Here is a 56,533-nt window from a genome sequence, read left to right as displayed (position 1 = left end):
TCTCCAGCTCGGCGATGTGCGGGGCTCCGTCCCAGTGGTCCTTCCAGCTCCGGTAGCGGGCCGTGCCGCCGGGGGTGAACGACACATAGGTGAAGGGACCGGAGCCGACCGGCTTACGGAAGTCGGTCGTCCCGGCCGGGATGATCTCGGTGCCGGGGCCAGCGAAGACGGTGGGGAACTCGAAGTTCGGCGCTTTCAGCACGAAGACGACGGACCGCGTTCCGTCTGCCTTGCTGGCGGTGAAGTCGATCGCTGAGAGCAGTACCTGCGAGGGCGATCCGGTCTCGGGGTCGGCGGCGCGGCGGTAGCTGTACAGGACGTCCTTCGCGGTGACCGGCTTCCCGTCGTGGAACGTCGCCCTGCGCAGGCGTATGCGCCAACGGGTCCCCGAGGTGTCGCTCTCCCATGACTCCGCGAGCCTCTCGCGCAGCGACATGTCGTCCGCGTACGTACCGAGTGTGTCGTAGAGGGCCTTGGCGCGGGCCTGGTCGACGAAGTTCGGTGCGACGTGCGGGTCCAGGGTCTCCTGCGAGCCGCCGGACGTGAACGCGGCGCGGAACCGGTCGCTGCCTCCCCCGTCCTTGGTGTCACCGCCGCAGCCGGCGAGCAGGCCGCTCCCGGCGAGCGCCAGGGCGCCTGAGGCGGCCAGCACACCTCGCCTGCCTGGCTGCGATCCGCGCACCGGCTCCGTCCGGGCATGCGTCGTCACATCGATCCTCTCCGGGGTGTCCTCGCCCCTACGTTGGACCGGCGACGGGTCAGTCTTCTGGCTCCCGGATCGTCGCTCGCCTCCGCCTTCCCGGCCGCGTACCGCGGTCAGTGGCGTGCGGGAGGATCGCTTCCCGGTCACAGTGGCGGGACCGCGCCGGATTCGCACCGGCTTCCTGGTCCCCGTCGCCTCGTGCGCTCATTGTGGCGCACGCCGCCAGGAGCACCTCACCCCGGCCCCTCCCGGCCATCGGCCCGGGTGACCTGAAGGACGACAGAGCCGTCACGCATCCGCCGACTTCCCCTCCAGCGCTCGGGTGCCCGCGGCACAGCTGTCCCTCAGGTCCTGGAATTCCGCGGCCGACAGCTGCTTGCGGGCGGAGCCGCGGCGGCTGTTGTCTAGCTGAGCACACGCGCTGTCCAGCCACCGCGGGGACGGTTCGACCCCGACGAACGCGGCGAGACGGGCGAGTTCCTCTTGAGGTGTGTCGAGCAGGTCCTCGTAGGCGAGCGTCATGCGCCGACCCTCGGGCAGGCTGCCGATGAACTGCGTGCCCTGGACGACCAGTTCGGACCAGAGTCGGCCGAACCGTCGCAGGGAAAATTCGCGGTCCCGTACGAGTGCGGCGTCGAAGGTGTCTTCGAGCAGGGGCGCCAGGTCCGGGGGAAGGGAACGTACCTGCTCCTCCGTCAGGTCGCCGAAGTTGTCGACACCTGTCCGTTCCCTGATCTCACGCAGCAAAGTGATGGTGCGATACCCGGGGTGGCGGCTCATGGACAGCGCACAGTCCGGGCCGTCCCGGAAGAGGTGCACGAACTTCGCGTACGGGAAGGCGGAGAGAAGCCCCGCCGCCCAGCCCGTCGAATAACCGGAGCGCTCCACCACCGCGGTGCGGCCGAACCGTGTGGCCAGCAGCTCGAAGAGCGCCTCGTGATGTGCGGCAGCGGCACGCTCCGGCCAGCCGACGACCGCCGCACCGATCTCGTCGAGCAGGCCGTCCGGGTCATCGGTGAGGTGCGGCAGCACCATGAGGGAGAGAGCGGGGATGCCGTCGGTCTCCGCCCGATACCGCCCCGGACTGCGGGTGTAGAGGAACTCCGGCATCAGCACCCCACTGCGGATCATGTTCGCGAAGTACGAGGTGGGCCGGAACAGGGTCTCCCAGAACTCGGCACCCGATACGCGGCCTTCGGGGAAGGCCACGTCACCGACCGAAGCCATGTACTCGTTGAGACTGAGCACGTCGGGATGGGAGTTGAGGATGCGGGACAGCGCGGTGGAACCACTGCGGCCCGTACCGATGACAAACGTCAAGCTGCGCAAGGTCGCTCTCCGGGGGCACAGGGCGGCTGTTCCAGGGCTTTCCCCACCTCAGCACATCGGCGCCCGGCGCAACAGGTGGCATGCGTCAGTAGGGCTATCCCTAGGCAAGACTCGGGGGGTGCCCGCAGCGATACCTGGCGATGACGCGCCTAGCGTGCGGTACATGCAGATCATCAGAGGTAGGCAAGCGGCCGTCGGCGTCGTCGCGATCCTGGCCATGGCAGCGGGAACGTCACCCGTCACGGCCTTGGATCCAGTCCAGGAATTATCGGGGCTCGGGCAGTACCACGCCCAGGACATCAATTGGCATGACTGCGCGCTGGGCCCCGACGACACCACCGGGCACAAGCTGGATGCCGCGGGCGCCCAGTGTGCCGACCTCACCGTGCCGCTCGACTACTCCGATCTCGACGGCCGAACCCTGACCATTGCCGTCTCCCGCCTGCGCGCCACCGATCCGGCACACCGCGTGGGCCCCCTCATGCTCAACAACGGCGGTCCGGGCGGGCCCAGTCTCGACATGCCGCTCACGGTCGGCGCGGCCATGGGGAAGGTGGCTCGGAAGTATGACCTCATCGGCCTGGACCCGCGCTTCGTCGGCCGCTCCACACCGCTGAACTGCGGCTGGGACATCGGTTCCACAGTCTTCTCGGCCGGCAAGGGCCGGGCCGGGTTCAAGCAGTCGGTCGCCCGTCAGCGCGAGCTGGCCAAGCGGTGTCGCGAGACGAACGCAGACGTCTTGCCCCATGTCACCACCCGCAACACCGCCCGGGACATGGATGTCGTCCGGGCCGCGCTGGGCGCGCAGCGGATCTCCTACCTCGGCTACTCGTACGGGACTTACCTGGGTCAGGTCTACACCGAGCTGTTTCCCGGGCGGACCGACCGGATGGTGCTGGACGGTGTCATCGACCCCGCCCGGTACACCCAGACCCTGCTCGCCGACTCCACGGATGCCAACGAACGGGCATTGCACGCCTGGGCGGCCTGGACCGCCGCCAGGCACGACACCTTCGCCCTGGGCCGCACCACCGGCGCCGTGCTGGCCACCGTGCGCGGCATACGACAGGCCGCGGCCGAAAAGCCCCTACGGGTCGGTGACTTCCGCGTCGACGAACACTTCGTTCCCCTCGTCCACTTCAGCGGTCTGGGCAGCGACTCGGGCACGTCTCGGACCGAGCTGGCCACCGCGACCCGAACACTCGCACGCGCCGCCGACGGACAGCACGTCGAGCCGGGAGCGGGGCTGTCCGAGCTGCTCGCAGCCATGACCACCGAGGCAGGTTCGCAGCAGGGCAGCGCGCAGGCCGCCATCCTGTGCGGAGACGTCGCGACGAAGCGTGGGACCGAGAGCTACTGGCGCGACATCCAGGCCGGCCGCAAGAAGCACCCCTTCGCCGCTCCTCTGTCGTACAACATCACGGCGTGCGAGTTCTGGGACGCTCCGGCGGAGGCGCCGACCGTGGTCGACAACGACGTTCCGGCCCTGTTGGTCAATGCCACGGGCGACACCCGCACCACCTACTCCGGCGCACGCCAGGTCCGTGAACGGTGGTCCCGTTCCCGCCTGGTGACCCTGCCCGGCGCCCACCAGCACGGAATCTACGGCGATTACGGCAACGCATGCGCGGATGCGCAGGTCAACGCCTATCTCGCCGACGGCAGACTGCCCAGGCACGACGTGTCCTGCCGGGCCTGAGAGCTGTCCCGTAAGCTGCGCGAACGGCTCCGTCGGCGACCGTGCCGTGCAGGTCGATACGAGTGCCGATACGAGTTCCGCTACGAGTGCCAAGTGATCACCACAACCGGGCGGCGCCAGGGCGAGGTTAGGGTACGTGGATACGCCCGCCATCTCGCCTCCGGAAGCTCGCGCCCTCATGGACACCGTCAGCCCGAGCCAGCTGATAGCCCGTCACCGCGTCGCACTGCAGCTGTGCTTTGCGATCCCCGGTGTGTCGCTCGCGACGTGGGTCACCCGGACCCCCGGTGTCCGGGACCAGCTGGATGCCTCCACCGCCGAGATGGGCCTGGTGCTCTTCGGCATGTCGATCGGCTCGATGATGGGCATCCTGGTGGCCGGTGCGCTGGTGGCACGGTTCTCCACGCGGCCCGTCATCCTTTCCGGCATGTCCCTCGTACTGGCCAGCGTGACCGCGATGGCCCTGGGCACGGCGGCCTCCTCGGCACCTCTGGTGACCTTCGGCCTGCTGCTTCTGGGCGCCGGCATGGGCCTCTCGGAGGTGGCCAGCAATGTTGACGGTGCCGGGGTGGAGCGGGAGCTCGCGAGACCCGTACTGCCGGCCCTGCACGGTTGCTACAGCCTTGGCACGGTGGTCGGGGCGGGCCTGGGTGTGGCCGGCGCCGCTGCCCACTTCCCGGTGTCCTGGCATCTCACGGTCGTGCTGCTCCTCGTGGCCGCGCTGTTCGCCTTCGCGGTGCCAAGACTGCGCCCCGGTGTCGGCCGCAGCGTCGGGGACGGCCACACCACGTCCGCACACGACGCCGATGGACAGGTCCGGGAACGACGGCTGTACCTCGACCTGCGGCTGTTGCTCATCGGTGGCCTGGTCCTCGGCATGACGCTGGCCGAGGGTTCCGCCACGGACTGGCTGCCGCTCCTCATGGTCGACGGCCACCACATGCCCACCGGTCTCGGCTCGTTGGTGTACGCCGGTTTCGCCGCCGCCATGGCGGTCGGTCGCTTCGCCGGCGGCCCCATGGTCGCCCGGGTCGGCCGGCCCGCGATGCTCGGCGGCGGCGCGCTGGTGACGACCGTCGGCATAGCTCTCGTGTCCTTCGTGGACTCTCCGGTAGCGGCAGGCTGCGCCGTGCTGCTGTGGGGGCTCGGCACCTCCCTCGGATTCCCGCTGGCCCTTTCCGCGGCGGGCGAATCCGGACCGGACGCCACCGGCCGCGTCGCGCTGACCTCCCGGATCGGCTACGTCGCCCTCCTCGCCGGACCGCCGGCCCTCGGTTTCCTCGGCGAGCACCACGGGCTGCGCGCCGCGATGGTTCCTGTCCTGCTGCTGATGCTTGTTGCCGCCGCTTGCGCGCCCGCTACCGCCTCCCGGGCCGGGCGCACCACGGCGATCGGCGCCGCACCTGGCTGACCGGTGCGGCTCCACGGGCTCAGCCGGGTTAATCGGATCCGGGCGGGAGCAGCGAGCCCAGGGGGCCCAGGTCGAGATTGAGATCCTTCATGGTCAGGCCGTACCGATCGCAGAGCTCACCCATACGCTCCTCGAGAATCATCAGCGTCATACCCACGCGTTCTTCTTGGTGCTCCGACAGGTCGCCCTGGTCCACCCGGTGCAGTGCTGTCCGCTCCATGAGCTGACGCAGCAGCTCGACGATGGTGAGCACCAGCTTGATGAGGTCACGCTCAACCGTCTCGGGATCGGTCTTGAGGCGTTCCGGGATGCTGCGGCGGTCCGGTTCGTCCTCGTGGTGGGCCGGAAGGAGACCGAAGGAGCTGGCCGCGGCTTGTGCCACTTGGTGGAGGTCTGCGCCGGCCTTCGGGGGCAAGTCCGTTGCCTGTACGCCGTCTTGGCGGGGGGATGCGGACACGGGTGTCCTCCTGTCTGGTGGGCTGCACGAGCCCTTCACCAGGGAGCGGGGTTCTCCGGGGTGATCGAGTGGATGACTGCACGAAGATTGATGCGTACGAGGTCGATGTCCGCGACGGACAGCACCAGGTCACCGGTGAGCACTGCGCCACCGGTCAGCAGCCGGTCCAGCAGATCGATGAGGGCGACCTGGCGCCCCGCCAGCTCGTCGTCGAAACCGGTCGAGGTGACATCACCGCCCATGGCCGACGCCCTGCTCCACGTCCCCGTGCTCCGCCCACTCGGTGAAGGAGTAGGGAACCCAGGGGCCGGTCACCTCGACGCTGACGCCCGGCGTGTCCTCGGCGACCCGTTCGACGGACCGGGCGAAGGCCTCGGCCTGGGCAGCGGGGACGAGGTAGGCATCGTTGGAGAGGTTCTCCCCCTGCCGCGTGGCCAGTTGGCCCTGCTGGGGGCGGTGGCTCACCCGGGCCCGCGCCAGTTCCGTCGCCTGTTCCGCGGCCCGGGCCACGACCGTGCCGGCGCCGCGGTAGACGCTGCGTTGGTTCTGGCGCTGGGCGCGGCGCTTTTGGATGTAGGAACGTCCGGGGCTCTCCGCGGTGACTTGCTCGTCCGGCTCGGGCGCGGGTGGGGCGGACTGCGGGTCGGCGAACACCTTGACCCCCAGCTCGACGTGCCCCTCCAGCAGGTCGAGGGCGCGGGAAAAGCCGTGCGCGCGCTCGGCCAGCATGGCGCGTACGCGGGCCTCATCGAGGTAGACCGTCGTCATGCGCAGGGGAAGCACGGAGGTGACCCGGTTGGCGGCCTCGACCGTGTGGTGATGGCCGCGGGCGATCGCCTCGAGCCGGACGAGATCCTCCATCTGCTCCTTGAGCGCCTCGGTGCTGAACTGATCGGCCGGGACATCGGCGACCAGCGCGGCGAGGCCGTCCTGGCACAGGACGCGCGGCGGTGTGCCCAGGCCGCCCAAGGTCGCTGCCGCCTCCTCCAGGGGCGACCCGGCTCGGGCGACCGCATAGACGTAGACCAAGGGAGCCGCGGAAGGGTGCTCGGCTTCCGGTAGGAGTCGCCCATCGGTGGTGGTCATCACTTCGCCTCGCTTTCACGTGCGGACTTCGAAGCCCCGGCCGAGTCGATCGCCTGCGCCGAACCGGCGGACGCCGCTTCTCTCAGCTCGGCCACTTCGGCGCGCAGCCGCTCGATCTCGGCCGACTGCTGCGACTCCACCGCGCGGGTTTCCTGCGTCGCAGTCGTGCCCTCTACCGGGCGAGCGCGGGACGACAGCGACGGGTCGTGCTCCCACCAGTCGATGCCCATCTCCTTGGCCTTGTCGACGGAGGCCACCAGCAGACGCAGCTTGATGGTGAGGAGTTCGATGTCGAGAAGGTTGATCTTGATGTCGCCCGCGATGACGACGCCCTTGTCGAGCACGCGCTCCAGGATGTCGGCCAGGTTCGCGGAGCCGCCCTGTGGACCGTAGGGGGCGGGCGTGGAGGAGGTGGAGCCAATCCGGTTGGCGAAGGAGTCGGACATGTCGAATCACAGCCTCGTTCATGGGAGGTTCTCGGCGGCGAGCGCGCTGACGGCCTCGCGCCGCGGCGGTGCGGGCGCGACCGTGCGCGCGCTGCGATGCGGGCGCTGCGGTGCTCGTCAGCGGCGCGCGGCCACAGGCTCTTCCTCGGCGGGCTCGTGCTCGTCGACGTCCTCGAGGTCTTCGTCTTCGTCGTAGTCCTCGTCGACCTCGGCGTCGGCGTCCTCGTCGGCCTCGGCCTCAGCGTCCTCATCGTCTTCGACGCCGTCTTCGTCGTACTCCTCGTCGACCTCGTCCTCGGCGCGGCCGTCGTCGGCGTCGGCATCAGCTCGCGGGTCGCCGTCCTCTTCGTCCTCGTCGTAACCGTCCTCCGCGTCGGAGACTTCCTCGTCGGAGCCCTCCTCTTCGGCGATGGCGTCCTCGTGGTCGACGGTCACCTCGCCGTCGCGGATCTCTCCGCGCCAGCCGTCGGTGGCCTCTCCCCGCATCATGATGAACTTGCGGTAGAGCTTGAGGTCCAGGCGTGCCCGACGGCCCTGGGCGCGCCACAGGTTGCCGGTCTTCTCGAAGAGGCCCTTGGGGAAGTACTCCAGGACGAGCAGGACGCGCGTCAGGTCGTCAGTGATGCGGTGGAAGGTCACCACTCCCTTGACCGTCCCCTTGGCGCCCTCGGTCGTCCAGGTGATCCGCTCGTCCGGTATCTGCTCGGTGACGTTGGCCGTCCAACTCCGTGTGGACTTGGCGACCTTCACCGTCCAGTTGCTGGAGGTGTCGTCCGTCTTGTCGACGCTCACGACGCCCTTGGCGAAGGAACTGAACTCCTGGAACTGGGTCCACTGGTCGTAGGCCTCACGTACCGGGACGCCGACGTCGATGTCCTCGCTGATCACAACGGACTTCGCAGCGCCACCGCTCTTGCCCTTGCCCTTGCCGAAGAGCCCCTTGACCTTGTCCTTCACGGCGCCCTTGACGTGCTCCACTCCGGCCGACATGGCGGCCTGTGCGGGGGACTTGCCGTCTGCGAGGGCCTGGCCTCCCTTGGAGAGGCTCTTCATCATCCCGCCGCCCTGGCCGGGGTCGCCCAGTCGCGTGACGCTCTCTCCCAGTCTGTGTCCCAGGGAGGAGACCGTCTGTTGCGCTTTGGCTTCGAGGTACTTCTTGAAGTCGTCCTTGAGCTGCTCCGTGGCGGGGTTCTCCGCCACGGTCTTCTTCAGCTGGGCGAATGTCGATTCAGCCACGGTCGCCTCCACTCTGCTTGGCCTTGGCACCGGCCTGCTTGCGCGCCGGGCGCGCGGTCTTCTTCTTCGCGGCATCCGTGCCCGCGCCGGGCGACCGCTTGGCGGCCGAACCGCTCCGGGGCGCCGCGGCGCTCTTGCTCGTGCTCTTACCGCCACTTGAGCCCGCGCTTGAGCTCGTACGGCGGCTCGACGACGTACCGCGCTGGTCGCGGGCCGACCGCTCGGAGCGCGTGCCGGTGGAGCGCGCTGCCTTGGCCGGCGCCTTGTCGTCCTCGTCCTCCGGGGCCTCGTCCTCCGGGGCCTCGTCGTGCTCGGCGTCTCGCTCGTCCTCGTCCTCGTCTTCTTGGCTGCCCTCCGCCTCGGTGGAGTTGAGCGCGCGAGTACGGTCCTGCAGCGAGTCCGACAGGCGCGTCATGCGCTGCGAGAGCGCCGAGCCGGCCGCCGTTCTGGTGGCGTCGACGAGTTCACCGCGTACCTGGTCGCTCAAGGCGCTCAGCGCGGGATTGTCCTTGACGAGCTTCCCGATCTGCTGAGGATCCAGGCTGAGCTTCTTGCCCGCAAGGAACATGCCCAGCCCGATCGCCAGTTTGGCCTTCTTCGTACGTCCCAGCAGGTAGCCGCCCACTACGGCGGCGCCGATCTTGCCGTTCGTCATCATCGTTTACACACCTCTGCGTTCATTGGCGGTCTGTGACCGGTCGCGCCACGCCAGGGCAAGTGACAGCTCACTGGCGGGCGTCGAGTCGGGCCAGGTGTGCCTGGAGGATCTCCAGCCGGTCGAGCAGCTCGTCCTCCTGCTGGTCGAACTCGTCCTCCGAGATCTTCCCGGCGATGAGGTCCTGCTCCAGCTTGACGAGCGCGTCCTGGACCGGCGCGGGGTCGTAGTACTCCCGCTCGGCGGTCTCCGTGACCTGCTCGAGGACCCACATCGTGCCGCGCACCGGCGCGAGCGGAAGCGTCAGAAGACCGGTGATCAAACCCATCCGGCATCACCTGTTCCGTAGTTGCGCCCCTATACGAAGCTGTAGGCGGGCAGCGGCCCGTGCAGGTAGTACGTGTAGGCGTCGCCCCGCTGCTCCGCATCCTGGTGAACGGCCTCGGAGAAGGCCGCCGCCTTGTCCCGTTCCACCAGGAAGGAGACGTTCATGAAGTGCGACGTGGTCGGGTCCGCGGCGGACGAGCCGACCGCGTGCCCGGCGAGGCGGTGCACGATGCTCTCGCTGTCGGCGCTCTCCTGGGTCTTCACCCGCTGGGAGATCAACTCGCCCAGACGCACCTTGGCGTCGTGTGCGTCGGGCTGCGCCCTGGTCTGCTCGTTGAGCTGCCGCACCTGGTCGTCGGTGGTGATGATCTCCCGCAGGAGATCCTCCTCCTCACGCGAGACCTTCAGGTTGTACTCCAGGCGTCCGTCCAGCTCCTTGAGCCGCTCGGTGTACACGCCGACGTTCTCCTCCAGGGCCTGGACGACCGCGTCGTCATCGGGCCCCACCAGACCGAAGCGCATGGGCAGTACCGCTCCATCCGCCATGAGCTGCTCCAGGACGGCCTCGTGAGCCGCGAGGTCCCGGCGCTTGGCACGCAGCCCCTCGGGCGCTGTGCTGACCACCGCGGAGAGCGTCGGCGTACTGACCGTACGCAGTTCGGAACCGTCCTTGCCGACGCCCTGCAGGCCTTCCAGCCGCAGAGGGTGCTCGGCGGGCGTGATGGCGTAGATGTATGTGGACATGGGTTAGTCCTCCTGTCGGCGGCTGGCGCGGCGGTTGCTCGATGCGGCGGTCTTGCGGGGCTTCTCCTCAGCCTGTTCCTCGGAGCCCTCGCGGCCCTTCTGGAACGAGTCGGAGAACGCTTCCACGGCGCCCGTCAGTGCTCCTTTCGACTTGCCCTTCGCCCCGCTCTCGGTCATGTCACCGACGAGTTCGGTGAGCTGACTCGGCGCCTTGCGCCCAGACTCCAGGTCCAGGCGGTTGCACGCCTCGGCGAACCGCAGGTAGGTGTCGACGCTGGCCACCACGACGCGGATATCGATCTTGAGTATCTCGATGCCGACCACGGACACCCGGATGAAGGCGTCGATCACCAGACCGCGGTCGAGAATGAGCTCGATGACGTCATAGAGAGTTCCTGACCCACCGCCTCCACTGGTGGCGGGGGCACTCGATTGCTGGACGACACTCATGCTGTCTCCTCCTGATAGGGGCGGTCGGAATGAAGGATGCGGGGGCTCAGGTCCGGTCGATCTGCCCCTTCGAGTAGCGCTTCGTCTGCTCGAAGCCGGTGAGCTCCCCCTGCGGGTCGATCTCGACGCGGTACGTGGCCATGACGCTGGATGTGTCCGGAATTCTTTCGATCTCCGTCATCTCCACATCCGCCGTCCATCCCTCACCGTTCTTCTTGAGTGATGACACCGCGTATGCGTCACGTCCGACGAGTTCGCCCAACTGCGCCGCCGCAGCACGCATCGCCTCGGCCGCGGATATCGGCTTCGGCTGTTTTCTGGTGGCCGACTGTTCTTTCCTGGCAGGCGCTTCTTTCCTAGGCGGCGCTTCTTTCCTAGGAGGCGCTTCTTTCCTAGGAGGCGCTTCATTCTGTGCGCTCATGCTTCCTCCTCGTACTACTGCCGGTGAAGGCCAGTCACATCTGATGATCGCGTAGCCCGGCGTGTGCCCTGGCTCGAACCGTCTATGCAGAAGCTCGGAAAGTTTTTCCGACCGGGGCAGCCGCCCGCATAGCCCTGGGAAGTGGGCTATGCCACAACTAAAAATTGAATAAGCGACTTAACTGTTGGTGAGCACGCTCACTCAGCCTGTGTCACCCGGTTCAGGGGCTCTCCGGCAGGAATCTCTCCGACAATGCGGCGGGCCTACATTTATCGCCCTACTTCGCCGACAGCCATGAAGACGGTTATCTGCCAGACCGTCTGGCCGCTGATCAACAGCGTAAACATCATCGGCAGCAGCGTGCTGTGGCTGCTTCGTGATCCGCCCGGCTCGGCTTCATGATCCGCCGGGCGCCCGGCGGCGGCCACGAGGGCCGCCGGAACCCGGCCTCATTGGGGGCGGTGGAGGAGTGTCGTCCGCGAAGGGTCGGGCAGGCGGGATAGCGCGAAGGTTTTTCCGTAGCTTCATGAGTACGCAAAACGACGATGCAGAAAGGCGGCCGAGGTCTCCATGACCATTCACGCGGCGCCCGAGATCCAGGAGATGGCCTGTCACGACGCGCGGGCCGAGGTCAGGGCAGTTCTGGAACCCGTATGCCGATCCCTGCCACCGAGCCGGGCCCGGATTTTCCGCGAGGACGCCCTGCTGGTGACCAGCGAGTTGACGTCCAACGCGATCCTGCACGGCGGCGGCCTCACCCGCTTCAGCGCCCGCATCCAGGACGGCGCCCTGCTGGTGCTGGTGGGCGACCGCAGCACGACTGAACCTCACCTCGTACGCCACAACCCCGGAGTGCCCGGCGGCTTCGGCTGGATGATCGCCCGCCGCCTCGCCTCGCACCTCTCCGTCGACCTGCGGCCCGACGGCAAGACGATCACGGCCGCCCTCGCCCTGCCGTGAGGAATCCGCTCGCGCGGCCACCGGCAACTCACAGCGATCCGGCGGTGTTCCGTACGCATGTTCGTCTCCGGGCGGGGTAATCGGGCCAGCACGGGGAGGACAGCACGATCGGAACAACCAGAGGGGCGAAGCGCATGATCACCGTGCCGGCGCAGGAAATGACTACGGCTGCTCAGGCCGAGGAGGACCTCGTCGAGCGGGCGTACGCGGACCCCTCCTCCATCGCACCGAAGGACGCACGGGAGATCGGCAAGCGGTTCTTCGACCGACTCGGGCAGTTGGACGAAGGCACGCACCAGTACCAGTACGTGCGCAACACACTGATCGAGATGAACCTCTCCCTCGTGCAGTACGCGGCTTCCCGGTTTCGCCACCGCGGCCAGGAGGAGATGGAAGACATCATCCAGGTCGGCACGATCGGCCTGATCAAGGCGATCGACCGCTTCGACCTGTCCCGCGAGGTCGAGTTCGCGACGTTCGCCGTCCCCTACATCACCGGGGAGATCAAGCGGTTCTTCCGGGACACCAGCTGGGCCGTGCACGTGCCCCGGCGTCTCCAGGAAGCCCGCATCGAACTGTCCAAGGCCACCGAGGAACTGCGCACCCGTCTGGGGCGCAACCCGTCCACGGCCGAGCTTGCGGAACTGATGCAGCTGGAGCCCTCCGAGGTCGCCCAGGCGCAGATGGCGGCCAACGGATACAACGCCTCGTCCTTGGACGCCGCGGTGACGAGCGGGACCGAGGATTCCGACACCGCGCTGGCCGATTTCATCGGCTTCGAAGAGGGCTCCTACGAACTCATCGACAACTTCAACTCGTTGGCCCCGCTCATCGCCGGCCTGGACGAGCGTGAGCGCACGTTGATCCACCTGCGGTTCGTGGAGGAGCAGACCCAGGCGCAGATCGGCGAAACGCTCGGTGTCTCGCAGATGCACGTCTCGCGGCTGCTTACCCGCGTGGTGGCCAACCTCCGCACCGGTCTGATGACCAACGGCTAGGCCGGTTCCGCACCTTGCGCATGCTCTTCCGCCTTCCGCCACCATGAGTGGCGGAAGGCGGGGTGCGTTCGGGACGAGCCGTGTGCAAGGGTGCTGTGCATGACATCAGGCAGCGCGAACGTACGTCTTGACCAGCAGGAACGTGTGGCGGTGATCACGCCGTTCGGTGACGTGGACCTGGACAGTCTCGCCGACGTCACCAAGGTCTTCACACAGGTGCTGTACGACACCTCGACGGACGCGACGCTGATCGATCTGTCGGAAGTAACCTTCGCCGACAGCACCTTCCTCAACCAGCTCATCCAGACTTTCACCGAGCACAGCGCAGAGGGCAGGCCACTGGTTCTCACCGGGCCCCTGCACTCGGCAGTGCAGCGACTGCTGCAAGTCACCGGCACCGACATGGTCCTCCCGCTCGCCGAGACCACTCCCGTAGGGCTGAAGCAACTCAAGGCCGCCGACACGCCTGCGGGCAGGACCGGCGCCTAGCTGAAAGCGTGCGCCATCAGTTCCGCGAACAGTGCGTGCTCGTCGGCCTCGTGGCCCCGCGAGCGGAACCAGCCGCAGATGTTGGCGCAGTCGCGCTGGAGGAAGGCCATCCCGTTGAGGTTGCCGACCAGGTCGACCATCTGTGGCAGGTCGATGATGACCAGCCGCTCGCCCGCCGCCAGGATGTTGTACGCCGAGAGGTCGCCGTGCACGAAGCCGTTCTGCACCATCGTCGCGAGCGCATCGGTGAGCTGCTCGAAGTACGACGCCAACAGCTCGGGTGAGGGTCGGACCTGGGCGAGCCGGGGCGCGGTCCCGACGGCGCCGTCCTCGTCGACGACGGTGATCCACTCCATCAGGATCTCGGTGCCGTCGATCTGGACCGGGTAGGGAACCGGCAGCCCGAGATTCCAGAGCCGCACCAGCGCACCCCACTCGGCCACGGCCCACTCGCCTGCCGCGACCTGCCGGCCGAAGGTGCTCTTGCGCTTGACGGCCCGCTCGTCACGTGAACGCTTCATCGAGCGGCCCTCGGTGTAGGACGCGGCGCGGTGGAAGGTCCGGTGCTCGGGAGAGCGGTACCGCTTGGCCGCCATGACCACACCGGCCGCGGGGTCGAGCGGGTCGGCGCGCTCGACGAGGTGGACGTCGGCTTCCTTGCCGGTCTTGAGGATGCCGAGCTCGGTGTCGATCGCGCCCTGGGAGGTCACCACCCAGTCCGGGAGCGGCTCGGGGCCTCGGCTGAGGGGTTCGACGCTGAGCCAGGTCGACCAGCGCTGGCCGTCCTCGAGGTCGTCGTAGGAACGGAAGTCGAAGACGAACCGGTCGTCGACGCCGCCCAGGCCGTCCGACGGCGGGACGTCGCGGGAGGGGGCGGTGGTGAAGTCGTCAGGAAACGCCAGGTGTTGGGGCTGCTGCGAGAGGTTGTCGTGAGACATCGTTGGAGGTGCTCCATGAGGTGAAAGAGAGGCGGTCTGCGGGCAGGCCGAGGACAGTCGTGGTCACGGTCGTGCCTCCTCTCTCGGAGCACCGGGCAGCTCCCGATGTCTCGCCCATGGTGGGGTGCGGACACGGGGATCGGCAACCGAATAAAGCACCGCCGGCTTGCCGGGCGGATCGGGTCACAGCTGGTCTGCCGTACGCCCATCCTGATCATCCAGGTCGTCCGCCAGCCCGAGCATCGCGGTGACGCGCTTGCCGCTCGGTTCCGGGGACACCTGGAAGTTCCGGGACACGGCCATCACGACCTCCAGGCCGTGCTGTCCGATGCGGGCAGGATCCGGCGCCGAAACCTCGGGGAGGACGGTATTGCCGTCCCGTACGGTGACCTCGATGACGGTGCCCCGCATCACGAGGGTCAGCAGACACGGTCCTGGCGCGTATTTGCGGGCGTTGGTCACCAGCTCGCTGACCACCAGTTCCACCATGCTCGCGGCCCGGCTGGACACGGGAAGACCCTGAGCGGAGCGCACGTCTGCCAGGAAGGCCCGGGCCAGATGGCGGGCGGGCGCGATCCCCTCGCTGTCCTCGAACAGCTGGGAAACCGATGCGGACCCGGTGGTCATCGCCTGTCGTCCGTCATCGTCCGGTGTCTGATCCATACGTCCGCCTTGCTTCCCACTCAGCCCGGCCTCATGCGGTCCGACTACCCCCATGCCCCCGAATGTCTCCGCCACGTCGTCCAGCGGCCTCGGGGACGGCCTTCAACGATCTCACGCTCTCGGCCCGCCAACTGCCGCCGACTCAACGCGCTTTCAGCTTGCGGCTTCCGGCTCGGTTCTTCGCGATGTTCCGTGTCTTCTTGGTGTTGGCTGACTCGGCGACCAAAGCGAGTACCACCGACGACGTCGACACCTCGGCGAGGAAGCGCTGCATCCAGTCCGTGGCCTTCGCCAACTCGGCAGGTGTCGGCACGTGACCGTCCTCGACGGACAGGTAGAACAGCCAGTCGTGGATGCGGCGGCGGATGAACTGGCGGCACCCCTGCGCCTTGAGCCGGTCGATCTCCGGCAGCAGCTCGGCCGACCACCGCCGGAACTCGGCAGGACCGCTCGCCTTCATCGCGATCCTGTCCACGAGGTCGACCACCGCCCCCTTGGACACGATCGCGTCGGGGTCGCGCAGGATCGTGGCCACCATCGCGCGGTCCAGGTCACGGCTCCGCGAGGAAGCGGTCACCGAGACGACGCGTCGGTACGCGGACGATCGCACGTGCTCGTCCGCGACGGCATCGTCGACGTCCACGTCGAGGATGCCGGCCCCCGCCAGCAACTCGGCCACATCGGAACGCAATGTCATCGCTTCATCCTTCGCGCGGGGCCGGATGCCACATCGCGGAAATCTTCCTCCGGTCCGCGCGCTGATCCAAACGAAAAACAGCCCGGCTCAGCCGGCCTTCATCTCGGTTCTGCCGCCCGGCGCAGAGCCGCGAGAAGTTCCCGATTGCTCGCCCCTTTGAGTACGTACTCGAAAACGCCCGCGCTCTTCATCTGCTCGACGGAGCCCTTGTCGTCGTACGCGGAGAACGCCACAACGCGGCTGGCCGGTGAACACCGGGCGATGCCCCTGGCGATGGTGGGGCCGCCACCGGGGAAACGGACGTCCAGAACCACGAGGTCGGGTCGCTGGCGGTGCGCGAGCCGGAGTGCCTGCTCACCATCGCGCGCGGTGCCCACGACCTCCAGATCGGGCTGTGCCTGCACGACTTCGCTCAGGATCTCCAGGAGCATCACGTTGTCATCGCAAAGGATCACCCTGAGCGGTGAACGGGCGCAGTCGTGCACGCCGGCTGCGGTCACGGCGCGTCGCCCGGCGGTGTCGATGCCGGCATCGGAAGCGGGTTCGGCAGCCAGAACTCGACCGTCGTCCCCGTCCCGGGCCGGCTGTGTGCGGACCACCATCCTCCCGCCGTCTCGGCCCTCTCCCGCATCTCGATGACCCCGAAGTGATCGCGGGCGCTGTCCCGGGACATCGGCGCGCCCGTTCCGTCGTCCACGACGCGCGTCACGATGCCGCCATCGGCCGACGAGACACTGACGTCGACTCTGCTGCCGCGCGCATGCTTGTACACGTTCAGCAGTGCTTCCTGGACGATGCGGAAGATGGTGATGGCCGTCTCGGGCGTGGGTTCACGGTCCAGCTGGTGCTCGAACGAGTAGCCCATCCCCCAAGAGGAACCCACGACGTCGTCCAAGTGCGTGGAAAGCCCTTCGACCAGGCCATGCCTCTCGATCCCGGAGGGATGAAGCCGGAACGTCAGACCGCGGAGGCTGCCGATCGCCTCGCGCACCGACGCGTCCAGGCGCTGCAGCTCCGCCGCATACGACTCCGGCACCCGATCCGCCAGCAGTTCCAACCGCATCCCGACGGCGACCATGGCCTGGATGGAGTCGTCGTGGACGTCCCACGCGATGCGGCGTCGTTCCGTCTCCTGTGCCTGGACCAGGTGGTCGAACAGCCGCCGTCGCTCGCTGAGGGCGTGCTGTGCTGCCCTCCGTTCGGACATGTCGCGGGTGACCTTGCCGAATCCCTGCAGTACGCCGCTCTCGTCCCACAAGGCGGTGATGACCACGTTCGCCCAGAACCGGGAGCCGTCCTGGCGGATGCGCCAGCCCTCGTCCTCCAGCCTGCCGTCGGCGACAGCGGTCTCCAGCTCCCATTGCGGCTTGCCCGACGCCTGGTCCTCAGGCGGGTAGAAGACCGAGAAGTGCTCTCCGACGATGTCCTCGGCCCTGTATCCCTTGATCCGTTCCGCCCCCGCGTTCCAACTGATGATGAAGCCCTGCGGGTCGAGCATGAAGATGCCGTAGTCCAGCACCCCCTGGACCAGGAGTGTGAAAGCGGCATCCGTCATCGGCGCCGCCTGCTTCCGCGCCCGCCTCCCCTGCCGCGGCTCCCGCGTCATGTGAGGAGCCCTTCGCGTCGCGCGATGGTCACGGCTTCCAGCTGGGAACGTGCTCCGAGCTTTTCCAGCACCCGCTGGACGTGGTTGCGCCCCGTGTTGAGAGCGACCCCCAGCTGATCACTGATCTCCCCGGTGGTGCGCCCCTCCCCCAGGAGCTCAAGAGCCTCCCGCTCGCGCGGAGTCAGGTTCGCACCGAGACTCGGCGCTCTGCCGGTCAGCCGTCCGAGTACGTCGCCGAGCAGATCCTGGCTGAACACCACCTCACCCGCTGCCACCCGACGAACGGCGTCCTCCAGTTCGCTCAGGCCGCGGGCCTTGAGGATCAGGCCGGCTCCGCCCCGCTCCGCGACGCGCGCGGCCACCGACCCGCTGCCCTCGCCCGCCAGGACCAGGACGCGCACGTCCGGTATGAGTGCCAGCAGATCGGCGATGGCGGCGACCCCGTCACCGTCCGGCAGCCGTCGGTCGAGCAGAACGACGTCCGGCTCGCAGCGCCGCGCGTCGGCCAATGCCGACGCCACCGACGCCGCGCGCCCCACGATCTGCAGATCGGGTGAACGCTCCAGAGCGAGGCAGATCGCCTCGGCCACCATGTCGTGATCCTCCACCAACAGGATTCTGACCGGGCGGCTGTGGGGGGAGGGAGCAGGCATGGGCGCATCCTTGCAGGTGGGGGACCGCACGATCATCCCAGAAGGCCCCGGAGCGGCGACTCGGCGATGGCTGCCGCTCCACCACGGCGATGTGCGACCGGGTCCGGAGCGCAGCGAGCCGGCTCCGGATTCGTGTACGTGCTGTCGTCGGTGAGGATGCCGTCTGCCCCGATCAGGCAGAGCAGCTCTGCCAGCTGGGCCCCGATTCCTTCCACGACGAGACCCACGCCCGCGCGAAGTACGGACATCCGCGCCCTGAGCAGAGCACTCAGGCCGGCGCAGTCGCAGAAGGAAATGCCGGACAGATCGAGGCAGAGAGTCGTCGGCTGCTTCGCCAGACAGGCCGCTACCGCCTCCCGGACATGGGAGCCGGTGTCCCAGTCGAGCTCACCCGCGAGAGTTACTCGCGCGATGCCCGAGTGAACAGCGGCATGCGACGTGAACGGGTAAACGGTCACAGCATCCCACGCCCTTCCGTGCTCACGTGCGGCGCGTAGCGGTCCCACGAGCCCGTCCTGCAGAGAAGCCCTCGGTCGTCAGCTGTGGCATCACTACCGCATAGTGCGATGCCACCAGTACGGCTCTAGTGAATCTGCACTAGAGAGGGAAGTCAACACGCGTCCACCGAAGTTGACGGCGACAGACGGGACGCGAAGCGTGATCGCGACCGGAAGGCCGGTGCATCGGCCGGCGGCAGCACCCGGTCGGACACCGGACGATCCGATCGGCAACGCCGCCGCGCCCGGCCGCCGCCCACCGTGAACCCGGCACCAACAACCCGTGAACTCGGTACAACCAGCTCCGCCCTTCGACGGTCACACCAGACAGACACGTACTCCGTCGACCGAAGGGGCGCCTCCGTGCCACACAGCCGCCGCATCCTGACGTGCGCCATCGCAGCCGCCGCGGTCACCGCCGGGTTCGTGCTCCCCTCCGGTGCCACCGCTGCCGCACCCCCCGGCACCACGAGCGACTTCAACGGCGACGGCTACGCGGACCTCGCCGTCGGCGTACCGGACGGGACCGTCGACGGCCGGGCCAAGGCGGGGTACGTGAACGTCGTCTGGGGCGGCCCCAAGGGCGTCGGCGCCCACGGCAGCATCCGTGTCACCCAGGCCACCCCCGAGGTCCCCGGCTCCCCTGAGGCGGGCGACCGCTTCGGCGCTTCGGTGGCCCTGACGGACCTCAACGGCGACGGCATCGCGGAACTGCTCGCCGGTGTCCCCGGCGAGGACGTCACCGACCGCGGCACGGACGCGGGCATGGTCATCGCCGTTGGTGGTTCGACGAGCGGACCTGGACCGGCGTCGACCGTCTTGACCGGCCCCTCGCCGTCGGCTGCGTACGGAACATCGGTCGCGGCGGACCACCTGACCGGCGGCGACAACAAGGCGATCGTGATCGGCGGCACCGACAAGGTCGTCGCTCGTGTCATCCAGGGTGAAGACAGCATGGTCACCACGGTCGTCGCCGCGCCCATGGGTGGCCGCGCCCCCGTCCTGACCACCGGCGACTTCGACAGCGACGGCACGCCGGACCTCGCCGTGGCGTACTGGACCGCGGTCGAGCACAACACGCAGTCCCATGTGCGCCTGTGGAAGTGGGACGCCGACCGGGCCGAGATGGTCAATTTCTGGAACACGGACAACGCCGGCGTGACCGCGCTGGCCGCAGGCGACTTCGACAGCGACGGCCACGACGACCTGGCGCTCGGCGAATGCCGTGAGATCGCCGACGAGAACATCGACGACCCCTGCGGTCCGGAAAAGCTCGCCAAGGGGGGAGGCATCCACCTCCACTACGGAAGCGCCGACGGCGGCTCGTTCGGCACCCGCACCCAGAGCCTCAACCAGGACACGGCGGGCGTCCCGGGGGTGGCCGAGGACGGCGACCGCTTCGGCGCCGCCCTCGCCGTCGCCGACGTCAACCGCGACGGCCGCGACGACCTGATCGCGGGCGCTCCCGGTGAGGCCATCGCCAGCCAGGCGGGGGCAGGCGCCGCCTGGCTGCTGCGCGGCGGCGCTCGGGGGCTCCTCGACGCGGGCGGCGCTGCCACCTCCGTGGCCTGGAACCAGGACACGCCCGGTGTCCCGGGCGTCGCCGAGGCCAACGACTCCTTCGGCGCGGCGGTCTCGTCGGCCGACTACAACGCCAAGGGCGGACCGGACGTCACGGTCGGATCCCCTGGCGAGAACGCCTCCCTGGGCGCTGCGTGGCTCCTCCCCAGCGGCTCGGCCGACGGCTCGGCGGCCTTCTCGCCGCGCACACTCGGCCTCCCGTATCTCACCACGGCCCAGAAGTACGGCAAGCCACTGAACAGCCACTGAGCTTCGCGGCACCCAGCACGGTGGGCGAGGTTGAGCCGACCCCTGGCCCGTGCCGATCGCGGTCCCGCTCACCGCGTAGCCGACTCCCCCATGGTGCAGACGATTCCGGCGCCCAAGAGCTGCGCCCGACGTGCATTTTGACACGGCCTTGACAAATTGATGCGGCGTCGCCAGGATGCAAAGCGCTCGCACTTCTGCGCAATTTTCTGTGCCGAATGCGCAATTCACGCGTGCATCGGCACGCCAGTCCGTACTTCAGTCACTTCAGTACGCGCTCACCAGCTCTCCATCACCGCAGCAAGCGCGGCCGGCGCGCGCCCTGCCTGACACACCCCCAAGCGTCAGGAGGATGCCCCATGTCCCCACGCCCTCGTACAGGGCTCACTTTGCTCACCGCACTCGCACTCACGCTGTCCGGGCTCACCGTCTCCGCCGCCGTCTCCGCGGGCGCGGACACCCGGGACATCCCGGCCGCGGACTACCAACAGGTGCAACTGGCCTCAGGTGGCGCCGAGTTGGGTGAAGCCATGTCCCTCACCGTGCTGCCCGACCGTTCGGTGCTGCACACCGCCCGTGACGGCACGGTCAGATACACCGACGCCGCGGGGAACACCACCCAGGCCGGAAAGCTGGACGTCTACACCCACGACGAGGAGGGGCTGCAGGGCATATCCGCAGCCCCGGACTTCGCCTCCAGCCGCCAGGTGTACGTCTACTACTCGCCCAAGCTCGACACTCCGTCCGGTGACGCGCCTGCCACCGGAACCGCCGCCGACTTCGAGCGGTGGAAGGGGCATCTGAACCTCTCGCGGTTCACGCTCAAGGCCGACAAGACCCTCGACATGGCCAGCGAGAAGGTCGTGCTCCAAGTGGCAAACGACCGCGGCCAGTGCTGCCACGTGGGCGGGGACATCGACTTCGACGCCGCCGGGAACCTGTATCTCAGCACGGGCGACGACACCAACCCGTTCGACTCCTCCGGCTACGCGCCCATCGACGAACGGACCGACCGCAACCCGCAGTTCGACGCCCAGCGCTCCTCCGGCAACACCGACGACCTGCGCGGCAAGGTGCTGCGCATCAAGCCGACGGCGGCCGGCGGCTACACCGTCCCCGCCGGCAATCTCTTCGCTCCCGGCACCGCGAACACCCGGCCCGAGATCTACGCGATGGGCTTCCGCAACCCGTTCCGCATCAGCGTCGACAAGAAGACCGGCGTCGTCTACCTCGGCGACTACGGACCCGACGCCGGCGGCGGCGACGCGAACCGGGGCCCCGGCGGCCAGGTGGAGTTCGACCGCATCACCGCCCCGGGCAACTTCGGCTGGCCGTACTGCACCGGCACGAACACCGGCGCCGAGACGTACAACGCCTACACCTTCCCCAGCGGTCCGTCCGGCGCCAAGTACGACTGCGCGGGCGGTCCGGCCAACGATTCGTTCCGCAACACCGGACAGGCCAAGCTGCCTCCGGCGAAGGACAGTTGGATCAAGTACGGCTGGGAGGGGTCGCCGCCCGAGCTGGGTTCCGGATCCGAGTCCCCCATGGGCGGCGAGGTCTACCGCTACGACCCTGATCTGCAATCGTCGGTGAAGTTCCCGCAGTCCCTCGACGGGCGCTTCCTCGCCACCGAGTACGGCCGCAAATGGATCAAGTCGATCGAGGTGAAGTCCGACGGGTCCCGGGGCGCCATCGAGGACTTCCCGTGGACCGGCACCCAGATCATGGACAGCGACTTCGGCCCGGACGGCGCCCTGTACGTCCTCGACTACGGCACCGGGAGCAACAACCAGGCCCTGTACCGCATCGAATACCTCGGCGGCAGCAACCGCAGCCCGATCGCCAAGGCCGCCGCGGACAAGACCTCCGGCGCCGTGCCGCTGACCGTGCAGTTCTCCTCCGCGGGCAGCTCCGATCCCGAAGGGCAGTCCCTCAGCTACTCCTGGGACTTCGGCGACGGGTCCACCTCGACCCAGGCCAGCCCTTCACACACGTACACCACGAAGGGGACCTACCGGCCGACGCTGACCGTCAAGGATCCCCAGGGCCTGACCGGCAGCGCCAGCCTCGTGGTGACCGCGGGCAACACCGCGCCCACGGTCTCCCTGCGCCGGCCCCCCGACGGAATGCTGTTCTCCTTCGGCGACACCGTGCCCTTCGAGGTCTCGGTGAGCGACCCGGAGGACGGCGCGATCGACTGCGCGAAGGTCAAGGTCACCTATCTCCTCGGGCACGACAGCCACTCGCACGCCATCACGTCCAAGAACGGCTGCAGCGGAAGCATCACGGTGCCGGCCGACGGCGAGCACGACAGCGCGGCCAATCTGTACGGGGTCTTCGACGCCGAGTACACCGACAAGGCCGGTCTGACCACGCACAGCCGCCGGACGCTGCAGCCGCGCCACCGGCAGGCCGAGCACTTCACCGCCCAGTCGGGCATCCAGATAGCCGGGCACGGCGCCGCGGAAGGCGCCAACACGGTCGGCTTCACCGACAACGGCGACTGGATCTCCTTCAAGCCCTACGCACTCGCCGACGCGAAGTCGTTCACCGCCCGCATCGCATCGGGCGGCGCAGGGGGCACGATCGAGATCCGCGCCGGTTCACCGACCGGCACGCGACTCGGCTCGGTGGCCGTGCCCGTGACGGGCGGCTGGGAGAACTACCAGAACGTCACGGCGAACCTGTCCGCGGCGCCCTCGGGGACCACGGACCTCGTGCTGGTCTTCAAGGGACCGAGCGGTCAGGGCAATCTCTTCGACGTCGACGCGTTCACCCTCGCCACCACCGCGCAGAAGGGGCGGCAGCCATGAGAGACATGAGCAGAGCGTTGAGGCGGCTGCGCCGCGCACCCGCCGTGCTCGCCCTCGCACTGACCGCCGCTCTCGCCGTGCCGGTCACCGCGCCGACCGGGTCCGCGCGGGCCGCGTCCGCGCGGGACACCGGCGGTCGGGCGGACGCCGCCTCCTATGACGTCCTCGTCTTCTCCAAGACGGCGGGCTTTCGCCACGACTCGATCCCGGCCGGCATCGAGGCCCTGCGCCGCCTCGGCCGGGAGCAGGGCTTCACCGTCACGGCCACCGAGGACGCCACGGCCTTCAGCCAGGGCAACCTCTCCGGATACGAGGCCGTGGTCTTCCTCAGCACCACGGGCGATGTCCTCAACAGCGCCCAGCAGGGCGCCCTGCAGTCGTACGTCGACTCCGGCGGCGGCTACGTCGGGGTGCACGCGGCGGCCGACACCGAGTACGACTGGCCGTACTACGGACAGCTCGTCGGGGCCTGGTTCAAGAGCCATCCCGCCATTCAGAAGGCCACCGTCGTCAACGAGGACCGCACCCACCCGGCGACCTCCCACCTCGGCGCCACCTGGGCCCGCACCGACGAGTGGTACAACTACCGCGCCAACCCCCGCTCCAACGTCCACGTCCTGCAGAGCCTGGACGAATCGACCTACAGCGGCGGGGAGATGGCGGGCGACCACCCCATCACCTGGTGCCACGCGCAGGGCAAGGGCCGTTCCTTCTACACCGGCCTCGGCCACACCGCCGAGTCGTACGCCGATCCCGCCTTCCGCACCCTGCTGCTCGGCGCGGTCCGCTACGCCGCGGGGCAGGCACCCGGCGACTGCGCGCCCGATACGGGAGGCGGCACGGCGGAGGGATCGCAGAACGTCCACCTCTTCTACTACCCGTGGTACGGAAGCCCGGCCGTGAACGGAAGTTGGCGCCACTGGCCCCAGGGCGGTCACACCCCGCCCGACGACATCGGCGCCGACTACTACCCCGCGCTCGGCCCCTACGACTCCGGGGACATGAGAGGCGCCGTCGCCCAGCACATGAAGGAGGTGAGGAGATCCGGCGCCGGAGTCATCGTCTACAGCTGGTGGGGCCGTGGCGGATCCGAGGACCAGCTCGCCAAGGGCGTCCTGGACGCGGCCGCCGCGGAAGGCGTCAAGGTGGCCTGGCACTTGGAGCCGTACTCGGGGCGAACCGCGGCCTCCACGGTGTCCGACATCAAGTACATCAACGACACCTACAGCAGCCACCCCGCCTTCTACCGTTCCGCCGAGCACGGCGACAGACCCGCGTTCTACGTCTTCGAAAGCCTGCGCATCACCGACTGGACCGCGCTCGACGAGGTGACGGACAGCAGCATCGTGCTCGCCCAGACGACCGACACCACGAAGATCGCCCACTTCTCCGGGATGTACACGTACGACGGGATCGCGGGCGCCACCGCCCCCGGCTGGAAGCAGGCCGGCGACTACGCCCGTGCCCACGACTTGATCTGGGCCCCGTCGGTCGCTCCCGGCTACATCGACGACCGGGCGGTCCCGGGCAACACGACCCCCACCCTCGACCGCGCAGGCGGAGCGGCGTACGACAAACAGTGGAACAACGCCCTGGACCCGGCCATCGGCGGCTCCCCCGCCTGGGTGTCGGTGACGTCCTTCAACGAGTGGCACGAGGGGAGTTCCATCGAGCCCGCAGACAGTTCACCGCCGGCCGGTCACGGCTATCTGACCTTCGAGGGCGCGTACGGAAAAACGGGTGAGGCGGCGGAGAACGCCTACCTGGACCGGACGGCGTACTGGGTGCAACGCTACGAGGGCAGGAGAAGCCAGGACTGACGCTCACGAACACCGGCCCGAACCGCGCCGCGCCGCACACCGGTGGCGCACCGCGGAAGCAGGACACCGTACGCCACCACGCCACAAGCCCCCGCAGCCACCGGAACGGCTGCGGGGGCTTGTGCTGGAAGTGCCACAAGGCACCCGCCGACGCCCCACGACGTACGAACGCGACGACACCGCACCTGGGCAGCATCATCCGGCCATTCCCGGCCGGTCGATCAGGGCTTGTCCCCGCAGACCACCGCGCCGCGGTGGAAGCCGTCCACGACGCTCCGCAGATCGCGCTTGGCGGGATACGGCCTCCTGGTCGTGCGCCCGTTCGCACGGGCGTGGTTACGTGGTCCCAGCCGGGCCCGGGACGACTCGACGTACGCGACACCCCTCGTGCCGCGTGACGAGAGGAACCCGTGCCATGCCTGCGTTACCGGCCCCGCTGAGCAGCCTGCTGACCGCCACCACCTCCTGGCTGACCAGCCCGCTCGCCCCCGACGACTATCTCGGACTGATCGATCCCCTGCTCGACGCGCACTGTCCCGCGGGCCGGGTGACAGCGGTGCGCCCGGAGACCCCGGACGCCACCACACTCACCCTCAGGCCCGGCCGAGGATGGTCCGGCCACCGAGCCGGGCAGTATCTGCCGATCGGCGTCGAGATGGACGGCGTACGGCACTGGCGCACCTACTCCCTCACTTCCGCGCCGGGCCGGGCGGACGGCCTGCTGACGATCACCGTCAAAGCTGCGCCCGGTGGCAGGGTCTCCCCGCGCCTGGCCCACCGGACGCCGCCGGGTACGGTGCTCCGACTCGGCCCGGCACAAGGAGACTTCGTCCTCCCGGACAGTCTTGCGTCCCGCATCCTGCTCGTGACCGCGGGCAGCGGCATCACCCCGGTGATGGGCATGCTCCGCGCCCTCATGCGCCGTCGGGCCCCGCACCCCGACGTCGTCCTGCTGCACAGCGCGCCCCGCGCGCGGGACAGCATCTTCAGCGCTGAACTGCACGCGGCTCAGAGGCGGTTGAGCTGGCTGACCTACGACGAGCATCACACCCGGCCACACCGCAGGCTTACCCCGGACGCCCTGGAGCGGCTCTGTCCCGACTGGCGCGAGCGTGAGAGCTGGGCGTGTGGTCCGGCTGCCCTGCTCGACGCGTTGGAGGACCGCTGGGAGCGTGCGGGCCTGCGTGAACGGCTGCACGTGGAGCGTTTCCAGCTTGCTCCGGTCCTCCCGCCGGACCTCGACGCGGCCCCCGGCGGCCGGGTGCTGTTCACCCGTTCCGGGGCGGAGATCGCCGCGGACGCGTCGACCCCGCTCCTCGCCGTCGGCGAACTCGCCGGGGTGCCGATGCCGTACGGATGCAGGCGGGGCATCTGCTTCGGCTGCCTCCTTCCACTGACGTACGGGCGCGTGCGCGATCTCCGGACCGGCGACATCAGCGACCGGACCGGCCAGTTGATCCAGACCTGCGTCTCGGCCGCGGCCGGACCGGTGTCCCTCGACGTCTAGCCACACAAGGAGACCCCTGTGACTGCGACCCCTCTCGCCGCCACCGAGGCAGAGCCCGGCAAGGACCTGGAGAAGGAACTCGGGGACGAACTCGACCGGATCCGCTCCGAGGTCATCGCCGCGCGCGGCGCCGACGACGCCCGCTACATCCGTACGGTGATCGCCGCCCACCGCGGCCTGGAAGCGGGGGGCCGGGCCGCGCTCGCGCTCTCCCTCTTTCCACCCGCCTGGGCGGCGGGCACCGCCATGCTCTCCATCGCCAAGATCCTGGAGAACATGGAGCTGGGCCACAACATCCTGCACGGCCAGTGGGACTGGATGGGTGACCCGGCGATCCACTCGTCCACCTGGGAGTGGGACTTCCTGACGCCCGCCGCGGCCTGGAAGCACACCCACAACCATCTGCACCACACCTGGACCAACGTCGTCGACCGCGACCGGGACCTCGGGTACATCATCTTCCGGATGAGTGCCGACCAGCCCTGGCAGCCGCGTCATCTCGCCCAGCCGCTCTACAACTTCGTCCTCGCGCCCCTCTTCGAGTGGGGCATCGCGCTGTACGACCTGGAGCCCGACTCGGTCGCCTCGGGCTCCAAGTCATGGCGTTCGTTCCTGGCCGACCTGACCGGTTTCGCCGCCAAGGCCACCCGTCAACTCGCCAAGGACTACGTACTCTTCCCGCTGCTCGCGGGCCCCTCGGCGGTGCCGTGCCTGCTGGGCAACCTCACGGCCAACACCGTGCGCAATCTGTGGTCGCACACCATCATCTTCTGCGGCCATTTCCCCGGGGACGTCCAGACGTTCACCGAGGAACACATCGAGGGCGAGACGCGCGGGCAGTGGTATCTGCGGCAGATCCAGGGCTCAGCGAACATCGACGGCGGACGGCTCTTCCACATTCTCAGCGGAAACCTTGGCCACCAGATCGAGCACCACGCCTTCCCCGATCTGCCCAGCAACCGCTATGCGGAGATCGCCCCTCGGGTGCGTGAACTGTGCGAGAAGCACGACATCCCGTACGTCACCGGGCCGTTGCGGCGCCAGTACGGCTCGGCCTGGCGGCGCATCCTGCGCTTCGCGGTGCCCGCGCCGCGTCGGCCTGACTAGAGAAGCCGTGCGGTGGTGGTTCGGGAATGCCTCAACGAGTTGCCTGCGACAGAGGGTTGACGTTGTGACAGCAGGTGCCTACCTTCGTCGAGTTGAAACGTTTTACAGGCGACTCCGGGACGAAGACGCGACTCCTCCGGCCCCCACCGTCGCCCCCTGCACTCGCCGGCGCCCAGCGACCCCACAGGGACCGTGATCCATATGACCGAGCAACCAGACGAACGGCCGGCCCCCTTCAGCCGCCGCCGTCTGTTGACCGCCGGGGCGGCCGCAACTGCCGCCGCCCTGCCCCTGACACCTGCCGCGCCTGGCGCCGCTGCGGCGGCTGTCGGGCGAGACCGATGGACGCCGTCGTACCCCGACGGCCGTCCGACGGCGACCCTACGGCTCGAAGCGCAGGACGAAGGCCCCGTCCTGCGACACGGCGGCAGTCCGGACGCCGGCGATGGTCTGGGCGCCCGCGACGTGTGGGTGTACCGAGCAGGCGGCACCCTCTACATGAACTACGACGCGGCCGGTGACCGAGGCTGGCTCGCGGCGCTGGCGACGAGCAAGGACGGCCGGAGCTGGACCAAGCACGGTCCGGTCCTGGATCTGGGCGCGCCCGGCGCCGACGACAGCGGCTCCGCCGGCTACGGCGTCACCTATCGCAACGGGCCCGGCGACTGGCACATGTTCTATCTGGGAACTCCGCACACCAGCCCGCCGCCGGACCGCGTCCCCGCCTTCCCCTACCTCACGCTCAAGGCCCGGGGGTCAGGACCGGCGGGCCCCTGGACCAAGACACCTGACGTGATCCCGTTCAGGCCGAAGGCCGACACGTACTACTCGGTGACGGCGAGTCCGGGCCACGTCGTCCGCCACCGTGGTGAGTTCCTGCAGTTCTTCAGCGCCTCCGCACTCGACTCGACCGGCGCCACCCTGCGCACGATCGGCCTCGCGCGGACCGGGGACCTGGGCGGCCCCTGGCAGATCGACGACCGGCCCGTCGTGCCGCTCACCGAACAGATCGAGAACTCCTCGCTGTACTACGAGCCCGCCCACGACACCTGGTTCCTGTTCACCAACCATGTCGGCCTCGACGAGCACGGCGAATACACCGACGCGATCTGGGTCTACTGGACCCGGGACCTCCTCCACTGGGACCCCGCGGACAAGGCGGTCGTTCTCGACCGCAACAACTGTGCCTGGTCGCCCTTCGTCATCGGGCTTCCGTCCGTGCTCCCGTCGAAGGGGAAGCTCGCGGTCTTCTACGACGGCCGGGCCGCCCAGGACACCTCGCACATGGGCCGCGACGTCGCTCTCGCCTGGCTCGATCTACCGCTGAGGCCGCCCACATCCCCCGCGTGACCGGACTGGCCGCCGTGCAGAGCACACGGACCGTACGCCGTGCACTCTCGACCCAAAATTGAAACGTTCAACTCGTCCACCCTCGCAGCCGCTTCACCTCCGCTGCGAGCACCGGAACACTGCCCACCCCTCCCCCACAGCCTTCGCAGGAATCGAGGCAGACATGGCCATACTCTCCCGCAGATCCCTCTTCGCGGCCGGCGCCGCCACCGCGACCACCGCCGCGGTCTCCGGAGCCGGTCAGGCACACGCGGCACAGCAGAGTGAGGCCGTGTCGGCGGCAAGGGCCGAGCAGGTGGAGGCCGCGAACTCGGGCCGGCTTCCCACCGCCATCACCGCGCAAGCCTTCAAGAGTCCGTCCGTGCGGCACAGACCTGCCGTGCGTTGGTGGTGGTCCGCGCCGCTGTCGGTCGAGGAGAGCGTGCGGGAGGCCACGGCCATCGCGAAGGCCGGTTTCGGCGAGGTCGAGATCGCGTACTCGACCGACTCCTGGGCCAGCGGCGAGCAGCGCGAGAACCTACGCGCCGTTCTCGACGCCGCCGCCTCCCTCGACCTGCGCGTCAGCATGACGATGGGTGCCAACTGGCCGGTGCAGACGCCCAACACCGGAGCCGGCTCCGGATATGCCCAGCAGGAAGTCCAGTACGGCCGCGCGGACGCGAGCGACGGCCGCTTCTCCGGCGAGGTGCCGTGGCCCTTCGACGACCCGGACAAGAAGAGGAAGGCGCAGCTGGTCGCGGCCACCGTCGCCCGGGTCCTCGAACGGGGGCCCGCAGCCGAGCTCCTGCCGGAGAACGAACGCCCGCCGTACGGGACACCGATCAAGGTTCCGTCCAAGTCGACGGTCCTGGCCGCCGATTCGCTGCTCGATGTCACCGGCGATGTCGTCGACGGGAAACTGACGTGGCAGGCACCCGGTGCGGGCGACTGGATCGTCTTCGGTTTCTGGCGCCGCGAGGGTGAGCGCGGGGTGACGAGCGTCTTCGACGCCGAAGCGGCACGCAAGGCCACCGATTACCTTGACGAGCACCAGGTGGGCAAGGACAACGTCGAAGCGCTCAAGAAGTGCGGGGGTGACTTCTTCGAGGACTCACTCGAACTGGACGCGGACTCGCTGTTCTGGGCGCCCGGGTTCCCGGAAGAGTTCAAGCGACGCCGTGGATACGACATGGCCGCCTATCTCCCTCTGATGTTCCAGCACGGCATGAGTCGTTACTGGGTGCCGGCCAAGCCCCCTGTGGCCGACTTCGACCTGCCCGACGGAGGGGGCGGGAAGGTGCGCGCCGACTACTACCGTCTGATCACCGACCTCTACGTCGACAACCATCTGAAGCCGTTCCAGCAGTGGGCGCGCGGCTACGGCATGACGTACAAGACGCAGGCCGCGTACGGACAGGATCTGGAGCCGATCCGCAGTTTCCGTGAACTCGCCCGTGCGGGCGGCCGGGTGGAGGGTGAGTCCTACAACTCCGGCGACCGCTTCCCCACCGACATCCGCAACTACGGATGGCGCTATGCCCTGGACTGGCAGCGAACGGTCGTGGGAGGCGCCCATCAGGGCGGTGCGCTCAAGGTGTCGACCGAGCTGGGTGCGCAGCCCGAGCAGTGCCACCAGATCACTCCGGGCGACTACAAGGCAATAATCGACAAGGAGTGGGCGGCAGGCATTACGCAGCCGTTCCTGCACGGCTTCCAGTACATGAGTGAGGGCGCGGGCTGGCCCGGGAAGTACCGGTTCGGCGACAACCTCGACAGCTTCAACGACCGCCACAATCCGCAGTGGCCGGCGCTGAGCAGGACGACCGAGTACTGGGCGCGGGGAGCACTCGTCCTGGAGTCGGGTTCGCCGCGCACGGATGTCGCCGTCTACCGGGACGGTTTCCTGACGACGGCGGCCCGTCTCTCCTCCGACGAAGGCACCCAGCCGGCAGCCCTGTTCGACACGCTCGCGCTGGAACGCCACGGATACTCCCTCCAGTACATCGACCCGGTCGGGCTCGCCGAGGAATCAGCCGTCGGCAAGAAGGTGCTCTGCCCGTCAGGACCGCAGTACCGGGCTTTGGTCATCGACGAACGGGCGCTGCCCCTGGAGGCGGCTCGGGCCGTCGAACGTGCCGTGGCGGCCGGCGTGACCGTCGTCTTCGTCGGCGAGCCGCCCCGCCGTGACACCGTCTATCGGGCGGGCCGCAGCGCCGATCGCGAGGTGGCCGAGTCCATCAGGCGGGCCCTGCGCGGCCCGGCCGCCGTCACGGCGAAGACGCAGGCGGACGTCTTGCAGGCACTGCAGGAACGCAAGGTGCTTCCGCGCGTCCGGTGGAACGACGCGCACGTCCTGAGCCAGCTGCGGTACGCCCACGGAGTGCGCTACCTCTTTTTGTACAACCCCACCGGCAGTGTCGTGGAGTTCACTCCCGCGATGGAGGGCACCGGCGCCGTGTCCGTGCTGCGTCTGTGGGACGGCACGATCGAGCCCGCGGCCCAGTACAGGTACGAGCACGGACGCACCTTGATTCCCACGCGTCTGCACCCTCAGGAGACACGCGTCCTCGCTCTCGACACGAGCGCGTCCGCTCCGGTGCACGTGGTCGACTCCGACCTGGCCGCGGACCTGCGCATGGTGGACGGCCGGATCGAGCTGCACACCGCGGAAGCCGGCACGCGAAGCTTCACCCTGAGCGATGGTCGCCGTGTCGCGGTGACCGCTCGGCCAGCGCGTATGGACACCGCCCGTCCGGGCCCCTTCGCCTGGCGCCTGTCCGTCGAGGCCGTGACACCGGACGGCCCCAAGACCATCGACATCCCCACCTTGTCCGGCACGTTCCCCCTGTGGGACTGGCGCGACCGCGAGCAGATCGCGGGAGAATCCGGCGTCGGCACCTATACGGGCACCCTCACCGTCCCGGGCACCTGGCTGGGCAGCGGCCAGGGCGTGCAACTGAACCTGGGCACTGTCGAGGGCGCTGCGGAGATCCGCCTCAACGGTGACCTGGTGGGCACCCAAATAACCTCCGACGTCACCTGGGACGTCACCGAACAGCTGAAGGCCGGTGCCAACGAGGTGCGCGTGGTCGTGCGTACGACCTTGCGCAACGCCGTGACGCACTACAAGAAGACCAGTTCACGCACCTCCTCCTACGGCCTGCGTGGGCCGGTGATGTTCACCCCCTTCGCCATCGAGGTCCTTCACCCTCAGCGTCCTTGAGCGACGTCCGCCCCCGATGTGCGCGGCTCCAAGCGGACCAGGATCCCTTTGGACGTCGGGGTGTTGCTCTGGTCGGCCACGCTGTCCAGGGGTACGAGGACATTGGCCTCCGGGTAGTACGCGGCGGCGCAGCCGGGTGGTGTGGAGTACGAGACCAGCCGAAAGTCCTCCGCGCGGCGCTCGGTTCCGTCCCGCCAGACGCCCACCACGTCGACCCGCGCGCCGTCGTCCAGGCCGAGGGCACGCAGGTCGGCCGGGTTGACCATGACGATGCGGCGCGAGCCGTGAATGCCGCGGTAGCGATCGTTCGTCGTGTAGGGGATGGTGTTCCACTGGTCGTGCGAGCGCAGCGTCTGGAGCATCAGGTGCCCCGCCGGGACGCGGAGCATCTCGAACTGGTTGCAGGTGAACAGCGCCTTGCCGCTGGGCGTGGGGAAGACGCCGTCGTTGACCGGGTTCGGCAGGCCGAAGCCGCCCGGCTTCGCCGCTCGGGCGTTGAAGTTGTGGAAGCCCGGCACGACCCGGGAGACCCGCTCGCGGATGTGCCCGTAGTCCGCCTCGAAGTCCTCCCAGGGAACAGGAAGTTGGTCCCCGAGCGTGCGGCGGGCGAGCCTGCTGAGGATCGCCACCTCGCTGAGCAGGTGCTTCGACGCCGGTTCCCGGCGCCCGGCCGAGGCGTGCACGTGACTCATGGAGTCCTCGACGGTGATGAACTGCTCACCGCCGCTCTGCCGGTCCCGCTCGCTGCGGCCAAGAGTGGGAAGGATCAGCGCGGTGTCGCCGCACACCGCGTGGGACCGGTTGAGCTTGGTGGAGATGTGCGCCGTGAGACGGCAGCGGCGCATCGCGTCCGCGGTGAAGTCACTGTCGGGAGCGGCCCGCACGAAATTGCCCGCGAGCCCGACGAAGACCTTGACGCGGCCCTCGGACATGGCCCGGATCGAGTTCACCGAGTCCAGGCCGTGCGCGGCGGGCGGCGTGAAGGAGAACTCACGTCCCAGCGCGTCCAGGAAGTCTTGCGGCATCTGTTCCCAGATGCCCATGGTCCGGTCGCCCTGGACGTTGCTGTGTCCGCGCACCGGGCAGACGCCCGTGCCGGGCCTGCCGATGTTGCCCCGCAGGAGGAGGAAGTTGACCACCTCGCGGATGGTGGGCACCGCGTGCTTCTGCTGGGTGAGGCCCATCGCCCAGCAGACGACGACGCGTTCGCTGGCCAGGACCCGGTCCCGCAGCTCCTCGATCTGTGACCGGCTCAGTCCCGTCGCGGCCAGGACGTCGGGCCAGGAGACGGTGCGGCGCACGTGGTCGGCGAACTTGTCGAAGCCATCGGTGTGGGCATCGATGAACGAGCGGTTCAGTACGGTTCCCGGCGCGGCCTCTTCGGCTTCGAGCAGCAGGAGGTTCAGGGCCTGGAAGAGGGCGAGGTCGCCGCCCAGGCGGATCTGGAGGAACTGGTCGGCGATGTTGGTGCCCCGGCCGATCACCCCGCTCGCCTTCTGCGGGTTCTTGAAGCGCATCAGGCCCGCTTCGGGCAGGGGGTTGACGGCGACGATCTTGCCGCCCCTGCGCTTGGTCTCCTCCAGCGCGGAGAGCATGCGGGGGTGGTTGCTGCCCGGGTTCTGGCCCAGGGTGAGGATGAGGTCGGCGTGATGGATGTCCGCCAGACTCACATCACCCTTGCCGATGCCCAGCGTCTCGTGGAGGGCGGTGCCGCTGGATTCGTGGCACATGTTGGAGCAGTCCGGCAGGTTGTTGGTGCCCAGGGCCCGGGCGAAGAGCTGGAGGACGAACGCGGGCTCGTTGCCGGCCCGGCCAGAGGTGTAGAAGACCGCCTCGTCGGGGGTGTCGAGGCCACGCAGTTCCTCGGCCAGCAGTCCGAGGGCGTCGTGCCAGTTGATCGGCTCGTAGTGGTCGGAGCCCGGCCGCTTGACCATCGGGTGGGTCAGCCGGCCCTGTTGGTTCAGCCACCGGTCCGAGGCGCGCGCCAGGTCGGTGACCGAGTGGCGCGCGAAGAACTCGGGCGTGATGCGCCGAGTGGTGGCCTCGTCGTTGGTGTGCTTCGCGCCGTTCTCGCAGTACTCGTTGACGTGCCGATTGCCCGGATCCGGGTCCGGCCAGGCGCAGCCGGGGCAGTCGAATCCCTTGACCTGGTTCAGGTCGAGCAGGTTCAGGGCCGTACGCCGTGGCGACGTCTCGGCCAGGGAGTACTGAACCGCGTGGGCGACCGCCGGTACCCCGGCCGCCCAGGTCTTCGGCGGCGTGATTTTCGCCTGTTCGCCACCCGGGTCTCCGGTCGATGACTCTCGCACGTGTCAGCCTTTCGCTCAGTACCGCCGTTTCGTGCGGGCTGTTGCGCCCGGACAGGTGAACGACGGCCGATCTGTCCTGCCCGCAGCCCCTGCCAGGGGACGGACTCCTTGGCGGTGGCGGCTCTCGCGAGCGGCGCCGGGGGCGTTCAACCCGTGGGCCAGTGCGGCACCGGCCGGGGCTCCTCCTTGGCGTGCGGCTGCACATGGCCGCCGCTGATGGTGCCGCGCCACTCGCCGGTCTCCCTGCCCTGGCCTTCGATGTACTCCTTGAAGCTCCGCATGCTGGCGTGGACCTGCCGACGGACCACGCCGAGCGCGTCACCGGCCCGCTCGATCAGGCCCTGCGGAGTGAACTCGACGCGGTAGGTGACCCGGCAGGTGGTGTCACCCAATGGCTCGAACAGCACGGACCCCGTGTGGTACGGCTCTTGCAGGCTGCGCCAGCTCACCTGCTCGTCGGGGCGTTGCTCGACCACCTTCGCGTCGAACTCCCGGGACAGACCACCGAAGCGGGTCACCCAGTGCGACAGGGTGGCCTGGGGTTTGTCGACCCGCTCCACCCCGTCCATGAACTGGGGGAAACTCTCGAATTGCGTCCACTGGTTGTAGGCCGCTGCGACCGGCACATCCACGTCGACCGAGCCTTCGATCACGCTCATAGCTGCTCTGCCTCTCCGCACCAGCCGGGTGGACGAGTGCCGCGTACCCTCCGCAACGCTAGTCAACCTCTGGACGGTTCGCCGCCGCTGCCTGCGGGCTACGGCTTGTCGCTCACCAGGCCGGTCCAGAACCGTGGAACCACGGGCGACTCTTCCCCCCCCCACTTGCGGGGCGGGAGATGATCTCAGGCATCCGGGGGACGCACGGCCCGTGGGACGCCTCAGCGGGTACACGGGACGACATGAACGCACCCCCGGACCAGTCAGCGACGTCCCAGTCCCCGACGTCGCTCAAGAAGGCGCTGACCACGCCGCTGCTCTACTTCTTCATCCTGGGAGACGTCCTGGGAGCAGGCGTGTACGTCCTGGTCGGGCAGGTCGCGGCCGACTCCGGGGGCGCGGTGTGGGCTCCGCTGGTCGCGGCCCTGTGCCTGGCACTGCTGACCGCGGCCTCTTACGCCGAGCTGGTCACCAAGTATCCGCGCGCGGGCGGTTCGTCGCACTACGCGAACCTGGCGTTCGGACCGTTCGCCGGGTTCCTGACGGGATTCTGCATGCTGGCCGCCGGCATCGTCTCGGTGGCTGCCCTGGCCCGGGGGTTCGGCGGTGACTACCTGGCCGAGTTCGTCACCCTCCCCCTCGTGCTCGTGCTGATCGTGTTCCTGGCCTCCCTGGCGCTGCTGAACGCGCGCGGCATCAGCGAGTCGACGCGGGCCAACGGGGTCGCCACCGTCGTCGAGGTCGGCGGATTGCTGCTCGTGATCGGGCTGGGCTGCTGGATCGTGCTGCGCGGCGACGGCGACCTGGGGAGGCTGACGGAGCTGGGCACCGCGGGCAAGGGCCCCGCGGCGGCTCTGTTCAGCGGGGCGGTGCTCGCCTACTACTCCTTCGTCGGTTTCGAGACGTCCGTCAACGTGGCCGAGGAGACCCGGGACCCTCGCCGCTCATACCCCCGAGCACTCTTCGGCGCCCTGCTCACCGCGGGCGCGGTGTACGCGCTGGTCGGCGCCGCCGCAGCGGCAGCCGTACCGACCGGAAAGCTGGCCGCGTCGAGCGGGCCGCTGCTCGAAGTCGTCCGGGTGGCCGGCGGGGTCCCCACGCGGCTCTTCAGCGCGATCGCCCTGGTGGCCGTCGCGAACGGCGCCCTGCTCACCGGCATCATGTCCTCACGCCTGGCCTACGGCATGGCACAGGACGACCTCCTGCCCCGCTTCCTGACGAAGGTGCTGCCCGGCCGGCGCACGCCCTGGGTGGCGATCACCGTGACGACTGCGCTGTCGCTGCTCCTCGCGATGACCGGCGACGTGGACACCCTTGCCTCCACCCTGGTCCTGCTCCTCCTCGTAGTGTTCTTCCTCGTCAACACCTCGCTCCTCGTCCTGCGCCGCGACACCGTCCCGCACGGCCACTTCCGAGCGCCGACCGCCGTCCCGGTACTGGGCGCGGCCTCCTGCGTTCTGCTCGCGACGCAGATCGAACGGGACGTCTGGGCCAGGGGCCTCATCGTGCTGGCTGTCGGCGCCGCGCTGGGCGCTGTCGCCGCGGTACGAGTGCGCCACGGCCGTTGAGCGTCGGCTCCCCGCCGGGATCGATCGCCGCGGAGGTGGTACACCCCGCTCTCGGGGCGGGCACGGAGCCGTTGGAGCGGCGGCCGGCGAGTCCTTGAAGTGTTTCGCCATGAATCGGGTACTTGATCGATATGCAGACTCACAGTCAGACCGTTCTCGCCATCGAGGGAGGCGGATCGCTGATCTTCCTCATCGTTGGCATCGTCGTGGTAGCAGGACTGCTCGCCATGTTCATCAGCGGCCGACGCCGCGCTGCCCGCCGCACCGAACCAACCACACCGCCCCACGGCGCTCCCCCCAGTGGCGAAGCCCAGCGCGGGGAAACCTGGCAGACCCCCGACGACGACCCCGAACAGGGCCACCCTCACCCCTGACAGCGGAGACAAGCTCGCGCGGCCGCCGCTGAGGGTGGAACGGCGCCCCACCGCTTCGAGCCGTACGTGGTCGGCGCGGGTCGGGCCTGGGGCGCCTGATCGCGATCAGTCGTCGGTCAACCCTGGGACTGCGATGCACCGGCTTCCGCCGCCGGGTGAGGCGTCGTCGCCGGTTCCAGCATGGTTTCCAGGTTCTTCCGGGCGATCTGCCGGCAGAACTCCCCCTCGTAGCCGGCATCACCCGAGTCGTGCATGGTCCGGGTCATCCAGACCGCGGATGCCTGACGCTCCCATGTGTGGTCCAGACAGGTGTCGGAGTAGCTGTCGAGCAGGCTCGAATCGTTCCGCTCGACCTGCTGGATGATCGCGCGGGCGAGCACATCGGCGTCGTGAAGGGCGAGGCTCATGCCTTGCGCGCTCATGGGAGAGATGAGGTGGGCCGCGTCGCCGAGAAGGTACAGCCTGCCGTAGCTCATGGGGCTGAAGACCACTCCGCGCAGCGGCACGATCTGCTTGCTCGTGATCGGCCCCTTGGGCTCCACGGACTCACCGAAGCGCGCCTCCAGTTCACTCCAGATCCGCTCGTCCGGCCATTCCTCGACGGTGTCGGTGAGCGGGCACTGCAGGTAGAGACGGCTCGCCTCCGGGCCACGTGTGATCTGCGCGGCGAAACCGCGCGAGTGCACCGCCAGCACGGCCAGCGGGTCTGCCGGCACCCCTGCCATCACGGTCAGCCAGGCATAGCCGAACTCATGGGTGGAGCAGGTGAGGACGTCGTCCGGGATCGCCGTCCTGCTGACGCCGCGATAGCCGTCGCCGCCGGCGACGACGTCGCAACTGACGTCCTGCGTCACGCCGTTGGCATCCCGATAGCTCACCAGCGGCCGGCCGGTGTCGATGTCGTGCAGCGCGACGTCCTGCGCTTCGAAGCGAAGGTCGCCGCCGTCCCGCAGGAAGACCCGGATCAGGTTGCGGACGAGGATCTGCTGCGGGCAGAACGCCCCGTCGACGTCGTCCTCGTCGTCATCGCCCGACCGCCACTGCCGCTTCTCTCCGTCGATCAGCAGCGGCATAGGCGCATCCGAGTCACCGTGGCTGTACCCGTCGACGGCTTCGCCCACCCCCCACTCGTTCAGCACCCGCACGCCGCCCGCATCGAGCGCCCCGGCCCGCTGCCGCTGCTCCACGTATGCACGGCTGTGCTTTTCGAGGACGATGCATCCGACGCCGTTGCGCAGGAGGAAGTTGCCGAGCGCGAGCCCGGCGACTCCGCCCCCTATGACCACGACGGTCGTGTCCTTGGTGGTTTCGGTCATGAGTCTTCGAGCTCCTTGCAGTGGGTGGGGCCGCACGCCCCGATGAGCGTGAACGGCCGCGCCGCCCGGGTGGCACGGCGTACTGACCTCACTGTGGAACCCGACCGGAGCAGTCACCAACCGGTGAATGGACACGCGATACTGGAAACCCGCCAACCTGCACGCCGGGCGCTGCGAGCCGGGCGCGCGATGGCATGCGTCGTACGCGAGCCGCTACGGCAAGGCCGGGCTGTTGCGTAGGTCCGACTGGTAACTGCCGGGGGTCTGGCCGACGACGTCGTTGAAGGCGTCGATGAAGCTGGACGGATTCGACCAGCCGCACGCCATGGCAGTGTCGGTGACCGTCATGCCGCCCGTCAGGTGGGCCAGCGCGTGGTGAATGCGCAGGATGGTGCGCCACCGGTGAAAGCTCATTCCCAGCTCCGTGTGGAACAGGCGGCTCAACGTACGCTCGCTGGCTCCCGCGATGCGCCCCAGCTCGGCCAGGGTCGCGGGGCGGGCGGGATCGGCGTGCAGGAGGTCGGTGACGGTGCGCAACCGGTCGTCGGCCGGTTCGGGCAGATGCAGGGACTCCTCCGGGGTGTCGGACAACTCGTCGATGACCACGGCGAGCAGCCGCTGACGCGCGCCGGGACGGGGCTCGGGCCGGTCATCGGTCACCGCCAGAATGACCTCGCGCAGCAGCGGGCTGACCGCGAACACGCTGGGATGTTCAGGGAGTTCACCGCACAGCTCGACAGGAATGGTCAGCAGCCGGGCATCGGTGCGGCCGTAGAAGCGGTGGGAGTGGGCGAAGCCGGGCGGCGTCCATGTCACGCGGTTGGCAGGAGCCACCCAGGTAGCGCGCTCCGTGGTGGTGGCCAGCGTCCCGGCGGCCGCGTAGACGAGTTGCCCCGCATCGTGCGTGTGTGGGGCCAGGGTGTATCCGTGGGGCAGCCAACCGGCCCCGCTCGGCATGTTCTGCGGTCCGGCGGAGGGCTTGAGCGGGGGCTGGCGACTTTTCGGCATTGGATGCCAGGCTACCGGCGGCATGCGGGTTCGTGCAGGCCAGGGACGGCGCCGTCGGCCGGTCGGCTCCAGGGTGCGAAACACCTGGGACAGGGTGTCAAGTCGCCCGATGGCCATCTTTTGACCGTATGCGGTCAACTGCGGAGTTTCTGATCCGGAGTCGGCGCCCGAGCGGGATGCTTCTGGTCACTCCGCCGGGCGCCGACGCTGCCGGTGTTCGGTCGGGGTACGGCTGTTGCGGCTCCGGTCGGTGCCGTGATGGAGCGCAGCGTGTGTGCCGCGGCATACGCGACGTACGGGCCCTGTCGCACGGTGGTCGACGCCACCGCGGGCCGGGGGGTGCGCGACCGCACCGCTGCCGGTCCTCGGGGTCCTTCGGATCCGCCGTCAGAGTGCGGACCGATGGAGGGGGAATGCCTTGACGTCCAGACCCGCAAGACCTGCAAGACCTGGGTGGAGCCTTTCTCGCTGGAGGCGGCGGCTGACCTCCTTTGCTGCTGCCGGCGCTTTGGGACTGACAGGCATGGTGGCGTTCACCGCGCCCGCGCACGCCGCGGCCGGCCCGTCGGCCTACGTGGCCAACTTCCATGGCGATACCGTCTCGGTGGTCGATACGAGCACGAACACCGTCACCGGCAGCATCAACGTCGGAAACAGCCCCGTCGGTGTGGCGGTCAATCCAGCCGACACACACGCCTACGTCACCAACTTCGACGAGGCCACCGTCTCGGTGATCGACACGGGCACCGACACCGTCACCGCGACCATCCCCGTCGGCAGTAACCCCCTCAACGTGGCGATCACCCCGTCCGGAGCCCGCGCGTACGTCGCGAACAGCGGCGGCTCCACGGTCTCGGTCATCAACACCGCCACCAACACGGTCAGCGCCACCGTCCCGGTCGGAAGCTCCCCCAACGGTGTGGCGATCACCCCGTCGGGCGCCACCGCGTACGTGACGAACAACGCGGACTCCACGGTTTCGGTCATCGACACCGCCACCGCCACGGTGACGGCCACCGTCCCGGTCGGGAACGACCCTTCCGGTGTGGCGGTCAGCCCCTCCGGGAGCATCGCCTACGTCACCAACAACAGCAGCGACGACTCGGTCTCCGTGATCACCACGGCGACCAATACCGTCACGGCCACCATCCCGGTCGGGTCCAGCCCGAACGGCGTCGCGTTCAACCCGTCCGGCACGCGGGCCTACGTGGCCGACAACGGCAGCGACGACGTGAAGGTGATCAACACGGCGACCAGCGCCGTGACCGCGACCGTCCCGGTCGGCGACAGCCCGGCCAGGGTCGAGGTCAACCCGTCCGGCACGGCCGTCTACGCCACCAACACGGCCGACGGCACCGTGTCGGTGATCGACGGCGGGTCCAACGCCGTCACTGCCACGATCAGCGGGTTCACCGGACCGTACGGCGTAGCCTTCGGCTCCGCCCCTCCGACGACGACGGCGGCGGACATCGACGTCAACCTCACCGCTCAGCCACACCTGAGCATCCTGGTGCCCTATCTGACCTACACCCTCACCGCCCACAACACCGGCCCCAACGCCGTCACCTCGGCGACCCTCACCGCGAAGCTCCCGCCGGGCGCCTCCGCCACCCATCTCGCCGCCGGATGCACCGTCGCGGGCACCACGGTGACGTGCGCCTACGGAGCCATCCCCGACAACGCGAGCGTGAACAAGACGTTCCGCGTCCCGCTGCACCTGCTGAGCCTCGGCCAGGTCAAGGTCACCGGTCTGCGCACGGCCTCCGCACCCACCGACCCCAACCCGGCCAACGACAGCGCGTCCGTCACCTGCACCGCCATCTCCATCATCCTGGTCACCTGCCCGTGACACCGCGCACACGGTGATCCCACGCCACGCACCACCGCTGCCCTCCCCCGCTCTCAAGTCGGCGGAGGGCGGCGCCGGTTGGGCCCGCAAGGCTGCCGGAGGCGACGGCTGATGGAACGACCGTCGGCGTTGCTCGGACCATATGAACGGGCTGCTCCGACCGGGTGGTCCGTGCATGCCGGTGCGGATCACGGGCAAGTGAGGGTCGACCCCCTGCCTGGTACCCCGAGCGAGGCGGGGGGTCAATCCGGATCGGCGCGATCTTCGGGCTGTCGGTTGCCTTGCCACGCCCCGTGCGCCCGCCCACGGGCGAGCATTGAGCAGGGTGAGGGTGACGCTCGGGCGAGGATCAGTCAGCAACCGCAGCCGGAAGCAGCCGCGTTGGCCTTGGCTTCTGGAGCGCCGGTGGCGCAGCAGGTGGTGTCCGCCCGCCCGGTTTCCGCAGTGGCGGCGGGCTTGGTGGCCCGGACGATGGCGGAGTGCATGCCGTCGGCGACCGCGTGGGTCGGGGTGATGGCGATGTCGGTGAAACCGGCGGCTTCGAGTCCTTGGCGGTATTCGGCGAAGGAGAGCGCGCCTGCGATGCAGCCGACATAGTCTCCGCGTTCGGCGCGCTGGGCGGGAGTGAGGCTGTCGTCGGCGACGACATCGGATACGCCGACGCGGCCGCCGGGAGTCAGGACGCGGAACATCTCGGCGAAGACCGCGGGCTTGTCGACTGACAGGTTGATCACGCAGTTGGAGATCACCACGTCGACGGTGTTCGCGGGCAGCGGGACGGCCTCGATCGTGCCCTTGAGGAACTCGACGTTGGTGGCTCCCGCCTTCTTCTGGTTGGCCAGCGCGAGGGCGAGCATCTCCTCGGTCATGTCCAGGCCGTAGGCCTTGCCGGTGGAGCCGACGCGGCGGGCGGAGAGCAGGACGTCGATGCCTCCGCCGGAGCCGAGGTCCAGGACTCGGTCGCCTTCGTTCAGTTCGGCCACCGCGATGGGGTTGCCGCAGCCCAGGGAGGCGGCAACCGCTTCGGCGGGCAACTGGTCGCGCTCTTCGGCGGCGTACAGAGTGCCGCCGAAGTTCTCGTCGACCTCGATGGCCTGGGGGCCGCAACACGCGGTGCCGCCCTCAGCCACCTGGACTGCGGCCGCCGCATAACGCTCGCGGACGGTCTCCCGTAGTGCGATGTTCTGCTCACTCATGGTGATGGCTCCTCGATGACGGGGTCCGGCAGGACCCGGATCGGGTTGCATTGATGTTTCTCGATGCAACCTTGCGTCTTGAATCGAGGGATGTCAATATAGCAGCATGTCGAAACAAGAGCTTGTGGTGCTCGGTCAGGACGGCGCCGAGGGGTGCTGCCCGACGCTTCTGACCGCCCCGTTGGACGAGGGGCAGTCCGTCGAGCTGGCCAAGGTGTTCAAGGCCCTGGGAGATCCGGTGCGGCTGCGACTGCTGTCGATGATTGCCACCAGGCAGGGCGGTGAGATCTGTGTGTGCGATCTGACCCCCGCCTTCGATCTGTCCCAGCCGACGATCTCCCACCACCTCAAGCTGCTGAAGCAAGCCGGTCTGATCGACTCCGAGCGCCGGGGAACGTGGGTCTACTACCGGCTGCTCCCCGAGACGACGGACAAGCTCGCGGCAGTCCTCACCCGCCCGGCTCCGGCCGCGTCGGCGGAAGCCGCCTCGTGAGCGATGTGACCGCGGGACCGGGACCGGTGGCAGCCCGGATGTCGTTCCTGGACCGGTTCCTCGCCGTGTGGATCCTGATCGCGATGGCCGCCGGTCTGGGCCTGGGCCGCCTCGTGCCCGGACTCGGGAGCGCCCTTGCCGAGGTCACCGTCGCCGGGGTCTCCCTGCCGATCGCGCTGGGCCTGCTGGTGATGATGTATCCGGTGCTGGCCAAGGTCCGCTATGACCGGCTCGACTCCGTCACCCGCGATCGCCGCCTGCTGATCCCCTCTCTGGTCCTGAACTGGGTCCTGGGCCCGGCGCTGATGTTCGCGCTCGCCTGGATCTTCCTGCCCGACCTGCCGGAGTACCGGACCGGGTTGATCATCGTCGGGCTCGCCCGGTGCATCGCGATGGTCATCATCTGGAACGACCTCGCCTGCGGCGACCGAGAGGCCGCCGCCGTCCTGGTCGCCCTCAACTCGATCTTCCAGGTCGTCGCGTTCAGTCTGCTCGGCTGGTTCTACCTCTCCGTCCTGCCCGGCTGGCTGGGCCTGGAGACCACCGGGCTGAACGTGTCGGTGTGGGAGATCGCCCGCAGCGTACTGATCTTCCTGGGCATCCCGCTGGCCGCCGGGTTCCTGACCCGCAAGCTGGGCGAGAAGGCCAAGGGGCGGACTTGGTACGAGGCCGAACTGATCCCCCGCATCGGCCCGCTCGCCCTGTACGGGCTGCTGTTCACGATCGTCGTGCTGTTCGCCCTGCAAGGCGATGCGATCACCTCGCAGCCGCTCGACGTGGTGCGGATCGCGCTGCCGCTGCTGATGTACTTCGCCGTGATGTGGGCCGGATCCATGGCCGTGGGCAAGGCCGTCGGACTGGACTATCCCCGGGCGACGACCCTGGCGTTCACCGCCGCGGGCAACAACTTCGAGCTCGCCATCGCCGTGGCCATCGCGACCTTCGGCGCAACCTCGGGGCAGGCCCTTGCCGGGGTCGTCGGCCCGCTCATCGAGGTGCCGGTCCTGATCGGTCTGGTCTACGTCGCCCTCGCGGTCCGCCGCTTCTTCCCCCAACCCGCCGCTGCGGCCGAGGAATCGAATGCCGTCGAGAAAGGTGCTGTCCGTGTCTGAGACCCCACCTGCCCGGCCGTCAGTGCTGTTCGTGTGCGTGCACAACGCGGGCAGGTCCCAGATGGCCGCCGCGTTCCTCAGCCGTCTCGGCCAGGGCGAGGTCGAGGTCCGCTCGGCGGGATCGGCCCCCGCCGGCAGTGTGAACCCGGCCGTCGTCGCAGCGATGAACGAGGTCGGCATCGACCTGTCGGCACAGGTACCGAAGCTGCTGACCGCCGAGGCAGTTCAGGAGTCCGACGTGGTCATCACGATGGGCTGCGGCGATGCCTGCCCCGTCTTTCCCGGCAAGCGGTATCTGGACTGGCGGCTCGACGACCCCGCCGGTCAGGGCATCGACGCCGTTCGCCCGATCCGGGACGACATCCGAACCCGGGTCCGCGGGCTGCTGGCCGAGCTGCTGCCCCGCCCATGACGTCTCGAGGCCAAGGGCCTGTCAGGTCACCTCGGCAAAGGCGGCCGGCCGGCGGCAGTCTCGGCCGGGGCGACGCGGCGCAGCAGGAAACCCGCGGCCAGGGCCATGACGAACATCGTCACCGCGTACACCGCCGAGGGGATGGCCATCCGGGTGCTGTCGAGGAGCGAGGGGCTGAGGGCGATCGCCATCGACAGCGTGGTGTTGTGCATGCCGATCTCGAAGCAGGTGGCGACGGACTGCCGGTGGTCGCCGCGGGCCAGCCGGGTCGCGCCGTAACCGGTGGTGAGGGAGATCGCGCCGAAGAGGAGGACGACGAGACCTACGTCGGCGAGATAGCCGAGCACGTTCTCCCGCTCGGCGGCGAGCGCGGCGATGATGATGCCGACGAGCGCGACGACCGCCGTCACCTTGACCATCCGCGTGGTGCGCTCCGCGAAGTCCGGACGGCGGTGCCGGACCAGCATCCCGGCCGCGACCGGCACCAGTACGAGGAGGAAGACCTGCAGCGTCTTGTCGAAGCGCAGTCCCAGCGTCTCGTCCGTACCGGTCATGAAGTGGTCGAGGGAGAGATTCACGACGATCGGCAGCGTGACGACGGCGATGACCGAATTGATGGCGGTCAGCGTGATGTTGAGGGCGACGTCGCCGCCGAAGAGATGGCTGAAGATATTGGCCATCGTGCCGCCGGGTGAGGCCGCGAGCAGCATCATGCCGACGGCCAGCGCGGGACTCAGGTCGAAGGCCAACACCAGGCCCAGACAGGCGGCGGGCAACAGCACCAGCTGGCAGACGAGCGCGACGGCCACCGGCCGTGGATACGCCGCGATCCTGCGGAAGTCGGCCACGGACAGGCCGAGTCCGAGACCGAACATGATCACGGCGAGGACGGCAGGCAACAGATAGGTGGTCAGCGGCGAGTCCACGGGAACAGACTCCGGGAGGCAGCTCGAAAAGTCCACGACCGTACAGAACAGCGGGAGTTGAGGATTGCGTGGACGTGATCGCGGGTGCGGTGGTGCAGCACCAGGGCGCGGTGTTGCTGGTTCGCCGGACGGTTCCGGAGGGGGCCCTGGTGTGGCAGTTCCCGGCGGGCAAGGTCGAACCCGGCGAGAGCGTCGAAGAGGCTGCGGCGCGTGAGGCGTCGGAAGAGGCGGGTGTCACGGTGGAGGCGCTGTCGGTGATCGGCGAGAGGGTGCATCCGGTGACCGGCCGACGGGTCGTGTATGTGGCGTGCCGGTGGCTGGCGGGTGAGGCGCGTGCGGCGTCCCCTCGCGAGGTGGCCGAGGCCGTATGGGCGCCGGTGGACGATCTGGCGGAGTTCATTCCGGGCGGCGTGTACGGGCCGGTGTGGGATTACGTTGCCGGGCCCGGCCTCCGCTGAGGCGACAGGCGGGGATGCGAGCGCCGGGGGGGCAGCAAGGAGGCGGGGGGCATGTCCCTGCTGCGGTGGCGCGCCGCCTGCGGCAGCCTGAAGCCGCCTGAATCAGCAGCGCACCACCCTCCTCACCGCAGGCTCAGCGCCCGAGCACATGCCCGTAGTAGAGGGCTCCCCGCAGTCCGAACAGCCGTGGCGTCAGCGCCTTGGAGCCCGTCCCGGTGCCGTTCGGCAGGGCCCAGACACCGCCCGTGCTCAAGCTCTGTTCGTACTCCGTGCTGTTCTCGTTGTAGGCGCCGACCGTGACGTCGCCGTCCCCGTCACCGTCGTAGTCCCCGAGAGCCAGCGCCGAGCCGAACTCGTCGTTGACCTCCGGCGCCCCCGGTACCCCGGCGGAGCCCTGGTGCCAGGCCGCCGACTTGGCGGTGCCCGAGGCGTCGAGCAGGCCGTCCGGGCCGGAGGTCAGCACGGTCGCCGAACCGGCGCGGTCCTGCGTCCCGATGGCCTCGCCGGGCGTGCCCGCCACCAAGTCGTCACGGCCGTCGCCGTTGAGGTCGCCCGCGGCCAGCTGGATGCCGAAGTTGTCGGCTTGCTCCGCCGTGCCCGCGACGCCCGGGGTGTCCTGGCCGACCGTCTGGCTGCGGGTGCCGAAGCCCTCGGCGCCCCCGCCGCCGTAGAACACCCGCACCTTGCCGCCCTTGGCCAGCGCGTCGGGACCGCAGGCCCCGGTGGGCCGGTCGGCCTCGGCGGTGATCAGGCAGTGCCCGAGCGCCAGGTCGTCCACGCTGTCGCCGTCGAAGTCGCCCGTGGCAATGTCGTAGCCGGTGGCCGGGGACTTCCAGTACTCCTGGAGGGCCGAGCCGTTCCAGCTCCACAGGGTGGTGCGCGAGTAGTCGTTGGAGTACGCGGAGACCGCCAGGTCGGTCTTGCCGTTCCCGTCGAAGTCCCCGGCCGCCAGCTGGCCGGCGGAGCCACCGAAGCCGGTGTCGAGCAGATGCGTCAGCGGCTTGTCCTCGGTGAGCGGGCCCGGCCGCAGGGTGACCTCGCCGAACTCCCCGTGGGGCAGGCCCACCGCCACGTCCACGTCGCCGTCCTGGGTGAAGTCGCCCACCGCGAGCGAGGCTCCGGCGCCGCTGCCCGCCGAGCCCTGCGCGATCGTCCTGCCGCGCTCGAAGCGGCCGCTGGACGAGCCGTACAGAACGACCACCGCGCCGTGGCCCCTCGCCGCCGGGTCGCTGCCGACGTCCTCGCCCCCCACCCCGACGACGGCGTCGGTGAAGCCGTCGCCGTCCACGTCGGCAGTCGCGACGGAACCTCCGAACTGGTCGTTCTTCTCGCTGGTGCCGGGGACGCCCGGGGTGTCCTGGCTGACAGAGGCGGTGGAGGTGCCGGCCCCGCTCGGTCCGCCGTAGAGCACGTGCAGGTAGCCCGCGGCCTTCTGGCCGTCGACGTCGCCTCGATACACGCCGACCACGGCGTCCGCGTACCCGTCACCGTTGAAGTCGGGCCCCTGGACGGCCGCCGCCGGCGCCGCCCCCGCCGTGGGGGCCAGCCCCGCCGAGATGAGGACGGTGGCGGCGCCGAGCAGGGCGGCCGAGAGTCTCTTACTGCGCACAGGTACTCCACATCGCGAGGCGGGAAGGTGGGATCATGTACGGCGTGCTGAAGGGCAGGCGGATGCCTAAGATCCCAGCACTTCGCCGTACTTGATGGCGCCGTTGGGCAGCGCGAAGCCGAACGGGGTCAGCGACTTGCCCAGCGGGTACGTCTCCGTGGTGCTGCTCGGCGCGAACCAGACGCCACCCGACCTGGGCTCACCGGCGTTCTCCCCGGGTGCGCTCACCGCGGTGTCCCACAGTCCGTCGCGGTTGTAGTCGCCGACGGCCACCTGGGCGCCGAAACGGTCGCCGGCCTCGGCGGTGCCGGGCATGTTCGGGGTGCTCTGGCTGCGGGCCAGACCGCCGTAGAGGCCGTGCTCCGTGCCGTTCAAGGTGACGTAGCCGCCCGCGTCCTTCACGGTGCCCACGTCCTCGCCGGGCACGCCGACCACCAGCTCCGGACGGCTGTCGCCGTTCAGGTCGCCCGCGCTCAGCGCGGCGCCGAAGTCGTCGCCCGGCTCGGTGGTGCCGCCGACCTCCGGGCTGGACTGGTTGATGCACTGGTGCTTGGCGCCGAACTCCGCGGTCTTCGAGCCGTGGAGCACGAGCACCGTGCCGCCGACCAGGTCCTCGCAGTAGGTGTGGTCCGCCTCGAAGTTGGGCTGTACGAAGCCGACCGCGAGGTCGTCCGTGCCGTCCTGGTCGAAGTCCTCGGCGGCGAGCGCGGTGCCGTGGTCGCCGTTGGACCACCACTGGGCGGGCTTGGCCTGGTCGTCCCAGCGGGTGATGAAGGTGCCGTAGTCCTCCATGGCCCGATATGTGGTGGCGAGGTCGTCCCGGCCGTCGCCGTCGAAGTCGCCGGTGGCCAGATCGCTGGTTCGGCCGCCCATGCCGTAGCTGCGCAGGGTGGTGGTGGTCACCGGGTCGGCGGTGAGCGGCCCCGGGCGGAACCGGAGCGACCCGCGCTCCTCGCTGTTCTCGCCGTACGCGAGGTCGATGTCGCCGTCGCCGTCGTAGTCGCCGGTGGCGATGGTGTCCCCGATGCCGCTGAACTCGGAGGTGCCCCTGGCCACGGTGGTGCCCTTGACGTTGAAATCCGAGTTGTCCAGAACGGTGATGGTGCCCTCGCTGCCGTGCTGCTCGGAGTTGAGCGTCTCGCCGCTCGCGCCGACGACGAGCTCGAAGACGCCGTCGCCGTTCACGTCGACGGGCGCCACGGACGAGCCGAAGCGGTCGCCCGCCTCGGGCGTGCCCGGGATGCCGGCCTCGGCCTGGCTGATGACGCCGGTGGACTGGCTCGGGCTCTGCGGCCCGCCGTAGATCACGCTGATGTAGCCGGCCTTGGCCTTGCCGTTCACGGTGGCATTGGGCATGCCGACCGCGATGTCCGCGTATCCGTCCCCGTTGAAGTCGAACCGCGGAGTCGCGACAGCCGCGGCGGCGCTCCCGGCGAGCGGCAGGGTCAGGCCGGTGGCGGTGACCGCCGCTACGGCGGCGGTGGCGGCCAGGGTACGTACACGCACGGTGAAACTCCGTCAGTCGAAAGGGGAATGAGGGGGGAAGGCCTCCCGGGGATGTGACTCATGAGGCATACGAAGGGTTGTGCGAAAGCGGCCGCCCGGTGAACACGGGCTCATGCGGGTCGAGTTCGACCCCTGGCTCCGTCAGGGTTTCGACGCGACCGCACCGAACTGCGGTAGCACAGGACCGGAGTTGGACTCGGCGCGCCATTGCGCGCACGGCACGAGGCCGGGGGTGACCAGGTCCAGGCCGTCGAAGAAGGAGCTGACCTCCGCGCGGCTGCGGGCAGTGATCGGCGGGGTGGCGTTCTCGTTCCAGAACTTCATGGCCTCGACGTTGCCCTCCCCACCGAGGTCGCTGTCGGTGGTGGGGTGAGTCAGCGCGAGATAACTACCGGAGGGGACGGCAGCCATGATCCGGCGCACGATGTCCCGCGCCTCCCCCGTGTCGAGTACGAAGTTGAGGATTCCCAGCATCATGACCGCGACGGGCCGGTCGAGGTCGAGGGTCGCCGCTGCGCCCTCCATGACACCGTCCGGGTGGTGGATGTCGGCGTCGATGTAGTCGGTGGCGCCCTCCGGCGTACCGGTCAGCAGGCTGCGGGCGTGGACGAGCACGATGGGGTCGTTGTCGACGTAGACGATCCGGGATTCGGGTGCGATCCGTTGGGCGAGCTCGTGGGTGTTGTCAGAAGTCGGCAGCCCGGTGCCGATGTCCAGGAACTGTCGCACTCCGCGCTCGGCTGTCAGGAACCGGACTGTACGGCCGAGGAACTGCCGGTCGGCGCGGGCCACGTCGCGGATCACCGGGAACATCGTGACGACCCGGTCACCGACTTGCTGGTCGATCTCGTAGTGGTCTTTCCCGCCGATCCAGTAATTCCACACGCGAGCGTTGTGCGCGACGGCGGTGTTCAGCCTGCCCGACACGTCTGACGGGCGCCGGCTCTCACTCACGAGTTCCCCCTCTTCTCGCTCACCCACAGGGTGTCGTGGGTGAGCAGCCGCCGCGGCGGCTATGGATCGTGGTGCCATTGTGGTGCACGTGGATCACGGGAGTTGGTGGATTCGTCAGCTCGGCGGCGCTTCGTCGAGCTGCGTCAACTCCCCTGTGCTCAGCGTGAGATCGGCCGCCAGGGCCGAGTCCCGGACGGATGCCGGACGGCTGGCTCCCGGTACCGGGATCATTGCCGGGGAGCGGGTCAGCAGCCAGGCAAGAGCGATCTGCTGCGGGCTGACGCCGCGCTCGGCCGCGATGCGGTGGAAGGCGGTGCCCTTGGAGGTCGCGGCCGACGGGCCGTCCAGGGAGCTGCGGGAGATGCCGCCCAGCGGGCTCCAGGGCAGGAAAGCCAGGCCCAGTTCGGCGCTCAGCCTCAGTTCGGGCTCGCTGCCGCGCACGGCCGGGGAGTACTGGTTCTGGACGGAGACGAGCCTGTCGCCGAGGATCGCGTGCGCCTCGCGGATCTGGGCGGCGTTCACGTTGGAGACTCCGGCGGCCCGGATCGTGCCGGCGTCGAGCAGTTCGACCAGTGCGCCGAGGGAGTCGGCCCAGGGCACGGCGGGATCCGGCTTGTGCAATTGGTACAGGCCGATGGCCTCGACGCCCAGCCGTTTCAGGGATGCCTCGGCGGCGCGCTTGAGGTGTGCGGGAGTGCCGTTGACCGTCCAGCCGCCGTCGCCGGGCCTGCCGCGGCCTCCCTTGGTGGCGATGAGGACGCCGGAGGTGTCGCCGCCGTAGCGGGCGAGGGCACGGGCGATGAGGAGTTCGTTGTGGCCCTGCTCATCGGCGTGCCAGTGGTAGCTGTCGGCGGTGTCGACGAGTGTGATGCCCGCGTCCAGGGCGGCGTGGATCGTGGCGATGGACCGCTCCTGGTCCGGTCGTTGCTCGATGGACAGCGGCATGGCGCCCAGGCCGACGGCGCTGACGGTGGTGTTGCCGATGGCGCGGTGCTGCATGGCGGGTGTGCTCCTCAGGTGGCCTGGGCGGCGGGTACGTCCAGGGCTTCGGCGACGGCGGCGGGCAGCCAGTCGGTGGTGCGCGAGAAGGTGAAGCCCAGTTCCTTCGCACGGGAGTTGCTCATGGCGTAGTGGCGGTCGAAGGAGAAGGGTGAGGCTGTCGCTCCCGCGGTGCTGGTCCGGTAGACGGGTTCCCGGCCGGTCCGCGCCGCGATGACGGCGGCCAGCGCGCGTACGTCGAGCAGTCCGTCGGAGCAGGCGTTCACCGGGCCGGTGAAGTCCGTGGCCGTGGCGGCCCACAGCAGCAGGTCCGCCAGCTCCTCGTAGTGGATGAAGACGGTGGGCAACGCCTTGGCGTGCACGGCGATTTCCGCGCCCTGGCCGATGCGCTCGACGTAGTGCGCCAGGCGGCCGGTGAACTCTTGCGCTCCGCCGCCGAGTACGTGGGCGCTGCGCACGGAGGCGAAAGCGAAGCCGCCGACCTGGGTGAAGAGGGCCTCCGCCTGGCGCTTGCCCTCGGCGTAGTGGGCTTCCAGGTACGCCGCGTCGTGCCAGGGCAGGTCCATCTCCACCCGCCAGGCTGCGGGGTCCACGATGTCTTCCGGTACGGACGTCCCGTGCGGGACGTGGGGCAGTGCGGCGGTCGCCGGGTCGTACACCTCGATCGTGGACGTCATGACGTAGCGAGCGGTGCGGCCGCTGAAGACGCGGGCGGCGATGGCGGCCTGTGCGGGGGTGTAGCAGACCTGATCGACGACCACGTCGAAGGTGCGGGAGCCGAGCGCGGTGGTCAGGGCGGCCTCGTCGTCACGGTCGGCGACGAGATGCTCGACGCCGGTCAGTGGCGGGGTGGAGCCGCGGTTGATCACAGTGACCCGGTGCCCGGCGGCCACCAGGCGCTGAACCAGGAGCTTTCCGAAGTACCGGCTGCCTCCGATGACACAGATTCTTTCCATGCCCCGATCCTGAAGGGCTACGGTCAACAGCAGAAGTGCCGACTTACTGGTTCCGTAGTAAGGAATACTGTTGATCGATGTGCAGCGGCTTCGCGTCCTGCGGGCAGTGGCGGAGCACGGAAGTTTCAACCGGGCGGCAGCATCTCTGCGCCTCACCCCCTCGGCCGTCTCCCAGCACGTAGCCGTCCTGGAGCGCGGCCTGGGCACGCCGGTCGTGGCGCGCAGCACGCGCGGGGTCACCCTCACCCAGGCCGGCCGGATCATGGTCCAGGCCGCCGAGTCGGTCGCCGCGGAGCTCGCGCACGCGCAACAGCAAGTGGACCGGCTCGGTACGGGCCGCACGCAGCTCACCGTCGCGACGTTCACCAGCGGCGGCCGGATGCTGCTGCCCGGCGCTCTCGCCCGGCTGACGGCGGCGCACCCCGAGACCGTGCTCCATGTCAGGGAGGGCGAGCCTGAAGACAGCCTGGCGCTGGTCCGCCAGGGCGCCGTGGACCTCGCGCTCGCCTATCACTTCGACGGCCCGTTGCCCGGCCAGGTGAGCCAGAACTCCAGCATGGAGTGGACCGCGCTCCTGAAAGACCCCCTGCACGTGGTGCTGCCCGAGGGCCATCGCCTGGCCGGCCGCGCCGTGCTCGACATCGCCGAGCTGGCAGCCGAGCCCTGGGTGCTCGGCTGCCTGAAGACAGAGGCGTATCTACGGCGCTACGCCGAGCGCGCCGACTTCGTCCCGGAGCTGCGCGGCACGACGACCGACTACTTCTTCGCGCGCTCGCTCGTCGCGGCGGGCATGGGGATCTCACTGATCCCCTCCATCGCGCTGACCCCGGAGGTGCCAGGTGTACGGACCGTCCCGATCAGCGACCCGGCACCGGCTCGGCACATCGGCGTCGCCACGCTCAGCCGCCGCCGCGACCACCCTCAGCTCACGACCCTCGTTCATGCCCTTCAGGAGCAGGCAGCAGCGCTGGACGACGCGTGACCGAGCGCCGAGTCCATCGCAGCGCCATGTCAGCGCAGGCCGGCGAAGAGATCGTTCTCAGGTACGGCCGCGCCGGTGGCGTCCTTGACGCGGACGAAGGTCTCCATGCCCATCAGCTCGCCGAACTTCTCCTTGCCCATCTTGAGGAAGAAGATGTTCTCGCCCTGGCTGGCGTGCGCGGCCAGGGAGTCGAACTTCTGACCGCTGAACGCGGTGGTGTCCACCCACGTGGTGATCTCATCGTCGGGGAGGCCGATCTCGGCCATCGCGGCGGCCTCGGCGGGATCCGGCTCCGGCATGTCTCCGAGCTCGCGCATGGTCTCCCCGAACTTCTGCATCACCGAGCGGGGCATCGTCGTCCAATACACCTTCGGTGTCAGCGTGGTCATCTCCAGCGCCGCCATCGTGATGCGGTGGGCCTGGATGTGGTCGGGGTGGCCGTAGAAGCCGTTCTCGTCATAGGTGACGACCACATCGGGCTGGTAGTGCCGCATGAGCTCCGCGAGTCGGGTTGCGCCTTCCTCCACGGGGGTCTGCCAGAAGGATGTGGGGGCGTCGTTGCTCGGCCAGCCCATCATTCCGGAGTCCGCGTAGTCCAGCGTCTCCAGATCGCTGATCTTCAGGACGTCACAGCTCTCCTGAAGCTCCTGCCGGCGCATCAAGGCGACGGCCGCCGGATCGTGCCCGGGATCGCCCGGCTTGACGCCCCCCGGCCCGTCACCGCAACCGCCGTCGGTACACGTCACGAGAACCGTGCGGATGCCTTCCGCCGCATACTGCGCGAGGACCCCTCCGGTTGAGGTGGCCTCGTCGTCGGGGTGGGCGTGTACTGCCATGAGCGTCAAGGGCCGGTCAGCCATAAAACAGTCCTCCTGCGGAGATACGTGGTGGTCCGAGTGCGCGGCGTGTGTACCGCGATCCCGGGGCCCCGGACCCTGGCGGGGCGGGCGACCTCACGGTCCCCGTTCTCCCCGCCGTACGGCGCCGGTGCCTCGGTGAATGCAACGGTGCAGGCCGGACCAGGTGTTCCCGGCGCGGGTGAGAGATCCGGGGGATCATCGCCGGGCGGTCAACGAATTCCGGCCCTGGACTGCATCGGGGCCCGTGGCCGCTGCCCTGCCGAACCGCCACTCTCACGGCGCGGGGTTACTGGGCACCTTCACGTTCAGCTCGCCGCAGCCGACGCGCTTCGCCTCCGCCTTGACGTACGACGGCAGAACGGCAAGGGCGAGTGACTTGTCGTCGTGCGACTCGCTTTCCTTCCCCGGCTCGTGCGCCACGAACGCGACCCGCCCGGACCGGCAGTCCGCCGTGTAGACGCTCAGGCCGCCCGCGTAAGCGCCCTGCCCGTCACCACCGAGACGCGTGGCCCGGTTGCCGAGCACCCGGGAGACAACGCCGGCCATCTCCGGGTCCGCCACGGTCATCAACCGGAGCCTGTTCGGGCCGAAGGGCTGGCGCACGTCGCACGCCCAGATTCCGTCCGCAGAGGACGCGCCTGGCTTCGTGCCCGGCGTAGTGCCCGGCGTGGTGCCCACCACCTCCGCCTCGGGCCCCTGAGCCCACCTGGGCAGCCGGACGCCCTGGATCCCGCAGAGCCGGTCGGCGTCGACGTCCGGCAGCTCGTTGCCCTCCGGGGCGCGGCGGAGCTTCGACGGGTCGGAGTACGGGCCGTCGCAGCCGTATCGTTCCATGACCCCGTTGGCCAACCGCACGACCGCGCGGGACATCGCGTCGAGGCCCCGCCGCGCGTCGACCTCGTTCTGGCCCTCGGGGTCAGCCGCCTCCGAGGCGAGGGTGACCACCCGCAACGGCGGCTTCTCGCCCGGCTCGTACGAGCGTTCCTCACAGCTCGCGGGGAGCGCCACCCAAGCCCGGGTGGAGGAAGCCATGCCGGTGATCCCCGCGCCGAGCGGCGTCATACGGGAGGAGAGGTACTCCTCGGTCCAGCTCCACGCCTGCGCGCCCCGCAACTCGCCCAGCGTCCGCACCGACGCCGTGACCTCCGACTCCAGCTCATCGGCCCCGAACCCCTGCATGCTGCACTCCGTGTGCATGTCGTCCTCTGTGGCCCGGCGCAGCGGCAGCTCACGGCTGCGGACGTCCGTGTCCGAGAACAGCGCGTGCTCGACATCGGGCGAGAGCGAACCCCAGCACACGTCCCGCGCCACGAAGGGCAGTTCATCGGAGCGCCACGCCATGACGCCCGACCCCAGCAGCGCCCCGACGAGCCCGCCGACGACAGCGATGCCACTTCGGCTGCGGGACAACCGGCGCAGCCGGCCCGAGCGCCTGGGCGCGGAAGGCCGGGGGGCGGGGGCCTTTCGTAGGGGCCCGTCCACCTCGGGGGTCTTGGGCCCAGAGGTGACCACCCTGGAGCTCTCCGGTTCGTCCGGCATCTCGTCCTTCCTCTCGGGGGCTGTCCTGGCGAGAGGAGGTTATCTGTCGGGTACACGCGTTCGGGGAGCAGGGCAGCCTCGCGGGAGATGGAGCGAGGGTGATGCCTTCACGGGCCCGACGCACGGGCCCGACGGAGTTCACGCAGCCGACGTGGCGCCGACTTCGGATGGCTGCGGGACGCGCAGGACACTGGTTCTACGGAGCCAGGGTGCGAAGGACGTCGAATTCGTTGCCCTCGGGGTCGGCCATGACCACCCAGTTCCGGTCCGCGCCCTGGCCCACGTCCGTCGTGGTGGCGCCGAGCCCCAGCAGTCTGGTGACCTCGTCCTGGGTGCTGCCGTCGATCGGGCTGACGTCGAGGTGCAGCCGGTTCTTGACGGTCTTGCCCTCGGGCACCTGGATGAACTGCAGGGTGGGCGGCATCTGGCGGGCCCGGATGTCCTCGATGGTCGGCACCCAGGAGCCGATCTCGACCTTGCCCTCGCTCCGGTCGATCACCTTGAAGTCCAGGACCGCGCACCAGAAGGCCGCGAGCCTCTCCGGATCATGGCAGTCAACGGTCAGCTCGGTGAACCTGCTTGTCATGACACTCCCAAGTAGTACGGACGGCGCTCAGGGTATGCCGCCCGTCCGGCAGATTCGAGATCTTTCCGACTGGGGCAGGCCCGACCGGCACCGGACAGGTGTGAAGTCCCTGGTGGCGACAGTCCACGGAGGGGAAGCTACGGGCGCCGAGGGAACTCCCGCGTTGCTTGCCGGTGGAGAGTAGTCAAACGCAATGAGTTTCACGGGGCGTTGAGTGGCAACACGGGCTGCATGGCTGAAGAGAGAAGACCCTCCAACGACAGCGCCGAATCCACTCGGCGCAGCACGAAGACAACGCCCGCCAAGGGGCGGTCCACTGCGACTACAGGAGCGCGCAAGGTGAACTCCACTGCACAGAAGGCCAAGCAGGAATCGGCTGAGGCCGCCGAGAAGGCGAAGGGGTCCGCCGGAGAGGCAGCCGATGCCGCCACTTCCGGTGCCCATACGTTGGGTCTCGCGACGCAGCGGGCGAAGCAGGCCGCCGCCGCGGGTATCGAGAGCGGGAGCAAGACAGTGGTGTCGGCCAGCAGCAAGGTCGCTTCCACGGCAGCCACCGGGTGGACCCTGGTGAAGAACCGCAAGGCCATTGCTGCAGGGGCCGCCGCCGGTCTCGTCGGTGTGGTCGGTGTTTCCTTCACCGCCGGGCGCCGGACCGCGAAGATTCAGGGCGGACCGCTGACTCGGCTGACGCATGGACGTATCTGACTTCTGCCGCATAAACCAAACACTTCAGGCGTCAGGGTGGAGAAGGACTGAGTCCTTCTCCAC

The 56,533-nt window shown here is 69.2% G+C and carries 54 protein-coding genes and 1 riboswitch (1 of these 55 cut by a window edge); of the genes, 21 read left to right on the top strand and 33 right to left on the bottom strand.

Features of this window, described 5'->3' with window-relative positions; all coding sequences use genetic code 11:
- A protein-coding gene (locus tag ACFUPX_RS08670) for an ABC transporter substrate-binding protein (protein ID WP_383318197.1) crosses the window boundary here: on the bottom strand, positions 1-709 show its 5' end (the start). Its footprint begins 854 nt before the window's first position; the window shows 709 of its 1,563 coding nt (coding positions 1-709); it begins with the start codon at positions 707-709; its stop codon lies off the left edge, out of view.
- Between the two features lie 50 nt (positions 710-759).
- A riboswitch (cobalamin riboswitch) is annotated at positions 760-889 on the bottom strand.
- A gap of 102 nt (positions 890-991) precedes the next feature.
- On the bottom strand, positions 992-2,023 hold the full coding sequence (locus ACFUPX_RS08665; RefSeq protein WP_383318194.1) for a sulfotransferase: 1,032 nt from the start codon (positions 2,021-2,023) through the stop codon (positions 992-994).
- Between the two features lie 172 nt (positions 2,024-2,195).
- Here ACFUPX_RS08665 and ACFUPX_RS08660 point away from each other — a divergent pair, with 172 nt between their 5' ends.
- Both ACFUPX_RS08660 and ACFUPX_RS08655 read left to right on the top strand, forming a co-directional pair.
- Positions 2,196-3,731 (top strand): alpha/beta fold hydrolase, encoded by a 1,536-nt coding sequence (locus ACFUPX_RS08660; RefSeq protein WP_383318191.1) that lies wholly within the window; start codon positions 2,196-2,198, stop codon positions 3,729-3,731.
- 178 nt (positions 3,732-3,909) lie between these two features.
- Positions 3,910-5,142, top strand: coding sequence for an MFS transporter (locus ACFUPX_RS08655; protein WP_383318188.1), 1,233 nt, complete (start codon positions 3,910-3,912; stop codon positions 5,140-5,142).
- Positions 5,143-5,170: 28 nt separating this feature from the next.
- Here ACFUPX_RS08655 and ACFUPX_RS08650 read toward each other — a convergent pair whose 3' ends face one another.
- From ACFUPX_RS08650 to ACFUPX_RS08605, 10 genes are all read right to left on the bottom strand, one after another.
- Complete coding sequence (locus tag ACFUPX_RS08650; RefSeq protein ID WP_383318595.1) at positions 5,171-5,557, bottom strand: gas vesicle protein K; 387 nt, start codon at positions 5,555-5,557, stop codon at positions 5,171-5,173.
- Between the two features lie 77 nt (positions 5,558-5,634).
- Positions 5,635-5,841, bottom strand: coding sequence for a gas vesicle protein (locus tag ACFUPX_RS08645; RefSeq protein ID WP_383318185.1), 207 nt, complete (start codon positions 5,839-5,841; stop codon positions 5,635-5,637).
- On the bottom strand, positions 5,831-6,685 hold the full coding sequence (locus ACFUPX_RS08640) for a GvpL/GvpF family gas vesicle protein (protein ID WP_383318182.1): 855 nt from the start codon (positions 6,683-6,685) through the stop codon (positions 5,831-5,833). The genes ACFUPX_RS08645 and ACFUPX_RS08640 overlap by 11 nt, the downstream gene beginning before the upstream one ends.
- Positions 6,685-7,131, bottom strand: coding sequence for a gas vesicle protein (locus tag ACFUPX_RS08635; RefSeq protein WP_383318179.1), 447 nt, complete (start codon positions 7,129-7,131; stop codon positions 6,685-6,687). Before ACFUPX_RS08635 ends, ACFUPX_RS08640 begins: the two co-directional genes overlap by 1 nt.
- A gap of 117 nt (positions 7,132-7,248) precedes the next feature.
- Positions 7,249-8,367 (bottom strand): SRPBCC family protein, encoded by a 1,119-nt coding sequence (locus tag ACFUPX_RS08630; protein ID WP_383318176.1) that lies wholly within the window; start codon positions 8,365-8,367, stop codon positions 7,249-7,251.
- Positions 8,360-9,025 carry a hypothetical protein gene (locus tag ACFUPX_RS08625; protein ID WP_383318173.1) on the bottom strand — a complete coding sequence of 222 codons (666 nt, stop codon included), beginning with the start codon at positions 9,023-9,025 and terminating at the stop codon, positions 8,360-8,362. The genes ACFUPX_RS08630 and ACFUPX_RS08625 overlap by 8 nt, the downstream gene beginning before the upstream one ends.
- 67 nt (positions 9,026-9,092) lie before the next feature.
- Positions 9,093-9,350: a gas vesicle protein GvpG gene (locus tag ACFUPX_RS08620; protein ID WP_383318170.1), complete on the bottom strand. Its 258-nt coding sequence runs from the start codon at positions 9,348-9,350 to the stop codon at positions 9,093-9,095.
- Between the two features lie 29 nt (positions 9,351-9,379).
- On the bottom strand, positions 9,380-10,093 hold the full coding sequence (locus ACFUPX_RS08615) for a GvpL/GvpF family gas vesicle protein (RefSeq protein WP_383318167.1): 714 nt from the start codon (positions 10,091-10,093) through the stop codon (positions 9,380-9,382).
- A 3-nt stretch (positions 10,094-10,096) separates the two neighbouring features.
- A complete protein-coding gene (locus tag ACFUPX_RS08610) occupies positions 10,097-10,543 on the bottom strand; it encodes a gas vesicle structural protein GvpA (RefSeq protein WP_383318164.1) in 447 nt (148 codons plus the stop codon).
- 46 nt (positions 10,544-10,589) lie between these two features.
- Positions 10,590-10,964 carry a gas vesicle protein gene (locus ACFUPX_RS08605; RefSeq protein WP_383318161.1) on the bottom strand — a complete coding sequence of 125 codons (375 nt, stop codon included), beginning with the start codon at positions 10,962-10,964 and terminating at the stop codon, positions 10,590-10,592.
- 570 nt (positions 10,965-11,534) lie between these two features.
- On the opposite strand from ACFUPX_RS08605, the gene ACFUPX_RS08600 reads away from it, so the two are divergent.
- The 3 genes from ACFUPX_RS08600 to ACFUPX_RS08590 all read left to right on the top strand — a co-directional run bounded on the left by ACFUPX_RS08600 (position 11,535) and on the right by ACFUPX_RS08590 (position 13,411).
- A complete protein-coding gene (locus ACFUPX_RS08600; protein ID WP_383318158.1) occupies positions 11,535-11,924 on the top strand; it encodes an ATP-binding protein in 390 nt (129 codons plus the stop codon).
- A 158-nt stretch (positions 11,925-12,082) separates the two neighbouring features.
- Entirely contained in the window at positions 12,083-12,922 is an 840-nt protein-coding gene (locus ACFUPX_RS08595; protein WP_383318592.1) for an RNA polymerase sigma factor SigF, read from the top strand.
- 99 nt (positions 12,923-13,021) lie between these two features.
- Positions 13,022-13,411, top strand: coding sequence for an STAS domain-containing protein (locus ACFUPX_RS08590; RefSeq protein WP_383318156.1), 390 nt, complete (start codon positions 13,022-13,024; stop codon positions 13,409-13,411).
- Here the strand turns inward: ACFUPX_RS08590 and ACFUPX_RS08585 are convergent.
- The 7 genes from ACFUPX_RS08585 to ACFUPX_RS08555 all read right to left on the bottom strand — a co-directional run bounded on the left by ACFUPX_RS08585 (position 13,408) and on the right by ACFUPX_RS08555 (position 18,426).
- Entirely contained in the window at positions 13,408-14,349 is a 942-nt protein-coding gene (locus tag ACFUPX_RS08585) for a serine protein kinase RIO (protein ID WP_383318153.1), read from the bottom strand. The genes ACFUPX_RS08590 and ACFUPX_RS08585 overlap by 4 nt on opposite strands.
- A gap of 183 nt (positions 14,350-14,532) precedes the next feature.
- A complete protein-coding gene (locus ACFUPX_RS08580) occupies positions 14,533-15,012 on the bottom strand; it encodes an ATP-binding protein (RefSeq protein ID WP_383318151.1) in 480 nt (159 codons plus the stop codon).
- Between the two features lie 142 nt (positions 15,013-15,154).
- Positions 15,155-15,709 carry a hypothetical protein gene (locus tag ACFUPX_RS08575; RefSeq protein ID WP_383318148.1) on the bottom strand — a complete coding sequence of 185 codons (555 nt, stop codon included), beginning with the start codon at positions 15,707-15,709 and terminating at the stop codon, positions 15,155-15,157.
- 98 nt (positions 15,710-15,807) lie between these two features.
- The gene (locus ACFUPX_RS08570) at positions 15,808-16,209 is read right to left on the bottom strand and encodes a response regulator transcription factor (RefSeq protein ID WP_383318144.1); all 402 of its coding nucleotides are present in this window, start codon (positions 16,207-16,209) and stop codon (positions 15,808-15,810) included.
- Positions 16,206-17,264, bottom strand: a complete 1,059-nt coding sequence (locus ACFUPX_RS08565) for a PAS domain S-box protein (RefSeq protein WP_383318140.1) — start codon at positions 17,262-17,264, stop codon at positions 16,206-16,208. Before ACFUPX_RS08565 ends, ACFUPX_RS08570 begins: the two co-directional genes overlap by 4 nt.
- A gap of 47 nt (positions 17,265-17,311) precedes the next feature.
- Positions 17,312-17,968: a response regulator gene (locus ACFUPX_RS08560; protein ID WP_383318137.1), complete on the bottom strand. Its 657-nt coding sequence runs from the start codon at positions 17,966-17,968 to the stop codon at positions 17,312-17,314.
- Positions 17,969-18,000: 32 nt separating this feature from the next.
- Positions 18,001-18,426, bottom strand: a complete 426-nt coding sequence (locus ACFUPX_RS08555; protein ID WP_383318134.1) for an STAS domain-containing protein — start codon at positions 18,424-18,426, stop codon at positions 18,001-18,003.
- A gap of 402 nt (positions 18,427-18,828) precedes the next feature.
- On the opposite strand from ACFUPX_RS08555, the gene ACFUPX_RS08550 reads away from it, so the two are divergent.
- The 7 genes from ACFUPX_RS08550 to ACFUPX_RS08520 all read left to right on the top strand — a co-directional run bounded on the left by ACFUPX_RS08550 (position 18,829) and on the right by ACFUPX_RS08520 (position 32,094).
- Positions 18,829-20,295: an FG-GAP-like repeat-containing protein gene (locus tag ACFUPX_RS08550; RefSeq protein ID WP_383318131.1), complete on the top strand. Its 1,467-nt coding sequence runs from the start codon at positions 18,829-18,831 to the stop codon at positions 20,293-20,295.
- A gap of 356 nt (positions 20,296-20,651) precedes the next feature.
- Positions 20,652-23,108, top strand: coding sequence for a carbohydrate-binding protein (locus ACFUPX_RS08545; protein ID WP_383318128.1), 2,457 nt, complete (start codon positions 20,652-20,654; stop codon positions 23,106-23,108).
- A gap of 5 nt (positions 23,109-23,113) precedes the next feature.
- Complete coding sequence (locus tag ACFUPX_RS08540) at positions 23,114-24,928, top strand: ThuA domain-containing protein (RefSeq protein ID WP_383318125.1); 1,815 nt, start codon at positions 23,114-23,116, stop codon at positions 24,926-24,928.
- A gap of 415 nt (positions 24,929-25,343) precedes the next feature.
- Positions 25,344-26,435 carry a ferredoxin reductase gene (locus ACFUPX_RS08535; RefSeq protein WP_383318122.1) on the top strand — a complete coding sequence of 364 codons (1,092 nt, stop codon included), beginning with the start codon at positions 25,344-25,346 and terminating at the stop codon, positions 26,433-26,435.
- A gap of 18 nt (positions 26,436-26,453) precedes the next feature.
- The gene (locus ACFUPX_RS08530; protein ID WP_383318119.1) at positions 26,454-27,542 is read left to right on the top strand and encodes a fatty acid desaturase family protein; all 1,089 of its coding nucleotides are present in this window, start codon (positions 26,454-26,456) and stop codon (positions 27,540-27,542) included.
- A 201-nt stretch (positions 27,543-27,743) separates the two neighbouring features.
- Positions 27,744-28,892, top strand: a complete 1,149-nt coding sequence (locus tag ACFUPX_RS08525) for a hypothetical protein (protein WP_383318116.1) — start codon at positions 27,744-27,746, stop codon at positions 28,890-28,892.
- A gap of 163 nt (positions 28,893-29,055) precedes the next feature.
- Entirely contained in the window at positions 29,056-32,094 is a 3,039-nt protein-coding gene (locus ACFUPX_RS08520) for a glycosyl hydrolase (protein WP_383318113.1), read from the top strand.
- Here the strand turns inward: ACFUPX_RS08520 and ACFUPX_RS08515 are convergent.
- On the bottom strand, positions 32,082-34,403 hold the full coding sequence (locus tag ACFUPX_RS08515) for an FdhF/YdeP family oxidoreductase (RefSeq protein WP_383318109.1): 2,322 nt from the start codon (positions 34,401-34,403) through the stop codon (positions 32,082-32,084). The two genes, ACFUPX_RS08520 and ACFUPX_RS08515, sit on opposite strands and share 13 nt — an antisense overlap.
- A gap of 146 nt (positions 34,404-34,549) precedes the next feature.
- A complete protein-coding gene (locus ACFUPX_RS08510; RefSeq protein ID WP_383318106.1) occupies positions 34,550-35,062 on the bottom strand; it encodes an SRPBCC family protein in 513 nt (170 codons plus the stop codon).
- A gap of 242 nt (positions 35,063-35,304) precedes the next feature.
- On the opposite strand from ACFUPX_RS08510, the gene ACFUPX_RS08505 reads away from it, so the two are divergent.
- Positions 35,305-36,630 (top strand): APC family permease, encoded by a 1,326-nt coding sequence (locus ACFUPX_RS08505; protein WP_383318103.1) that lies wholly within the window; start codon positions 35,305-35,307, stop codon positions 36,628-36,630.
- 131 nt (positions 36,631-36,761) lie between these two features.
- Positions 36,762-37,004, top strand: coding sequence for a DUF6479 family protein (locus tag ACFUPX_RS08500; RefSeq protein WP_383318100.1), 243 nt, complete (start codon positions 36,762-36,764; stop codon positions 37,002-37,004).
- Positions 37,005-37,120: 116 nt separating this feature from the next.
- Here ACFUPX_RS08500 and ACFUPX_RS08495 read toward each other — a convergent pair whose 3' ends face one another.
- Both ACFUPX_RS08495 and ACFUPX_RS08490 read right to left on the bottom strand, forming a co-directional pair.
- Positions 37,121-38,320, bottom strand: coding sequence for a 4-hydroxybenzoate 3-monooxygenase (locus tag ACFUPX_RS08495; protein ID WP_383318097.1), 1,200 nt, complete (start codon positions 38,318-38,320; stop codon positions 37,121-37,123).
- Between the two features lie 213 nt (positions 38,321-38,533).
- A complete protein-coding gene (locus tag ACFUPX_RS08490) occupies positions 38,534-39,328 on the bottom strand; it encodes a helix-turn-helix domain-containing protein (protein ID WP_383318094.1) in 795 nt (264 codons plus the stop codon).
- Positions 39,329-39,851: 523 nt separating this feature from the next.
- On the opposite strand from ACFUPX_RS08490, the gene ACFUPX_RS08485 reads away from it, so the two are divergent.
- A complete protein-coding gene (locus ACFUPX_RS08485) occupies positions 39,852-41,177 on the top strand; it encodes a beta-propeller fold lactonase family protein (RefSeq protein ID WP_383318091.1) in 1,326 nt (441 codons plus the stop codon).
- A gap of 353 nt (positions 41,178-41,530) precedes the next feature.
- Here the strand turns inward: ACFUPX_RS08485 and arsM are convergent, their stop codons facing one another.
- Entirely contained in the window at positions 41,531-42,373 is an 843-nt protein-coding gene (gene arsM, locus ACFUPX_RS08480) for an arsenite methyltransferase (RefSeq protein WP_383318088.1), read from the bottom strand.
- Positions 42,374-42,479: 106 nt separating this feature from the next.
- On the opposite strand from arsM, the gene ACFUPX_RS08475 reads away from it, so the two are divergent.
- Genes ACFUPX_RS08475 through ACFUPX_RS08465 form a run of 3 tightly spaced genes read left to right on the top strand, consistent with a single transcriptional unit; the run spans position 42,480 to position 44,390 of the window.
- The gene (locus ACFUPX_RS08475) at positions 42,480-42,866 is read left to right on the top strand and encodes an ArsR/SmtB family transcription factor (protein WP_383318085.1); all 387 of its coding nucleotides are present in this window, start codon (positions 42,480-42,482) and stop codon (positions 42,864-42,866) included.
- Positions 42,867-42,904: 38 nt separating this feature from the next.
- Positions 42,905-43,978 carry an ACR3 family arsenite efflux transporter gene (gene arsB / locus ACFUPX_RS08470; RefSeq protein ID WP_383318589.1) on the top strand — a complete coding sequence of 358 codons (1,074 nt, stop codon included), beginning with the start codon at positions 42,905-42,907 and terminating at the stop codon, positions 43,976-43,978.
- Positions 43,947-44,390 (top strand): arsenate reductase ArsC, encoded by a 444-nt coding sequence (locus tag ACFUPX_RS08465; protein ID WP_383318083.1) that lies wholly within the window; start codon positions 43,947-43,949, stop codon positions 44,388-44,390. The genes arsB and ACFUPX_RS08465 overlap by 32 nt, the downstream gene beginning before the upstream one ends.
- Positions 44,391-44,416: 26 nt before the next feature.
- On the opposite strand, the gene ACFUPX_RS08460 is transcribed toward ACFUPX_RS08465, so the two are convergent.
- A complete protein-coding gene (locus ACFUPX_RS08460) occupies positions 44,417-45,352 on the bottom strand; it encodes a bile acid:sodium symporter family protein (RefSeq protein WP_383318080.1) in 936 nt (311 codons plus the stop codon).
- Between the two features lie 32 nt (positions 45,353-45,384).
- Between ACFUPX_RS08460 and ACFUPX_RS08455 the strand changes: the two genes are divergently transcribed.
- Positions 45,385-45,774 carry an NUDIX hydrolase gene (locus tag ACFUPX_RS08455; RefSeq protein ID WP_383318077.1) on the top strand — a complete coding sequence of 130 codons (390 nt, stop codon included), beginning with the start codon at positions 45,385-45,387 and terminating at the stop codon, positions 45,772-45,774.
- A 133-nt stretch (positions 45,775-45,907) separates the two neighbouring features.
- Here ACFUPX_RS08455 and ACFUPX_RS08450 read toward each other — a convergent pair whose 3' ends face one another.
- From ACFUPX_RS08450 to ACFUPX_RS08430, 5 genes are all read right to left on the bottom strand, one after another.
- The gene (locus ACFUPX_RS08450; protein WP_383318074.1) at positions 45,908-47,383 is read right to left on the bottom strand and encodes an FG-GAP and VCBS repeat-containing protein; all 1,476 of its coding nucleotides are present in this window, start codon (positions 47,381-47,383) and stop codon (positions 45,908-45,910) included.
- A 66-nt stretch (positions 47,384-47,449) separates the two neighbouring features.
- A complete protein-coding gene (locus ACFUPX_RS08445) occupies positions 47,450-48,889 on the bottom strand; it encodes an FG-GAP and VCBS repeat-containing protein (protein ID WP_383318071.1) in 1,440 nt (479 codons plus the stop codon).
- 141 nt (positions 48,890-49,030) lie between these two features.
- On the bottom strand, positions 49,031-49,843 hold the full coding sequence (locus tag ACFUPX_RS08440) for an SAM-dependent methyltransferase (RefSeq protein ID WP_383318068.1): 813 nt from the start codon (positions 49,841-49,843) through the stop codon (positions 49,031-49,033).
- 114 nt (positions 49,844-49,957) lie between these two features.
- A complete protein-coding gene (locus ACFUPX_RS08435; RefSeq protein ID WP_383318065.1) occupies positions 49,958-50,842 on the bottom strand; it encodes an aldo/keto reductase in 885 nt (294 codons plus the stop codon).
- A gap of 14 nt (positions 50,843-50,856) precedes the next feature.
- Complete coding sequence (locus ACFUPX_RS08430) at positions 50,857-51,798, bottom strand: NAD-dependent epimerase/dehydratase family protein (protein ID WP_383318062.1); 942 nt, start codon at positions 51,796-51,798, stop codon at positions 50,857-50,859.
- Positions 51,799-51,868: 70 nt separating this feature from the next.
- On the opposite strand from ACFUPX_RS08430, the gene ACFUPX_RS08425 reads away from it, so the two are divergent.
- The gene (locus ACFUPX_RS08425) at positions 51,869-52,780 is read left to right on the top strand and encodes a LysR family transcriptional regulator (protein ID WP_383318059.1); all 912 of its coding nucleotides are present in this window, start codon (positions 51,869-51,871) and stop codon (positions 52,778-52,780) included.
- A gap of 29 nt (positions 52,781-52,809) precedes the next feature.
- Here the strand turns inward: ACFUPX_RS08425 and ACFUPX_RS08420 are convergent, their stop codons facing one another.
- The 3 genes from ACFUPX_RS08420 to ACFUPX_RS08410 form a co-directional block, all read right to left on the bottom strand.
- Positions 52,810-53,640: a PIG-L family deacetylase gene (locus ACFUPX_RS08420; protein ID WP_383318055.1), complete on the bottom strand. Its 831-nt coding sequence runs from the start codon at positions 53,638-53,640 to the stop codon at positions 52,810-52,812.
- Between the two features lie 273 nt (positions 53,641-53,913).
- Entirely contained in the window at positions 53,914-55,179 is a 1,266-nt protein-coding gene (locus ACFUPX_RS08415) for a hypothetical protein (RefSeq protein ID WP_383318052.1), read from the bottom strand.
- Between the two features lie 196 nt (positions 55,180-55,375).
- Positions 55,376-55,765, bottom strand: a complete 390-nt coding sequence (locus tag ACFUPX_RS08410) for a VOC family protein (protein ID WP_383318049.1) — start codon at positions 55,763-55,765, stop codon at positions 55,376-55,378.
- Positions 55,766-55,996: 231 nt separating this feature from the next.
- On the opposite strand from ACFUPX_RS08410, the gene ACFUPX_RS08405 reads away from it, so the two are divergent.
- Complete coding sequence (locus ACFUPX_RS08405; protein ID WP_383318046.1) at positions 55,997-56,470, top strand: hypothetical protein; 474 nt, start codon at positions 55,997-55,999, stop codon at positions 56,468-56,470.
- Positions 56,471-56,533 lie beyond the last annotated feature (63 nt).

This window comes from Streptomyces sp. NPDC057302, assembly GCF_042667685.1.
In the GTDB taxonomy this organism is placed as follows: domain Bacteria; phylum Actinomycetota; class Actinomycetes; order Streptomycetales; family Streptomycetaceae; genus Streptomyces.
Note: the sequence above shows the minus strand (reverse complement) of the source record. Positions and strands in the feature narration are given on the sequence as shown.

Coding starts and splice junctions, on each gene's coding strand:
- ACFUPX_RS08585 (WP_383318153.1), bottom strand. CDS start 14,349: ATGTCTCACGACAACCTCTCGCAGCAGCCCCAACACCTGGCGTTTCCT.
- ACFUPX_RS08420 (WP_383318055.1), bottom strand. CDS start 53,640: ATGGCTGACCGGCCCTTGACGCTCATGGCAGTACACGCCCACCCCGAC.
- ACFUPX_RS08435 (WP_383318065.1), bottom strand. CDS start 50,842: ATGCAGCACCGCGCCATCGGCAACACCACCGTCAGCGCCGTCGGCCTG.
- ACFUPX_RS08580 (WP_383318151.1), bottom strand. CDS start 15,012: ATGGATCAGACACCGGACGATGACGGACGACAGGCGATGACCACCGGG.
- ACFUPX_RS08430 (WP_383318062.1), bottom strand. CDS start 51,798: ATGGAAAGAATCTGTGTCATCGGAGGCAGCCGGTACTTCGGAAAGCTC.
- arsB (WP_383318589.1), top strand. CDS start 42,905: ATGTCGTTCCTGGACCGGTTCCTCGCCGTGTGGATCCTGATCGCGATG.
- ACFUPX_RS08615 (WP_383318167.1), bottom strand. CDS start 10,093: ATGTCCACATACATCTACGCCATCACGCCCGCCGAGCACCCTCTGCGG.
- ACFUPX_RS08635 (WP_383318179.1), bottom strand. CDS start 7,131: ATGTCCGACTCCTTCGCCAACCGGATTGGCTCCACCTCCTCCACGCCC.
- ACFUPX_RS08590 (WP_383318156.1), top strand. CDS start 13,022: ATGACATCAGGCAGCGCGAACGTACGTCTTGACCAGCAGGAACGTGTG.
- ACFUPX_RS08405 (WP_383318046.1), top strand. CDS start 55,997: ATGGCTGAAGAGAGAAGACCCTCCAACGACAGCGCCGAATCCACTCGG.
- ACFUPX_RS08510 (WP_383318106.1), bottom strand. CDS start 35,062: ATGAGCGTGATCGAAGGCTCGGTCGACGTGGATGTGCCGGTCGCAGCG.
- ACFUPX_RS08485 (WP_383318091.1), top strand. CDS start 39,852: ATGGTGGCGTTCACCGCGCCCGCGCACGCCGCGGCCGGCCCGTCGGCC.
- ACFUPX_RS08535 (WP_383318122.1), top strand. CDS start 25,344: ATGCCTGCGTTACCGGCCCCGCTGAGCAGCCTGCTGACCGCCACCACC.
- ACFUPX_RS08645 (WP_383318185.1), bottom strand. CDS start 5,841: ATGGGCGGTGATGTCACCTCGACCGGTTTCGACGACGAGCTGGCGGGG.
- arsM (WP_383318088.1), bottom strand. CDS start 42,373: ATGAGTGAGCAGAACATCGCACTACGGGAGACCGTCCGCGAGCGTTAT.
- ACFUPX_RS08490 (WP_383318094.1), bottom strand. CDS start 39,328: ATGCCGAAAAGTCGCCAGCCCCCGCTCAAGCCCTCCGCCGGACCGCAG.
- ACFUPX_RS08545 (WP_383318128.1), top strand. CDS start 20,652: ATGTCCCCACGCCCTCGTACAGGGCTCACTTTGCTCACCGCACTCGCA.
- ACFUPX_RS08505 (WP_383318103.1), top strand. CDS start 35,305: ATGAACGCACCCCCGGACCAGTCAGCGACGTCCCAGTCCCCGACGTCG.
- ACFUPX_RS08500 (WP_383318100.1), top strand. CDS start 36,762: ATGCAGACTCACAGTCAGACCGTTCTCGCCATCGAGGGAGGCGGATCG.
- ACFUPX_RS08605 (WP_383318161.1), bottom strand. CDS start 10,964: ATGAGCGCACAGAATGAAGCGCCTCCTAGGAAAGAAGCGCCTCCTAGG.
- ACFUPX_RS08655 (WP_383318188.1), top strand. CDS start 3,910: ATGGACACCGTCAGCCCGAGCCAGCTGATAGCCCGTCACCGCGTCGCA.
- ACFUPX_RS08475 (WP_383318085.1), top strand. CDS start 42,480: ATGTCGAAACAAGAGCTTGTGGTGCTCGGTCAGGACGGCGCCGAGGGG.
- ACFUPX_RS08610 (WP_383318164.1), bottom strand. CDS start 10,543: ATGAGTGTCGTCCAGCAATCGAGTGCCCCCGCCACCAGTGGAGGCGGT.
- ACFUPX_RS08415 (WP_383318052.1), bottom strand. CDS start 55,179: ATGCCGGACGAACCGGAGAGCTCCAGGGTGGTCACCTCTGGGCCCAAG.
- ACFUPX_RS08600 (WP_383318158.1), top strand. CDS start 11,535: ATGACCATTCACGCGGCGCCCGAGATCCAGGAGATGGCCTGTCACGAC.
- ACFUPX_RS08560 (WP_383318137.1), bottom strand. CDS start 17,968: ATGCCTGCTCCCTCCCCCCACAGCCGCCCGGTCAGAATCCTGTTGGTG.
- ACFUPX_RS08575 (WP_383318148.1), bottom strand. CDS start 15,709: ATGACATTGCGTTCCGATGTGGCCGAGTTGCTGGCGGGGGCCGGCATC.
- ACFUPX_RS08495 (WP_383318097.1), bottom strand. CDS start 38,320: ATGACCGAAACCACCAAGGACACGACCGTCGTGGTCATAGGGGGCGGA.
- ACFUPX_RS08595 (WP_383318592.1), top strand. CDS start 12,083: ATGACTACGGCTGCTCAGGCCGAGGAGGACCTCGTCGAGCGGGCGTAC.
- ACFUPX_RS08525 (WP_383318116.1), top strand. CDS start 27,744: ATGACCGAGCAACCAGACGAACGGCCGGCCCCCTTCAGCCGCCGCCGT.
- ACFUPX_RS08625 (WP_383318173.1), bottom strand. CDS start 9,025: ATGATGACGAACGGCAAGATCGGCGCCGCCGTAGTGGGCGGCTACCTG.
- ACFUPX_RS08620 (WP_383318170.1), bottom strand. CDS start 9,350: ATGGGTTTGATCACCGGTCTTCTGACGCTTCCGCTCGCGCCGGTGCGC.
- ACFUPX_RS08465 (WP_383318083.1), top strand. CDS start 43,947: ATGCCGTCGAGAAAGGTGCTGTCCGTGTCTGAGACCCCACCTGCCCGG.
- ACFUPX_RS08660 (WP_383318191.1), top strand. CDS start 2,196: ATGCAGATCATCAGAGGTAGGCAAGCGGCCGTCGGCGTCGTCGCGATC.
- ACFUPX_RS08640 (WP_383318182.1), bottom strand. CDS start 6,685: ATGACCACCACCGATGGGCGACTCCTACCGGAAGCCGAGCACCCTTCC.
- ACFUPX_RS08520 (WP_383318113.1), top strand. CDS start 29,056: ATGGCCATACTCTCCCGCAGATCCCTCTTCGCGGCCGGCGCCGCCACC.
- ACFUPX_RS08565 (WP_383318140.1), bottom strand. CDS start 17,264: ATGACGGATGCCGCTTTCACACTCCTGGTCCAGGGGGTGCTGGACTAC.
- ACFUPX_RS08540 (WP_383318125.1), top strand. CDS start 23,114: ATGAGCAGAGCGTTGAGGCGGCTGCGCCGCGCACCCGCCGTGCTCGCC.
- ACFUPX_RS08410 (WP_383318049.1), bottom strand. CDS start 55,765: ATGACAAGCAGGTTCACCGAGCTGACCGTTGACTGCCATGATCCGGAG.